54 protein-coding genes, 1 tRNA gene, 1 other RNA gene and 1 riboswitch (1 of these 57 only partly in view) are annotated in these 57,671 nt (G+C 58.2%); of the genes, 26 read left to right on the top strand and 30 right to left on the bottom strand.

Annotated elements, in window-relative coordinates:
* A partial coding sequence (locus B145_RS28365) for a beta strand repeat-containing protein (RefSeq protein WP_425425528.1) occupies window positions 1-1,829 on the bottom strand: 1,829 nt, incomplete at its 3' end.
* A 459-nt stretch (window positions 1,830-2,288) separates the two neighbouring features.
* Here B145_RS28365 and B145_RS0100480 point away from each other — a divergent pair.
* Window positions 2,289-2,969, top strand: a complete 681-nt coding sequence (locus tag B145_RS0100480; RefSeq protein WP_018604417.1) for a phage tail protein — start codon at window positions 2,289-2,291, stop codon at window positions 2,967-2,969.
* A 564-nt stretch (window positions 2,970-3,533) separates the two neighbouring features.
* Here the strand turns inward: B145_RS0100480 and B145_RS0100485 are convergent.
* The 5 genes from B145_RS0100485 to thrH form a co-directional block, all read right to left on the bottom strand.
* Window positions 3,534-4,244, bottom strand: a complete 711-nt coding sequence (locus B145_RS0100485; RefSeq protein ID WP_018604418.1) for a FadR/GntR family transcriptional regulator — start codon at window positions 4,242-4,244, stop codon at window positions 3,534-3,536.
* Window positions 4,245-4,557: 313 nt separating this feature from the next.
* Window positions 4,558-5,553: an alginate lyase family protein gene (locus B145_RS0100490; protein WP_018604419.1), complete on the bottom strand. Its 996-nt coding sequence runs from the start codon at window positions 5,551-5,553 to the stop codon at window positions 4,558-4,560.
* 25 nt (window positions 5,554-5,578) lie between these two features.
* Window positions 5,579-6,439 carry a formyltetrahydrofolate deformylase gene (purU, locus tag B145_RS0100495; protein ID WP_018604420.1) on the bottom strand — a complete coding sequence of 287 codons (861 nt, stop codon included), beginning with the start codon at window positions 6,437-6,439 and terminating at the stop codon, window positions 5,579-5,581.
* Entirely contained in the window at window positions 6,432-6,806 is a 375-nt protein-coding gene (locus tag B145_RS0100500) for a 5-carboxymethyl-2-hydroxymuconate Delta-isomerase (protein ID WP_018604421.1), read from the bottom strand. The genes purU and B145_RS0100500 overlap by 8 nt, the downstream gene beginning before the upstream one ends.
* Window positions 6,807-6,821: 15 nt before the next feature.
* Window positions 6,822-7,442: a bifunctional phosphoserine phosphatase/homoserine phosphotransferase ThrH gene (gene thrH / locus B145_RS0100505; RefSeq protein WP_026258685.1), complete on the bottom strand. Its 621-nt coding sequence runs from the start codon at window positions 7,440-7,442 to the stop codon at window positions 6,822-6,824.
* A gap of 218 nt (window positions 7,443-7,660) precedes the next feature.
* Between thrH and B145_RS23880 the strand changes: the two genes are divergently transcribed.
* The 6 genes from B145_RS23880 (at window position 7,661) to B145_RS0100535 (ending at window position 12,401) form a co-directional block, all read left to right on the top strand.
* Entirely contained in the window at window positions 7,661-8,296 is a 636-nt protein-coding gene (locus B145_RS23880) for a response regulator (protein WP_018604423.1), read from the top strand.
* Entirely contained in the window at window positions 8,265-9,236 is a 972-nt protein-coding gene (gene gluQRS, locus B145_RS0100515) for a tRNA glutamyl-Q(34) synthetase GluQRS (protein WP_083917556.1), read from the top strand. The genes B145_RS23880 and gluQRS overlap by 32 nt, the downstream gene beginning before the upstream one ends.
* Window positions 9,237-9,258: 22 nt before the next feature.
* Entirely contained in the window at window positions 9,259-10,077 is an 819-nt protein-coding gene (locus B145_RS0100520) for an alpha/beta hydrolase (RefSeq protein ID WP_018604425.1), read from the top strand.
* A 35-nt stretch (window positions 10,078-10,112) separates the two neighbouring features.
* A complete protein-coding gene (locus B145_RS0100525) occupies window positions 10,113-11,054 on the top strand; it encodes an aldose 1-epimerase (RefSeq protein ID WP_018604426.1) in 942 nt (313 codons plus the stop codon).
* Between the two features lie 39 nt (window positions 11,055-11,093).
* Window positions 11,094-12,002 carry an aldose 1-epimerase gene (locus tag B145_RS0100530; RefSeq protein WP_018604427.1) on the top strand — a complete coding sequence of 303 codons (909 nt, stop codon included), beginning with the start codon at window positions 11,094-11,096 and terminating at the stop codon, window positions 12,000-12,002.
* Between the two features lie 135 nt (window positions 12,003-12,137).
* On the top strand, window positions 12,138-12,401 hold the full coding sequence (locus B145_RS0100535; protein WP_018604428.1) for an RNA-binding S4 domain-containing protein: 264 nt from the start codon (window positions 12,138-12,140) through the stop codon (window positions 12,399-12,401).
* A gap of 1 nt (window position 12,402) precedes the next feature.
* On the opposite strand, the gene B145_RS0100540 is transcribed toward B145_RS0100535, so the two are convergent.
* The gene (locus B145_RS0100540) at window positions 12,403-13,029 is read right to left on the bottom strand and encodes a cysteine hydrolase family protein (RefSeq protein ID WP_018604429.1); all 627 of its coding nucleotides are present in this window, start codon (window positions 13,027-13,029) and stop codon (window positions 12,403-12,405) included.
* A 125-nt stretch (window positions 13,030-13,154) separates the two neighbouring features.
* Here B145_RS0100540 and B145_RS0100545 point away from each other — a divergent pair, with 125 nt between their 5' ends.
* The gene (locus tag B145_RS0100545) at window positions 13,155-14,105 is read left to right on the top strand and encodes a helix-turn-helix domain-containing protein (protein ID WP_018604430.1); all 951 of its coding nucleotides are present in this window, start codon (window positions 13,155-13,157) and stop codon (window positions 14,103-14,105) included.
* A 131-nt stretch (window positions 14,106-14,236) separates the two neighbouring features.
* Here B145_RS0100545 and B145_RS0100550 read toward each other — a convergent pair whose 3' ends face one another.
* On the bottom strand, window positions 14,237-14,482 hold the full coding sequence (locus B145_RS0100550; RefSeq protein ID WP_157288210.1) for a hypothetical protein: 246 nt from the start codon (window positions 14,480-14,482) through the stop codon (window positions 14,237-14,239).
* Between the two features lie 64 nt (window positions 14,483-14,546).
* Here B145_RS0100550 and cfa point away from each other — a divergent pair, with 64 nt between their 5' ends.
* Window positions 14,547-15,716: a cyclopropane fatty acyl phospholipid synthase gene (gene cfa, locus B145_RS0100555; RefSeq protein ID WP_018604432.1), complete on the top strand. Its 1,170-nt coding sequence runs from the start codon at window positions 14,547-14,549 to the stop codon at window positions 15,714-15,716.
* Window positions 15,717-15,733: 17 nt separating this feature from the next.
* Here the strand turns inward: cfa and ruvC are convergent, their stop codons facing one another.
* The 6 genes from ruvC to B145_RS0100585 form a co-directional block, all read right to left on the bottom strand.
* Entirely contained in the window at window positions 15,734-16,306 is a 573-nt protein-coding gene (gene ruvC, locus B145_RS0100560; protein WP_018604433.1) for a crossover junction endodeoxyribonuclease RuvC, read from the bottom strand.
* 3 nt (window positions 16,307-16,309) lie between these two features.
* On the bottom strand, window positions 16,310-17,047 hold the full coding sequence (trmB, locus tag B145_RS0100565) for a tRNA (guanosine(46)-N7)-methyltransferase TrmB (protein ID WP_018604434.1): 738 nt from the start codon (window positions 17,045-17,047) through the stop codon (window positions 16,310-16,312).
* Between the two features lie 8 nt (window positions 17,048-17,055).
* Window positions 17,056-17,841 (bottom strand): thiazole synthase, encoded by a 786-nt coding sequence (locus B145_RS0100570; protein ID WP_018604435.1) that lies wholly within the window; start codon window positions 17,839-17,841, stop codon window positions 17,056-17,058.
* Between the two features lie 27 nt (window positions 17,842-17,868).
* Window positions 17,869-18,072 (bottom strand): sulfur carrier protein ThiS, encoded by a 204-nt coding sequence (thiS, locus tag B145_RS0100575; protein ID WP_018604436.1) that lies wholly within the window; start codon window positions 18,070-18,072, stop codon window positions 17,869-17,871.
* Between the two features lie 63 nt (window positions 18,073-18,135).
* Entirely contained in the window at window positions 18,136-18,702 is a 567-nt protein-coding gene (locus tag B145_RS27095; protein WP_018604437.1) for a 4'-phosphopantetheinyl transferase family protein, read from the bottom strand.
* Window positions 18,699-22,667 (bottom strand): Pls/PosA family non-ribosomal peptide synthetase, encoded by a 3,969-nt coding sequence (locus B145_RS0100585; protein WP_018604438.1) that lies wholly within the window; start codon window positions 22,665-22,667, stop codon window positions 18,699-18,701. The genes B145_RS27095 and B145_RS0100585 overlap by 4 nt, the downstream gene beginning before the upstream one ends.
* A 151-nt stretch (window positions 22,668-22,818) precedes the next feature.
* Between B145_RS0100585 and B145_RS0100590 the strand changes: the two genes are divergently transcribed.
* Window positions 22,819-22,892: transfer RNA gene (locus tag B145_RS0100590), tRNA-Gly, on the top strand.
* 731 nt (window positions 22,893-23,623) lie between these two features.
* Window positions 23,624-24,178, top strand: a complete 555-nt coding sequence (locus B145_RS0100595; protein WP_018604439.1) for a hypothetical protein — start codon at window positions 23,624-23,626, stop codon at window positions 24,176-24,178.
* 61 nt (window positions 24,179-24,239) lie between these two features.
* Here the strand turns inward: B145_RS0100595 and B145_RS0100600 are convergent, their stop codons facing one another.
* Window positions 24,240-26,654, bottom strand: a complete 2,415-nt coding sequence (locus tag B145_RS0100600) for a glycoside hydrolase family 31 protein (RefSeq protein ID WP_026258689.1) — start codon at window positions 26,652-26,654, stop codon at window positions 24,240-24,242.
* A 94-nt stretch (window positions 26,655-26,748) separates the two neighbouring features.
* Window positions 26,749-28,005: an MFS transporter gene (locus tag B145_RS0100605; protein WP_018604441.1), complete on the bottom strand. Its 1,257-nt coding sequence runs from the start codon at window positions 28,003-28,005 to the stop codon at window positions 26,749-26,751.
* Between the two features lie 253 nt (window positions 28,006-28,258).
* Here B145_RS0100605 and B145_RS0100610 point away from each other — a divergent pair, with 253 nt between their 5' ends.
* Window positions 28,259-29,335 (top strand): LacI family DNA-binding transcriptional regulator, encoded by a 1,077-nt coding sequence (locus B145_RS0100610; RefSeq protein WP_018604442.1) that lies wholly within the window; start codon window positions 28,259-28,261, stop codon window positions 29,333-29,335.
* Between the two features lie 124 nt (window positions 29,336-29,459).
* Window positions 29,460-30,443 carry a metallophosphoesterase family protein gene (locus B145_RS23890; RefSeq protein WP_157288211.1) on the top strand — a complete coding sequence of 328 codons (984 nt, stop codon included), beginning with the start codon at window positions 29,460-29,462 and terminating at the stop codon, window positions 30,441-30,443.
* A gap of 61 nt (window positions 30,444-30,504) precedes the next feature.
* Here B145_RS23890 and B145_RS0100620 read toward each other — a convergent pair whose 3' ends face one another.
* The 6 genes from B145_RS0100620 to zapB form a co-directional block, all read right to left on the bottom strand.
* Window positions 30,505-30,696, bottom strand: a complete 192-nt coding sequence (locus B145_RS0100620; protein ID WP_018604444.1) for a hypothetical protein — start codon at window positions 30,694-30,696, stop codon at window positions 30,505-30,507.
* Window positions 30,697-31,404: 708 nt separating this feature from the next.
* A complete protein-coding gene (locus B145_RS0100625; RefSeq protein ID WP_018604445.1) occupies window positions 31,405-31,923 on the bottom strand; it encodes a DUF4145 domain-containing protein in 519 nt (172 codons plus the stop codon).
* A gap of 4 nt (window positions 31,924-31,927) precedes the next feature.
* Window positions 31,928-32,623, bottom strand: coding sequence for a DUF5343 domain-containing protein (locus tag B145_RS0100630; protein WP_018604446.1), 696 nt, complete (start codon window positions 32,621-32,623; stop codon window positions 31,928-31,930).
* Between the two features lie 950 nt (window positions 32,624-33,573).
* A non-coding RNA gene (ssrS, locus tag B145_RS27965) (6S RNA) lies at window positions 33,574-33,754 on the bottom strand.
* 108 nt (window positions 33,755-33,862) lie between these two features.
* Window positions 33,863-34,150, bottom strand: coding sequence for a cell division protein ZapA (locus B145_RS0100640; protein WP_157288212.1), 288 nt, complete (start codon window positions 34,148-34,150; stop codon window positions 33,863-33,865).
* Window positions 34,151-34,158: 8 nt separating this feature from the next.
* Entirely contained in the window at window positions 34,159-34,356 is a 198-nt protein-coding gene (gene zapB, locus B145_RS0100645; RefSeq protein ID WP_018604449.1) for a cell division protein ZapB, read from the bottom strand.
* A 78-nt stretch (window positions 34,357-34,434) separates the two neighbouring features.
* Window positions 34,435-34,666: riboswitch (cobalamin riboswitch) on the top strand.
* Between the two features lie 118 nt (window positions 34,667-34,784).
* On the opposite strand from zapB, the gene btuB reads away from it, so the two are divergent.
* From btuB to cobT, 13 genes are read left to right on the top strand one after another with little or no spacing between them, the layout of a single operon-like run.
* Window positions 34,785-36,599, top strand: a complete 1,815-nt coding sequence (gene btuB, locus B145_RS0100650) for a TonB-dependent vitamin B12 receptor (protein WP_018604450.1) — start codon at window positions 34,785-34,787, stop codon at window positions 36,597-36,599.
* Between the two features lie 16 nt (window positions 36,600-36,615).
* Complete coding sequence (gene cobO, locus B145_RS0100655) at window positions 36,616-37,221, top strand: cob(I)yrinic acid a,c-diamide adenosyltransferase (protein ID WP_018604451.1); 606 nt, start codon at window positions 36,616-36,618, stop codon at window positions 37,219-37,221.
* 4 nt (window positions 37,222-37,225) lie between these two features.
* Window positions 37,226-38,506, top strand: a complete 1,281-nt coding sequence (locus B145_RS0100660; RefSeq protein ID WP_018604452.1) for a cobyrinic acid a,c-diamide synthase CobB — start codon at window positions 37,226-37,228, stop codon at window positions 38,504-38,506.
* Window positions 38,503-39,405 (top strand): adenosylcobinamide-phosphate synthase CbiB, encoded by a 903-nt coding sequence (gene cbiB / locus B145_RS0100665; protein WP_018604453.1) that lies wholly within the window; start codon window positions 38,503-38,505, stop codon window positions 39,403-39,405. Before B145_RS0100660 ends, cbiB begins: the two co-directional genes overlap by 4 nt.
* Window positions 39,405-40,073, top strand: coding sequence for an HAD family hydrolase (locus B145_RS23895; protein ID WP_018604454.1), 669 nt, complete (start codon window positions 39,405-39,407; stop codon window positions 40,071-40,073). Before cbiB ends, B145_RS23895 begins: the two co-directional genes overlap by 1 nt.
* Window positions 40,060-41,064, top strand: coding sequence for a threonine-phosphate decarboxylase CobD (gene cobD, locus B145_RS0100675; RefSeq protein ID WP_033405933.1), 1,005 nt, complete (start codon window positions 40,060-40,062; stop codon window positions 41,062-41,064). Before B145_RS23895 ends, cobD begins: the two co-directional genes overlap by 14 nt.
* Entirely contained in the window at window positions 41,061-42,530 is a 1,470-nt protein-coding gene (locus B145_RS0100680) for a cobyric acid synthase (RefSeq protein WP_018604456.1), read from the top strand. Before cobD ends, B145_RS0100680 begins: the two co-directional genes overlap by 4 nt.
* On the top strand, window positions 42,527-43,498 hold the full coding sequence (locus B145_RS0100685) for a FecCD family ABC transporter permease (RefSeq protein WP_018604457.1): 972 nt from the start codon (window positions 42,527-42,529) through the stop codon (window positions 43,496-43,498). The genes B145_RS0100680 and B145_RS0100685 overlap by 4 nt, the downstream gene beginning before the upstream one ends.
* Window positions 43,495-44,289, top strand: coding sequence for an ABC transporter ATP-binding protein (locus B145_RS23900; protein ID WP_018604458.1), 795 nt, complete (start codon window positions 43,495-43,497; stop codon window positions 44,287-44,289). The genes B145_RS0100685 and B145_RS23900 overlap by 4 nt, the downstream gene beginning before the upstream one ends.
* A complete protein-coding gene (locus B145_RS0100695; RefSeq protein WP_018604459.1) occupies window positions 44,286-45,185 on the top strand; it encodes a cobalamin-binding protein in 900 nt (299 codons plus the stop codon). Before B145_RS23900 ends, B145_RS0100695 begins: the two co-directional genes overlap by 4 nt.
* Window positions 45,182-45,697: a bifunctional adenosylcobinamide kinase/adenosylcobinamide-phosphate guanylyltransferase gene (gene cobU, locus B145_RS0100700; protein WP_018604460.1), complete on the top strand. Its 516-nt coding sequence runs from the start codon at window positions 45,182-45,184 to the stop codon at window positions 45,695-45,697. Before B145_RS0100695 ends, cobU begins: the two co-directional genes overlap by 4 nt.
* Window positions 45,697-46,308 carry a transglutaminase-like domain-containing protein gene (locus B145_RS0100705; protein ID WP_211209728.1) on the top strand — a complete coding sequence of 204 codons (612 nt, stop codon included), beginning with the start codon at window positions 45,697-45,699 and terminating at the stop codon, window positions 46,306-46,308. Before cobU ends, B145_RS0100705 begins: the two co-directional genes overlap by 1 nt.
* A gap of 28 nt (window positions 46,309-46,336) precedes the next feature.
* On the top strand, window positions 46,337-47,386 hold the full coding sequence (cobT, locus tag B145_RS0100710) for a nicotinate-nucleotide--dimethylbenzimidazole phosphoribosyltransferase (protein ID WP_026258691.1): 1,050 nt from the start codon (window positions 46,337-46,339) through the stop codon (window positions 47,384-47,386).
* 7 nt (window positions 47,387-47,393) lie between these two features.
* On the opposite strand, the gene B145_RS0100715 is transcribed toward cobT, so the two are convergent.
* The 8 genes from B145_RS0100715 to B145_RS23910 all read right to left on the bottom strand — a co-directional run.
* Complete coding sequence (locus tag B145_RS0100715) at window positions 47,394-47,816, bottom strand: hemerythrin domain-containing protein (protein WP_157288213.1); 423 nt, start codon at window positions 47,814-47,816, stop codon at window positions 47,394-47,396.
* A 146-nt stretch (window positions 47,817-47,962) separates the two neighbouring features.
* Window positions 47,963-48,385 carry a hemerythrin domain-containing protein gene (locus B145_RS27100; protein WP_018604464.1) on the bottom strand — a complete coding sequence of 141 codons (423 nt, stop codon included), beginning with the start codon at window positions 48,383-48,385 and terminating at the stop codon, window positions 47,963-47,965.
* Between the two features lie 319 nt (window positions 48,386-48,704).
* A complete protein-coding gene (locus tag B145_RS0100725; protein ID WP_245541808.1) occupies window positions 48,705-49,484 on the bottom strand; it encodes a YfaP family protein in 780 nt (259 codons plus the stop codon).
* Between the two features lie 31 nt (window positions 49,485-49,515).
* Window positions 49,516-50,298: a YfaP family protein gene (locus B145_RS0100730; RefSeq protein WP_018604466.1), complete on the bottom strand. Its 783-nt coding sequence runs from the start codon at window positions 50,296-50,298 to the stop codon at window positions 49,516-49,518.
* On the bottom strand, window positions 50,298-52,016 hold the full coding sequence (locus B145_RS0100735; protein ID WP_018604467.1) for a DUF2300 domain-containing protein: 1,719 nt from the start codon (window positions 52,014-52,016) through the stop codon (window positions 50,298-50,300). The genes B145_RS0100730 and B145_RS0100735 overlap by 1 nt, the downstream gene beginning before the upstream one ends.
* Window positions 51,995-56,623, bottom strand: coding sequence for an alpha-2-macroglobulin family protein (locus tag B145_RS0100740; protein ID WP_026258693.1), 4,629 nt, complete (start codon window positions 56,621-56,623; stop codon window positions 51,995-51,997). The genes B145_RS0100735 and B145_RS0100740 overlap by 22 nt, the downstream gene beginning before the upstream one ends.
* Window positions 56,542-57,198 carry a DUF1175 family protein gene (locus B145_RS0100745; RefSeq protein WP_157288245.1) on the bottom strand — a complete coding sequence of 219 codons (657 nt, stop codon included), beginning with the start codon at window positions 57,196-57,198 and terminating at the stop codon, window positions 56,542-56,544. Before B145_RS0100745 ends, B145_RS0100740 begins: the two co-directional genes overlap by 82 nt.
* An 8-nt stretch (window positions 57,199-57,206) precedes the next feature.
* Window positions 57,207-57,671: the 3' portion of a DUF2138 family protein gene (locus B145_RS23910; protein ID WP_018604472.1), read on the bottom strand. The gene runs 1,293 nt beyond the window's last position; only the last 465 of its 1,758 coding nucleotides appear in the window; the start codon falls outside the window, past its right edge; its stop codon occupies window positions 57,207-57,209.

Here is a 57,671-nt window from a genome sequence, read left to right on the forward strand (position 1 = left end):
GAGCCCGTGCCCGCGCTATTCGTGGCCGTTACCGTAAAGGTATATGCCGTTCCATTGGTCAGCCCCGTCACGGTAATCGGGCTCGTCCCGCCTGTGCCGGTAAAACCACCTGGGCTGGAAGTCACCGTATAACCTGTGATGGTCGCCCCACCGTTCGAAGCTGGGGCACTAAATGTCACCGTAGCCTGAGTCACCCCCGCAGTGGCCGTGCCAATGGTTGGCGCCCCTGGCACCACAGCCACGACCGTAAAGCTCTGCGGAACTGTTGTAGCTGCCAGATAAGTTCCGTTACCGGCCTGATCAGCGTCAATGGTACACGTACCTGTCGTAAGGAAAGTGAGCGTACCACCACTGGTAATCGTACATACCCCCGTCGTGCTGGAGGTAAAGGTAACNGTCAAACCAGAATCGGATGTTGCTGACAATGTCGGCGTCGTACCGAAATTCTGCGACCCAGGATTAGCAAAGGTAATGGTCTGCGGCGACTTTGGCGTCACGCTGTTGGATGCAGCCGATGCAGCCCCTGTCCCCACACTATTGGTAGCCGTCACCGTAAAGGTGTAGGCCGTGCCATTGGTCAGCCCCGTCACGATAATCGGGCTGGTCGTTCCTGTGCCGGTAAAACTACCCGGGCTGGAAGTCACCGTATAACCCGTAATAGCAGCCCCGCCGTCCGACCCTGGGGCAGAAAATGTCACCGAGGCTTGACCATTGCCCGCTGTCGCCGTGCCAATCGTAGGTGCGCCAGGCACGCAGGCAGTCGTCGTAAAGCTGCCATCGCTCCCATAGGTGGTTCCACCGGCGTTGACCGCCTTGACCCGGAAGTGATAAAGCGTATTGCATGACAAGCTCGATAAATTTACCCCTACCGAGGTACTCCCTGTGCCTGCACTGATTGTTCCACCTGTTGTGGCCGCAATGTTGGTGCCATAACCTGTGGTCAGGCCATAATCAAATGTGACGGTTGTAGAAAGTCCATTGTCATTAACTGTCCCGTTCAGCGTCGCCCCGGTAGCCGTTACAGAAGTAGCCGATCCGGTTGTTGCACTAGGCGGGTTGGCGGTCCACTGCGCATACAAGGTGGTATCACTTGATATGGAAAATGTATCCCCGCCAACATAGTGAGCGCCACCACCACCTGAAACGGTATCCCAACGATAGAAGGTATAGCCGGTACGCGTAAGCGAACCCGTGTTGCCCAGCACCGTAACGGTAGCGCCACTAGAGTAGGCAGTGGCATCCGTCGGCGCTGTCCCCCCTGTGTTGCCGTTGCCATTGTAGGTCACTGAGAATGTCAGCGAATGTATATTGCTCAGGGCAAAATCCTGGAAAACAGCGTAATCAACCGAAGTCAATACGATCTGTTTAATGCCAGTCACCGTCGGACTTAGCAGGCTCAGGCTGTTAGTGCTCACACCAGTCAAAGAACCGGATGAGGTCGATCCATTCCCATACGTCAATACGTAGCTCACCACCGTATCCGACGCCAGGGCTTTGAACGAATCCATGTCAAACACGTAACCATTTGGAGCCGCAATGGTTACATTGACACCCGAACTCGCACCACCATCATAAACATAGAGGCCACCTGCACCTTGGCTAGAATCATAGCCAAGAACATTCCCAGGAAGAGCACTGATTGTAAAGGTTTGGCCCCCTATTGTTCTTGTTGTTGATTGCAAGGAGTATTGCACGTCGCCGTCGCCCGCACCGAACGAAAGCGTTCCTGACGTTCCTGCCGCCCAGGCCCCCGTGCAAACGAGCATTGCCATCAAAAAAAATACAATACGTGCTACCAACCAGTTTCTACGCTGATTTGCAGTATGCATAGCCCCCTCGCAAGGTATCCCCTCGACTGCCAGACTCTTCCGAGCCAATGTCAATTGCCTCGAGTTCAACCATAAATCGAAAGTGATATACAAATATCATCGACCACAGTCTCAACCGGCATTGAGTTCATTTTCTTGAGTACAACGACAGTGATAGCCTACGCATCCCCGCTACTGGCGCGTCAAGAAGTGCCCCAATGGGCAGTGCCATTCAATTTGTAGGCATATACAGTTTTACTAAACTAATACGATAAACAGCTGGAGGAAGGGGAGATACCTCTAGTTCTCTTTTCGGTCGATGCACAAAGAGACACAAGCAAAAGACCAATGGGCAAATGAAAAGCTGCTTTTATCAGCATAGGCATAATGGGATACGCAGCACCCATTACAGCCAACGGCTTGGCTTCAACAAGCCAAACAATTGATGATGACTTTTCACTCTAAACAAAGGAGAAAAAAATGGATCCAATCATCGGAATGATCGTTCTGTGGCCCATCGCCTGGGTACCAGATGGTTGGCACTTATGCGATGGCACCGTGCTAAACGTTGCGAACTATCAAGCCCTGTTTTCTCTCATTGGAGCTCAATACGGAGGGAATGGCTCTTCAACTTTTGCCCTGCCCGATCTACGCAACAAGTTCCCACTAGGGTCTCAAACAATGACGGATATTCACAGAATAGGGGGCAATAACACACCCGTCACTTTGACTTCGACAGGGGTACTTGCGCTGGCATCTGCAAACATCCCAGCCCATACGCATAGCGCGACTTTTGCAGGCACGGGCGGCGGAAACACCAACATTTCCGTCGATGTAGCGATTCCATCAGTAGCCAGCACGACAGCCACGCCCGCCCCTGTTGCGGTTCCTGGCAACACCCTCAATCTTTCTGCCACAGCAGGGCCCGCGAACAAAATCTATAGTGCAGCCACTACAGATTCAACCTTGAAGCCCTTTGCTGCAACAGGAACAATTAACATCCCCACCCCGGCAGGGAATGTCACCGTATCCCCAACGGGGCCCACCACTGTCACCCCTGTTAACGTTGCCGTACAAGGGAGCTTCCAGCCTGCGCTACCGCCATTTATGACAATGAACTTCATCATTGCGCTGGAAGGGATTTATCCAACCCGCCCCTGACCTGAGCACGATAGCAGAGCGGTGTGTTTAGGATTTTTCTCGAAGTAGAAATCCACGTGTACAAGCCTGGATGCAGACGAAGCCCTAGAATCCGAGGGCTTCGTCACATTTATAAATGCTATTTTTATTTAAAATATTTTGCTTTACTCAAACCGAGTTCGAAATATTTTTTTGCTTTAACCCGCCTGACAACAAACCATTGACATATTAACAAAGGGCAAATGAATTTTTAAAACACCATTGATCACTCAGTCGGGTTCAACTGTCCTCTGAAAAACCAGAAAGCTCAGATTCAGAAGTAAATGTTTCGCACCGCTGGGAGGTTTTGCTTGAAGACCTACGTTATTCAGGCAGCCAGATCATGGGGTGGAGCCGATGGGAGGATTTGAATTTCTTCTGGGCTATTTCCCCAGCCTTGGGTTACCGGGACATGCCATGACGCTGCAGACACCGATGCAGGCTGGACCGCATCAGACGCGGTCAGCCAACCTGCGCCGACTATAAATCCCGCCCGCACTCCCTTGGAACAAACACCCGATTTTTACGGCCCATTCAGCCGACGATTTATTCGCGGGTGGCGTTCTGCCAGTTGGATGCAAAACGCTTTTCAGCCCGACGGATATGTTTGCGCATGGCTTCACGCGCGGCCTTGGGATCATGGGCGCGGATCGCTTCCAGAATCTCACGGTGTTCCAAGATGGCATTTTGCCAGATGCTCTCGGTGTGGAAATGATCTTCCAGCTTGATGTACAGCGGATCGGTGCGCGGCCCCCACAGCGTGTGCAACATCAGCTCCAGAGCGCTGTTGGCACAGGCTTCGCCGAGCAGGAAATGGAATTGGCGGTCGTATTCCACCCGCGCAGGGTCTGATGCCGAGCAACAGGCCATCTCGCCAAATGCCACTGCAAGCGCCTTGACCTGCTCAGCCGTCGCATGTTTGGCGGCCAGCGAGGCGACTTCCGGCTCAATGAGGTCTCGCGCCATCAGCACTTCAAACGGCCCGGGGATGGTGAGGGACTCCTTTTCAGCCGTCGGCTGCTTGGCCCGATCCACCACAAAGACCCCTGCTCCGCCACGAATCTCGACCACGCCCTCCACCTCTAGCGCAATCAAAGCCTCGCGCACCGAAGGACGGCTGACCTTGAGCTGCTGTGCCAGGGCACGTTCAGCCGGCAAGCGGTCTCCCGCCCGATACTCTCCAGACTCGATGAGTTGGTAGAGCTGGTCTGCTATCTGACGGTACAGGCGGCGGCTGTCGATGGATTCGATGGGCATTTCAGATCTCGGACACAAACAAAAACAATAAAGAATTACGGTCTACCCCAACAGTATTGCACGACGGAAAAGCCAACGGAAATGGGGTTTGCCTTGATAGCGTGCAAAAAACCCTGCTCTGGCAACGGGGAAAGACTGAAAATATCCTGTAAAGACAAGCAATTGCGGCATAACTTCATAGAAGTTACCGGACATCTGGTCAGACCAGATATTTTGTCGCCGGGGAAATAGAAATCGTCTGAATCCTGCTGCCGACTATGCTTTTGGCCTGCCGGTCAGTCCGCCAGCCGCGCGGATGCGGCTCAAGAGACGATTAGCGGGGATCGAAAACGCCATGCGCCATCATCAGTGAGAGTGTGCCGCCCAGATCGCGCTGAAAAAGCCCGCCAGAAACAGAGATGCCTTCGAACGACCCGTCCTGCTCTCTGCGCGCACGGTAGAGCGGTATCCAGCACAGGTCTGCCTGGGCTGGAATCACTTGTGGCCCGACCCCTGCCGCATGTTCGAACCATGCAGGCTCACGCAGGCCAGTCACCACACGGGCCACCAGCCGATCCAGGCGCCCTTCGCGCAAGGCAAACCAGTCCTGACCGGTCTTGCGGGCCATCTCGGCTATCATCACCAGGGGCATGGCGGCGAAGTTGTGGTAGTGCAAAGCCCGGATACCGCGCTGCATCTCCATGGGCAGCTCCCCATCGTCCTGAATCTCCCCCAAACCCGTCTCGTAGATATGGCGGGCTTCCTTGAGCAGATCGGCGTCTGTCGTGGCCACCGCCGTGGCCATCACGCCAACGCCTGTCCAATAATAGTGGTTGTTGCGTTTGGACTTGGGGTGAGCGCTCCAGTAGCCCAGGGTGGCCCAGGACACCTCCTTGAGCCAGGCATCAATCACTTGCCGCTGTTCGGCGCTAGCCTGCTCACGTACCTTGTTCCAGGAAATCGCCGCCGAGGCATTGGTCCAGGTGCGGACGTACTCGGATTGGTCGTTATTGACCCGGACCATCTGCCCCAACATAGCCCGATCCTTGGCCCAGCGCTCCAGCCATGTAATGGTGCAGGCGGCAGCTTCCGGCTCGTCTTTTTCGAGATAGAGATCCGAGAGCTTGCTGACCTGGCTGGCAAAGTCCTCAAAAGGCTTGGTCAGCGCATGAGTTTCCTTGAACTTGGCGTCATCGCGCACAGAATTGGCGGCGTCGGTGTAATAGCCAAAGGCCTTGATGTCTTGCAGACCAGGGCTGGAAGGGGGACAGTTGAATGCCTGTGCCTGCAGGCTCAAGCCCAACAGGATCGCTACGAGAGCGCTGCGCATGAAGCCTCCCTCCACGCCATTGGTTTTAACGGAAAACGACGGTCTTGTTGCCGTGCACCAGCACCCGATCCTCAAGGTGGTAGCGCAAGCCACGGGCCAACACAGCCTTTTCGATGTCCTTGCCGTAGCGGACCATGTCTTCGACCGAATCGGAGTGATCAACACGGATCACGTCCTGATCGATGATCGGCCCCTGGTCGAGTTCAGCCGTCACATAGTGACAGGTGGCCCCGATCAGCTTGACCCCGCGTGCATAGGCCTGATGATAGGGCTTGGCCCCCACGAAGCTGGGCAGGAAGCTGTGGTGGATATTGATGATCTGCCCAGGGAAGGCGGCGCACAGCTCGGGCGGAATGATCTGCATGTAACGCGCCAGCAGCATGGTATCACCGCGAACTTCTTCGAAAATGCGGCGAATTTCGGCGTAGGCGGCAGGCTTGTTGTCTGGCATCACCGGAACATGGTGAAAGGGGATACCGTGCCACTCCACCAGACCACGGAAGGTGTCGTGGTTGGAGATCACGCAGGGGATTTCGATATCCAGTTCCTTGCTCTGCCAGCGCCCGATCAGGTCGTACAGGCAGTGTTCCTGCTTGCTGACCATGAGCACGACGCGCTTTTTCACCGAACTGTCGGTGATCTTCCACTCCATATTGAGCGCTTTGGCAATCGGCGCAAAACGCTCACGCAATTCAGCCAACAGAAAAGGGAGCGAATCAGCACGAATCTCGATACGCAGGAAGTAGCGTTGCGCTTCGTGATCGGTGTGCATGTTGGATTCGAAAATCCAGCCGCCCTGCTCGGCCAAAAAGCCGGTGATGCGCGCAACGATACCGGCACGATCCGGGCAAGACCCCGTCAGGGTGTAAAAACGTTGGTTATGCATGGTTGTCGTTATCCACTATCGCTTTGGAATAGGCGCCACGATCCATGTCCAGCGCCTCGGCGGTGATCTGCACAGGCACGCCATCGGGGCCGGTGACGCAGGAGCGCAAGGCAGCGACCAAGCCTTCGGTAATCGCCATCTTCACCTGGGCTGAGCGCCCAGCCAGCAGATGCAGGCGGACGTGAACATAGCCACCCGGCTCCGCATCCCCCACCAGATAATCGTCCAGGCGGATCGCCCGGCTCTTGATGTGGTCGGGCACGAATTCACCAGAAGCCAACAGCACCGTATTCATACGGTGCAACGCCTGCATGGGAGCAAAATCGGGCAGCAGGTTGGCGGTATATTCAAGGACCAGATGCGGCATGGCTGTTCTCTATAATCAGTTGACTTCGCCGATGCGTGCGGCGGCTTTATCGATCTCGGCACGCAGATCGGTGTAGCTGCGCACCACCGGGTATTGGGGAAACTCACGAATCACGTTCTCAGGCGGATGCATCAGGATGCCTGCATCCGCCGCGCCAAGCATGGCGGTGTCGTTATAGGAGTCGCCCGCAGCAATCACCTTGAAATTCAGGCGCTTGAAGGCTTCCACCGCATGGCGCTTCTGATCCGGCATACGCAAATGGTAGTTGACCAGCATACCCTGTGCGTCCGCCTCCAGGCGATGGCAGAACAGCGTGGGCTGACCCATCTGCGCCATCAGGGGCTTGGCAAACTCGTAAAAGGTATCCGAGAGGATCACGACCTGATAGCTCAGACGCAGGCTATCGAGAAAATCCTTGCAACCTTCCATCGGCCCCATCTGGGCGATCACGGATTGAATGTCCGGCAAGCCCAGTTTGTGCTCGCGCAGGATGTTCAACCGATACTTCATCAGTTTGTCGTAATCCGGTTCGTCGCGCGTGGTGCGACGCAATTCGGGAATGCCGGTGCGTTCGGCGAAGGCGATCCAGATTTCCGGAACGAGCACGCCTTCCATGTCGAGACAGACGATCTGCAAGGTAAGACCCTAAAGATTGAGAACGAAACCGGCTATTGTACAACCTGTGGGGAATTTACCGCTATCCCGGCAGAAATGAATGAAAAACATGCACTTCCCACCGATTGTCGGCCCCGTAACAAGCTCTTACCAGGATGCCTTTCCGCATTCAGTCCACTGGGACTACAATCAACTTAAGTCATACAGTTGGCCGGAGGCATTGATGTGATGCGGGCCGCATGACTGCTTCTTCTTTTTCCGAGAGCCATCTGATGAGCCACATCAGGTTTTGCGCAGCACCCATTGATCTTTCAAGCGCTTATCACTCAGCAAGGCTGCCGCGTGTTGGCTTGGGAAAGTTCAGTCAAGGCTCATCAGACGAAGAGTTGATGAGCTTTCTGGATGACGATGCCCCTGGCACTGCTGACGACCACGAAGCCGCCAAGCAACGCCCCTGGCAGATTCTGGTCGTGGATGATGAGCCACAGGTGCATGAAGCCACGGTCATCGCTCTCAAACGCACCCGTTTTGGCGACCGCCCCTGCGCCTTCCTGCATGCCTATTCGGCCGCAGAAGCCCTGCAAATCATCAACAGCCCGCAGGAAATCCACTTGGTGTTGCTGGATGTGATCATGGAAACCCGGGACGCCGGGCTGCGTCTGGTGCGCAAGGTACGTGATGGCGACATCCGCCCAGGCCTCAAGATCGTGATCCGCTCAGGCCAGCCCGGCTGGGAACACGAAACCCAGGTTTCAAACAACTACCCCATTGATGGCTATATCCAGAAGGCGGAACAGACCTACGAACTGATGGTCGACACAATCGGCCCTCTGCTTCTTGGCAATGCACCTGACCCCTTCCGCCTGCCCTGCTAAGTCGCTTGGCCCTGCTCCCCGTGCACCCTGCATAGGCCGGTTTGCGCCCTCACCTACCGGCCCCTTGCATTTTGGCTCGCTGGTCGCGGCCCTGGGCTCCTGCCTGGAAGCACGCCATCAGGGCGGACAATGGTTGCTGCGCATCGAAGACGTAGACGCCCCGCGCACCATACCGGGTGCCACTGATGCCATTCTTCACCAGCTTGAAGCGCTGGGCTTTTGCTGGGATGGCGAGGTGGTCTATCAAAGCCAGCGGCTGGCGCTCTACCAGCAGGCACTGGATCAACTGATTGCCTCCCGCAAAGCTTTCCCCTGCGCTTGCACACGGCGCGAACTGGCCGACTCCACCCTGGCACCCGATGGCTCGCGGCGCTACCCTGGCACCTGCCGAGATGGCCTGCGCCCAGAGCAACAGGCACGCGCCTGGCGCCTGCGCACCGAGCCAGGGCTGATCACCTGGGAAGATGCCATCCAGGGGGTGCAGCAAGAGGACGTTTTCCGCGATGTGGGCGATTTCGTCCTTCTGCGCGCCGATGGTCAGTACGCCTACCAGTTGGCGGTCGTGGTCGACGATGCCCTACAAGGCGTCACCCACGTTGTGCGGGGCGCAGACCTGCTGGGTTCCACCGCCCGCCAGATCTTTCTGCACAAGGCTCTGGGGCTGGCCGTCCCGGCTTACACCCACCTGCCGGTTGCCACCAATGCAGCGGGCGAAAAACTCTCCAAGCAGACGCTGGCCCAGGCGGTTGATACCCAGGCGCCGGTTTCCTCGCTCTATATGGCACTGTGCTTCCTGGGCCAACACCCCCCAGCCGATTTGGCCCAGGCCAGCCTGCCAGACATATGGGCATGGAGCCACACAAATTGGTCGCAAATCAAGGTTCCACGCGCCAAGGCACTGATCGCCCCGGCCCAGATGCTGCACAATAGCGCCATCTAGACCCGATCAGACAGGTTGTGCCATGAATACCGTTGTCAGCAAGACCGAGTTTCATGAAGGCATCGAACTGATCGTCACCCCACCCCAAGGCAAGGCCCACGCCACCCCTCTGCTGTTTGTGCACGGCGCATTTGCCGACGCCTGGGTGTGGCAGGAACACTACCTGCCCTATTTTGCCGAACACGGCTGGGCCAGCTATGCCCTATCACTCGCCGGGCACGGGCAAAGCGCCGGACGAGAGCACCTAGACCTGATTTCGCTGCAGGAATACGTACAGAATGCGCGCAGCATCATCGCGCAACTGCCCGCCGCCCCGGTCGTCATCGGCCACTCCATGGGTGGCATGGTGGCGCAGAAACTCCTGGAGCAAATAGACCTGCCCGGCGTCGTCCTGATGTCCTCGGTGCCGCCCACGGGGCTGCTGGCGGCGAGCGCCTATCTGTGGGCAACCGAACCGATGTTGTTTGTTGAACTCAACCACGCCCTGATCGGCGGCTTCCCGCAATTTGACACCCTTCGCAAGGCCCTGTTTGCCCAACCCATCGCGGAAGACGACCTGCTGCGCTATTTCACCTACATGCAGCCCGAATCCAGCCGTGCCGTGTGGGATATGAGCTGGTTCGACCTACCCCACCCTGCGCGCATGCACCGCTCCCCCATGCTGGTATTGGGCGCAGAGCAGGATCGGCTCGTCCCCGCCTCGCAAGTGCAGCAGACGGCCAGCAGCTATGGCACCACCGCCACGATCTTCCCCGCCACCGGGCACGGGCTGATGCTGGAATCCAACTGGAAAGACAGCGCAGCCTTCATTGCCAACTGGCTGGAACTGCAAGGATTTTGATGCAGTACTGACAAATTCTGAATTTTGGTGGGAAAATGCCTGACAACTTTACGGGCATTGTGGCCGCATTCATGACTTCACCCACCATTCTGAGCATTGAAAACGCATCGCAGCGCCTGGGGGTGCTACCGGAGCTTGGTGCCAGCGCCGCCTTCTGGGAAGTGCGGCGTGGCGAACAATGGCAGCCGATCTGGCGCCCTTACGCCCATACCGATGGCCCCAAGCGGATCGTCGCCAATTTTCCGCTGATTCCCTGGTCAAACCGTCTCATGGAAGGCGGCTTCACCCTGAACGGCCAGTTCTACCCTGTGGCCGCCAACCGCCCCGACACCAGCTACGCCATGCACGGCACAGGCTGGATGGAGACCTGGCAAATCGACACCCACGGCACCACCAAAATCGTGCTGAGTACCGAGTCGCGCCACACCTGTGGCCACCCCTGGCACTACGCTGCGAGCCAGACCTATGCGCTCGAAGGTGATGCCATGCGCATGAAGCTGGAAGTCACCCATCTGGGCGACACGCCGCTGCCCTACGGCATGGGCTATCACCCCTATATTCTGCGCGCCCCCAAGGACGGCCCGGATACCCGTGTGCGCTATGGCGCAAAAGGTTACTGGGAAGCCGACAAGGGCTTGCCCACCACCCACCACGACACGCTGCCCGCCGACTGGGATTTCAACCAGTTGCGCGAGCTGGGCCACGGCAAGATCGATCACAACTTCAGCGGATGCGATGGGCATATGCGCATGGAGCGCCCGGACATCGACCTGCGCCTGGATTGGCAGACTATTGCCCCGGCAGGGCTGGATCTGGCGATCGTCTTCCGCCCCGAACATGACGAATGGTTTTGCTACGAGCCTGTCACCCACATCACCAACGCATTCCATCGCCCCGGCATGCCCGGCCTGCGCCTCCTGGAAAAGGGCCAAAGCATGACGCTGGAAGTCGTCCAAACCCTGTCGCATATCGATTGATAGCGACCACACACTGCATTCATTGACCGGAGAAGCCATATGAGCACGGATCACACCATCCTGAGCATCGAGAACGGCGAGCAGCGCCTGGGATTGCTGCCTGCGCTAGGCGGCAGCGTCGCCCATTGGGAAGTCAAGCGCGACAACGGCTGGCAAGCCATCTGGCGGCCCTTTGAGCCAACCACCGATGGCCGCCGCGTGGTGGGCAACTTCCCGCTCGTGCCGTTCTCCAACCGCATCACCGGCGGCGGTATCACCGTGGATGGCGTGTTCTACCCGATGGAACGCAACCGCACCGACAATGCATTCCCCCTGCATGGCAATGGTTGGATGCAGGCCTGGAACGTCGTCGAGCACAACACCAATGTCATTGAACTCGCAGTTGAGTCGCATCAACACCACGGCTACCCCTGGGACTACACCGCTCGCCAGCGCTACAGCCTGGATGGCAATGTGATGACCATGCGCCTGGAAGTCACCCACCAGGGCGAACGCCGCATGCCCTACGGGCTGGCCTTCCACCCCTTCCAGTTGCGCGGTGCAAACCCCGAAGGCCCCAAGCTGCAATTCAAGGCCGATGGCTACTGGATCGCCAACGAGCAATGCATTCCGCAATCGCACAGCACCGCGCTACCGGCTGACCGAAATTTCAATGTCATGCGTCGCCTGGGCAATGGCCACGTCGACAACAACTTCACGGGCTGGGACGGCCGCATGGCGATGGAGCGTGATGACATTGATCTGCGCATCGACTGGCAGACCACCGAGCCGGGTGACATCCATCTTTCCGTCCTGTTCCGCCCGGAAAATAGCCCGTTCTTCTGTTTCGAGCCCATCAGCCACATCACCGATGCAGTCAACCGCCCCGGCATGCCCGATCTGCGTCTGTTGGAAAAGGGCCAGAGCATGGCACTGGAAGTGCGCCAAACCCTCTCGCGCCTGAAATAATCCAGGAGCGTCGCCACACGCCAGAGCAGCCCATTTCATTGTCATTCACATGAAGCAGGCTGCTCTGCTTTGCCACGCGGCTCAAAGTCCTAATTATCACAGGTCACATCTGTTGCGTCCTTCGTGGTGGCGGGNATGATGGAGTGCCTGACCAATCTCCCAAGGCCCATTGCCATGCTCCAGCGCCAGCAGTTTGAACTCACCCGCGAATACATCGAACTGGACAGCCTGCTCAAGCTGCTCTCCATTGCCTCATCGGGCGGTATTGCCAAAATGATGGTGGCCGAGGGCATGGTGCAGGTCAACGGTGAAGTTGAACTGCGCAAGACCCGCAAACTGCGCGAAGGCGATGTGGTGGTTGTGGAAGACTACGAAATCCACATCACACACTCGGCATAAATCAGGCCAAACCCAGCGCCCGCTGATTGGACAGATAGATGTTGTCTGCCTGCAGGCATTCCCCCTTCGCCACGGCATCAATCCACGCCTGCGTGCTCACGACAGCGGCGAAACCTGTGTGCATCACCACGGTAAATACGCGATGGATTTCTTCTGCGCTGGCACTCCCCATTGCATTGGCATAGGGGAGTGAGCCTGCTGCATCGTGCAGCAACTCAACATTCCAGCCCTCGTGTTTGGCTTGGCGCACGGTTGAATCGTCGCAATTGTGCGTCATGTAGCCGATGATCGTCAGCGTATCAACATCATGGGCGTGCAACCACTGGCTGAGATCCGTACCGGAGAGCGCGCTGGCCTTGGTTTTGCTCACATAATGACCATGGGGACGACCAGCCACCACCGGGTGGAATTCCGCTCCAATACTGCCACGCGCAAACAGCGGCGCGCTCTCAGGATTTACATGCTGCACGACCACAACAGGAATACCTGCTGCATGGGCCGCATCCATGGCCCACCCGATGTTGGCAAGTGACTCCTGCACATCCGGGTATTCAATCCGCAGATTGCCGGTCACATATTCATTTTGCACATCAATCACAATCAAGGCACGTTTTGGTGTAGCAGACATACAACCCTCCTGTCGAAATCAAACGCTTGGCGATGAGGAGATTCTCCATTTCTCATCCCTAAGCGGATAGTGACCCGATTGCCAATAAGCGCTAAGATCGGGCCAATCCTTTTCGTACGCCAAACATGCCCGCCCATCGCCTTGCCGTTGTCGCCTTCGACCGCATCAGTGCTTTTCACCTCACTGTTCCTGGGCTGGTATTCGCTCAGGGGGAGCGCTTTGGTGCGGAATTTGACATCCAGGTCTGCGCCTGCGAGCCCGGCCCGCTTCACACCGATGCGGGCTTTGCCATCGTGGTGGAGCATGGCTTGGAAGCCATTGCCACCGCCCAGACAGTGGTGGTGCCAAGCTGGTGCTCACCACGCGAGGCGCCCCCTGCTGCACTGCTGGAGGCGTTGTGCGATGCCCACACGCGGGGTGCGCGAATCGTGGGTCTGTGCCTGGGCGCCTATGTATTGGCAGCCGCAGGCCTGCTTGATGGGCGCCGTGCCACCACGCATTGGGCCTACGCCCAGGATTTCGCCCAGCGCTTCCCAAAGGTGGAAGTCGATGCCAACGTGTTGTATGTGGATGAAGGTGATCTGCTGACCTCGGCAGGCACGGTGGCAGGTATCGATTGCTGCCTGCATCTGCTGCGTCAGACGCATGGTATGGAAATCACCAACAGCGTGGCACGCAGGCTGGTTACCGCTCCCCACCGCCAAGGCGGGCAAGCCCAGTTCATCGAGCAGCCGCTCCCCGCTACCGCTGGCGACGCACGCCTGGGCGAACTCCTGGCGTGGGTCCGCCGCCACCTTGATCAGCCCCACAGCCTGGATAGCTTGGCTGCGCGTGCCTTGATGAGCCGCCGAAGCTTCACCCGCCACTTCCGCCAACTCACCGGCACAACGGTGGGGGACTGGCTTTTGAGCGAACGCCTCGCCCTCAGTCAAAGGCTGTTGGAATGCGGCAAGCACTCCATTGAAACAATCGCGCAGATGTCAGGCTTTGGTGCCGCCGTATCACTCCGACATCATTTTGGCAGAGCCTTTGGCGTATCGCCCAACGCATGGAGACAAACATTTCGAGGGGAGTAAGCCACGCACTCACTGATCGTGATGCGAACTGGCAACAAAAGACACTCCATCGACATAATCAAACAACAAGATAGAGACATAGCCCTAGTAGGGGAATGGGGGGTCAAAGCCAGCCCCACCCTTTTGGACATTCACAAATGGGCTGCTTTTACCCCTGTACTTATACGGTGTTCGCTATCATGAGCGCATGCTGAAACAACCCATATGCCATAAAACAAGGTTCGTGTTTTTTGTTCGCAATCGCTTGCCAAGAAAGCCTGTCGAGCAAAGCCTTCGGCGTCACCTTGGAGAAATTGATTACGTTCCTTGCCACTAAGGTCAACGTCCCCGATAGCAAAAGACTTAATTCCGACTATGGCAACCATAGTATTTTTCATTTGGAACCCTGCGAAATACTTTTTAAAATAGCCAAGGCATTGACATCAGGAATAGGAGACTGTCATGCATCTCGAAGAGCGAACGCTTTCACGCAATGAGGCTGGCTGTGAGGCAGCAGATGCCCCGCGAATTCTGGAGCAGTTGCTCGAATACGCCGATATACGTTTTAACGGCACGCGCCCGTGGGATATCCAGGTTCATCGGCCCGATGTCTACCGCCGGATACTGACACATTGGTCGCTGGGCTTTGGCGAGTCATATATTGATGGCGGCTGGGATTGCGCACAGCTGGACGAAATGTTCACCCGCTTGTTGGCGGCCGATCTTGATGAGCGGGTCGTGGGCTCGGCACGCTGGCGCCTAGCCTTTGCGGTACTCCGCCACAGCTTCTTGAACCTGCAATCGCGGCAACGCGCCTTCCAGGTGGGCGAGCGGCACTACGACGCGGGCAACGATGTATTCGAGTCCATGCTGGATTCGCGCATGATCTACTCGTGTGGCTACTGGACACAGGCCGACGATCTGGAATCCGCGCAGGCGGCCAAACTCGACCTGATTTGCCGCAAACTCCAGTTGCAACCGGGCGAAACCTTGCTAGACATCGGCTGCGGTTGGGGCGGGCTGGCCGCATTTGCCGCTGAGCATTACGGTGTCCAGGTCACCGGCATCACCGTCTCTAAGGAACAACTGGCACTGGCCAGCGAGCGCTGCAAAGGGCTACCCGTGCAGTTCCTGTTACAGGATTACCGCGCCTTGCAGGGTCGCTTCGACAAAATCGTCTCGGTCGGCATGTTTGAGCATGTCGGCCCCAAAAATTATGGGGTGTATTTCGATACCGTCCGGCGCCTGCTCAAGCCAGAAGGCCTCTTCCTGTTGCATACGATCGGCTCACATATCACCACGTCCACAACAGACGCGTGGATCGATCGCTACGTGTTCCCCAATGGAAAAATACCCTCCGCGGCCGAAATCGGGCATATGATCGAAGGGCGCTTTCTCATTGAGGACTGGCACAATTTCGGCGCGGATTATGATCGCACACTAATGGCCTGGATCGCCAAATTCGAGCACAACTGGCCCACGCTCGCACCACGCTATGGCGAGCGTTTCCGTCGCATGTGGTTGTATTATCTCAAGTGCAGTGCGGGTTTCTTCCGATCTCGCCAAGGACAACTTTGGCAGCTTGTGCTCGGTGGGCGAGAAAGAAAAGACATCTACCGCTCCGTGCGCTGATATCGGCGCACTACCGATTAGCTTTTGCGCTCAGGCAAAGTCATCAGGCGGCCGCCACGTTTGCGGGACGTCTTGGTCAGCGCAAGCAGGCCACCCGATGGCCCGCCGCCATGGGCATGGCTGATGGCGCAGGCCAGGGCATCCGCCGCGTCGGCCTGCGGGTCGCCGGGCAGTTGCAGCAGGCGCTTGACCATGTGCTGCACCTGTTCCTTGTTGGCTTTGCCATAGCCCACCACAGCCTGTTTGACCTGCAGCGCGGTGTATTCCGACACGGGCAGATCGCGGCTGACCAGCCCGCAGATCGCCGCGCCACGCGCCTGCCCGAGCAGAAGCGTGGATTGTGGATTGACGTTGACGAAGACGATTTCTACCGCAGCTTCGGCAGGGTGGTAGGTATCCACCACTTCCTGCACCCCGGCAAGGATGACCTTGAGCCGCTCTGGCAGCGTGCCATTGGGTGAGCGGATGCAGCCGCTGGCCACATACTGGAGCTTGGTGCCAACCCGGTCGATCACCCCGAAACCGGTGATGCGCAGACCGGGGTCAATCCCCAGAATGCGCGTGGGCGGCAGCTCCAGCGGTTTGCTCATCGGCTAGATACGGCGAAAAACCAGATCCCACACACCATGCCCCAGGCGCAGGCCGCGCGCCTCGAACTTGGTGAGCGGGCGATAATCCGGCTTGGGCGCATAATCCGCTGCGGTGTTTTGCAGCAGGGGTTCGGCGCTGAGCGTTTCCAGCATGAACTGGGCATATTCCTCCCAATCCGTGGCGCAGTGCAGATAGCCACCGGGGGCGAGCCGCTTGGCGAGTTCGGCCACAAACGCGGGTTGCAGGATGCGCCGCTTGTGGTGGCGCTTTTTCGGCCAGGGGTCGGGGAAATACACGTGCACCCCGGCCAGCGAATCCGGCGCGATCATGTCGCGCACCACTTCGGTGGCGTCATGCTGCATGACACGCAGATTGGTGAGTTTCTGCTCGTCAATCAGCTTGCACAGGTTGCCCACGCCGGGGCCGTGCACTTCGATGCCGATAAAATCGGTATCAGGCCGGGTCGCCGCAATCTTCGCGGTGGTGTCGCCCATGCCGCAGCCGATTTCCAGCACCACGGGGGCCTTGCGTCCGAATACATCTGCATAATCGATGGGCACCGTGCGATACGGGATGGCGTAGCGCGGCAACAGTTCATCGATGTAGCGCTTTTGCGCGTCCGACATCCGCCCCTGGCGCAGCACGAAGCTGCGGATAGGCTGCCGTGAGAAACGGCCGGTGGGCTCGCCACCGGCATCGTCGTCATGCTCTTGCTCAGTCTTGTGATCGTGCTCGTTCATGCAAGCGCTCAACTTCCAATCAAACCTGTCGTCGGCGAGCTGGGAGCTGCCTCGTAATACTTACGTGGCATACGTCCTGCCAGATAGGCGTCCCGCCCGGCTTCAACCGCCTTTTTCATGGCGCCCGCCATGCGCACGGGGTCTTGTGCCTTGGCAATCGCGGTGTTCATCAACACGCCATCACAGCCCAATTCCATGGCAATGGCGGCATCGGAAGCCGTGCCTACGCCTGCATCCACAATCACCGGCACCTTGGCCTGATCAATGATGAGCTTGAGGTTCCAAGGATTCAGAATCCCCATGCCGGAGCCGATCAACGATGCCAGCGGCATCACTGCGGCACAGCCGATCTCTTCAAGCATCTTGGCCTGGATGGGGTCATCCGAACAGTACACCATCACCTTGAAGCCATCCTTGACCAGCACTTCGGCCGCCTTGAGCGTTTCAGGCATGTTCGGGAAGAGCGTGGTCGCGTCGCCCAGCACTTCGAGCTTGACCAGATCATGCCCGTCGAGCAGTTCCCGCGCCAAGCGCAGGGTGCGAACAGCATCGTCAGCCGTAAAACAGCCTGCGGTATTGGGTAGATAGGTGAAATCCTTCATCGGCAGTGCATCGAGCAGACTGGGCTCATTGGCATTCTGGCCGATATTCACACGGCGTACGGCCACCGTGACGATCTGTGCGCCAGAGGCATCAATGGCGCGGCGCGTTTCATCAAAATCCTTGTACTTGCCCGTGCCCACCAAAAGGCGGGAAGCATATTCACGGCCAGCAATCACCAGAGGGTCATTCATGAGCAGAGTCCTGAAAATGAAAGGGGTTCAGCCGCCGCCTACCGCGACGACGATTTCCAGCGCGTCACCTTCGGCGAGCTGGGTAGAGGCATGCAGTCCCTTGGGCACGATTTCGCCATTGCGCTCGATGGCCACACGCTTGCCGGTCAGCCCCAATTCGTCGAGCAGCGCCGCCAAGGTCATGGCAGCGGAGAATTCACGCGATTCACCATTGATGGATATGTGCAACATGGTCGGATTCCTGAGCGTTTGATCGGCGCCCCTTGAGTTTGGGTGGCAGTGTACCACGCTGCTCTAGAACACCGCCGCTACCGCGACATAACCGGGAGGCGCAATCAGGGTTTTGAGTTGCGGCCGGGCCAAGACTTGTGCCCGGCTACGGCTCCACTCCTCCAGCCCCAGCCCCAGGCATTTGCTGCGTGCTTCCATCTCGGCCCACGCCCGGGCAAACGCGATAGAACGGGCTTCGGCATCCTGGTAGGCGAAGCTCGCCGCCAGTTGCGGGTCAAGATAATCGCGTGCCACCTGGACCTGATCTGGCTGGGGTTCAATATAGACGATGTCCACCCCTACACGTGCGTCCGGGCAGAGCGCCACCAATGCGCAATCACCTGCGTAACTGAGGCTGGCGTAAAGCGGATAGCCCTGCCAGCGGGCCACGATCTGCGGGGCGATGTTTCGGCCATGTACGGCAATTGGACTGGAGGCGGGGCCGAGGTAGTCGGCCAGCACCTCTTCCAACTGACGGTGAGCCGCACGACGCAGCCCCTCCCGCCCTGCTCCGCGCAGCAACCAGACTTCCGCCCGTCCACTGCAGAGTGTGGGGCGAGCCGTTGGTGCGCGCAGAGGCAGGCAGCTCATCGCTGCCAGGGCTGTGCAGGCGACCCTGTCCAGGCGGTTTCTGCCGGAATCCGCTCGCCCTTCATCACCAGCGTCAGCGGCCCAAGCACGGCGCCGTCACCCACCTCCGCATCGTAGAGCACGGTGGCACGTGCGTTGATGGTGACCCGTTTGCCAATCACCACGCGACCGATTTTCATGATGCGGTCTTCAAACAAGTGGGTCTGCGGGCCTGACCACGCGTTCAGCTCAGCATGGTCACCAATGCTGACGCAATCGAACTCGGTCACATCGGTGGTATCCATATAGACCGCCTTGCCCGTCTTCACGCCCAGCAGGCGCAGCACCAGGGGCAGCATGGGCGTGCCGCGCAGGAATTCAAGGAAGTTGGGCACGGCAATCGATTCATACAGATTGGTCAGCGCCTCGCTGATCCACACGAAAGGCGTCCACATGGGTGCTGCCCGTGGCTTGTAGCGCCCGATCAGGAGCCACTTGAGCACCACCACGAAGAGGAAGCAGCCCACACCGTAATACAAACCACTCAGCGCCAGATGGATCAACAGCGTCCACCACCGCTCATTGGCCGCAATCGGCATCACGTTCAAGACGATGACATAACCAGCACCAATGATCAGCGACAAGGGGAAGAGGATGCGCATCGCTTCCACCAGCCCCCGGCCAATACGCCGCCAAACCGAGGGGCGGAAAGTAACCGACTCGGGAAAGCCTGCCAGCGTCTCACGCGATGGCAGCAAGAGCGGAGGCGAACCGACCCAGGTTTCCCCCTTGTGCAGAGATTCGCTTGGCGGCGCCTTGGATTGCACACCGATCAGCACGTCTTCGGGCAGCGTCGTCCCATCCGGCACATAGGCACCATTGCCGACAAAGCTGCGGTTACCCACCACGGTATAGTCCAGCGACATCCAGCCGCCATCAACCTGCTCATCGCCGAGCATGACGGCATCGGCAATGAAAGTGTCGTCCCCCAGCGTCAGCATGTCCGGCACCACCCCCATGGCGGTGGAGATTTCCGCGCCCTTGCCGATCTTGGCGCCTAGCAAGCGATACCAGAACGGGGCGTACACGGTGGCATATACCCCGTGCAGCACATGGAGACTGGCCACCTGGATCTGGTTGGCAATCCATTTGCGACAGTAGATGCCACTGTGCACCGGCCAGCTTCCGGCACTCAGACGCGGCAGCACGATCCAGCGGATCGCCGCTGCAATCAACGCGGTACTGACGATCAACACCGCGCTCGCGGGCAAGGCGAGTACCGCATATTCCAGCGCCGAGACAACGTAACCATTGCCTTCCAGCGAGGGCGCCAACACGCTGCCCTCCAAGGCATCAATCAGCATGAAGGCCGGGAACAGCGGCAGGAAGAACAGCACCGAGGTCAGCGCAGAGCCAAACATGAAGTACCAGTACTCCGCATACAGGCGCAGTCTGGATACGGCGGGGCGGGCGGGGAGTTCCCCTTCCCGCACCATGCGCAACTTGCGTGCAGGGGCGCCATCCCACACTTCGGCCTGGCCGATGCGTTGCCCATCGCTCAGGGAGGACAGACTATCCAGATGCCCATAATCGGCGATCTCGGTATTGCCCTGCATCACTGCGTAAGAGCCCACGTAGCCTTCGGCACCGATCTTGATCGCCCCCACCACCATCATGCCGCGCTCAACGCGAACGTTCTCCAGGTGCGTAGTAGAGCCAATGCTGGCTCCATCACCGATTTCCAGCAGATGGGGCTGGCGGATGGTGATGGAGCCGATCACCACGTCATGCCCGATCTTTGCCCCCATCGCCCGCAGGTAGTTGTTATACAGCGAGGAACCCGACAGCAGATAGGCGGGCGCCACGTGGTGGAGCCGGTCTGCCAGCCACCAACGGAAATAGGTCAGCCCCCAGAGCGGGTAACGCCCTGCGGCAATCCCACGCATCAGCACACGGCTGGCCAGCACAGATACCCCTAGGCTGAACAGATGCGCCCCCAGGAACACCACCACCGAGGCAAACGTGGCGAACACGATGCTGTCGCCGGGGTCGCCGGTAAAGAAGTGGTAGGTGAAGAATGGGGACAGCCAGTTCATGATATGCAGACAGATCATGAATGGAAGCGCCATCAATTGTGCCAGACCACAACTGAGGCGCCGCCATGCTGGGGCATCGACGAAGGCCTGCTGAGGTACGCTTTTCTGCGCCTGCCGACCACGCATGGCGACGGCAATCAAGCCGATCTTGCGCTGGTGGTAGATGTCATGCACGGTCATCTGCACAAAGCGCGGATCAGCCCGCAGAGCGGATACCAGACGTGCCGCCAGAAGGGAATGCCCACCCAGGTCGTCAAAGAAGTCCTGCGACCGATAGATGGCCTGCCCTGGGAAGTAGCGGGCAAGCATGGCGAACAGGGCTTCTTCGATGGCGTCATCCGGCGTATCGCCACCTGCACCCTGCTCGCGTTCGCCAAGCGGGCGCGCAGCCAGCGTCTTGCGGTCGATCTTGCCAGAAGTCAGGCGGGGGATGACCTCCACCAGCTCAAAATGCACCGGCACCATATAAGGGGGCAACTGCTCGCGCAGGCCGCCCCGCAGCTTGGCCACCGTGGGCGCCTCGCCATCACCGGACACATAATAGGCCACCAGTTGCTCAATGCCATCAATCGGCTTGAGCACCACCGCCGCCGTGCCATTGCCCAAAAGCTTGCCCAACACGGCTTCGATCTCGCCCAGCTCGACCCGAAAGCCACGCACCTTAACCTGATCGTCCGCCCGGCCCAGGCAGTGGATCTGCCCATGTTCATCGATACGAGCCAGGTCCCCGGTGCGGTACAGACGCGGCTCGCGGGGGTGGCTCATCCAGGGGTTGGGCAGGAACTTCTCGGCCGTCAGTTCGGGGCGACCCAGATAGCCCTCTGCCACACCGGGGCCGATGATGCACAGCTCACCGGTTTCGCCCGCAGGCAGCAGATTCATCTGTGCATCCACCACCAGCAATCCATAGTTGGGCAAAGGCTCACCGATGGTCACAGGCTCACCTGCATGCAACTCGGCCAGACTTGCCGATACGGTGCCTTCAGTCGGCCCGTAGGTATTGAATACCTGCCGCCCGGGGCACGCCCAACGCTCCACCAGTTCCTGCGGGCAACGCTCGCCCCCCAGGTTGATGATCCGCAGATCGGGTACGTCCTGGCCAAATAATGCCAACAGGGTAGGCACGGCATGGAGCACGTTGATACGCTGTGCCACCAGCGCACGCGGCAGTGCATCGGGGTCGGCGGTGATTTCACGCGGCGCGATCCACAGGCTTGCACCCACGAGGTAGGAGATCCAGATCTCCTCAAACGACATATCAAATGCAACCGAGAAGCCTTGGTACACGCGGTCGCCCTCGCGCACGCCCAGCACCGCATTCTCGCTACGCAGAAAATGGCAGATGGCCCCCTGGTTGATCGCCACCCCTTTGGGTTTGCCCGTCGAACCTGATGTATAGATCACATAGGCGGGGTGTTCGGTATGCACACCCTGGCGTCGCTGCAAAGCGCCGTCCACCGGGCGTTGCGCCAAATCCTCAGCCAGCCACACCGGGCATCCCGGTGTTTGCAGACCATCGGCCAAGGCAGCAGAGGTCACGATCCCGATGGCCCCGGCATCCTGCAGGCACACCTCGACCCGCTCGGCGGGAATATCCGCGTCACAAGGCAACCAAGCCGCCCCCGTTTTGGCAATGGCCAACTGGGCCACCAGCAATTCCATACCACGCGGCATCCACAAACCGACAATCGCACCGCCACGCGCACCACGCTGCAACAGATGATGCGCCAGCACGTTGGCACGCGCATCAAGCTCCCCATAACTCAAACACACATCACCCGCTTCCAGGGCAATAAGCTCAGGCACACGGCTTGCCGTAGCCTCAAAAACGTCTGCCAATACTTCTTCACGCAGCAAATCCGGGCGCACAGGCCCACGCAGAATGGTCACAATCTTCCTTCATGCACAATACAATGCCCACTGTGTGAGCCGATGGCCGATTCTAACGAATCCCGCCACCTGTGTTGCACCAAATGTCGCAAAAGGGCAGGATCGCCGGTACTTGCATCGGACAGCAAGATAAGCTTACAATGAACGACTCGCGGGCGTCGTATAATGGTAATACCCTAGCTTCCCAAGCTAGAGCCGAGGGTTCGATTCCCTTCGCCCGCTCCAAGAATTCCGCTGCACAAAAAAGCCAAGCTCACATGCTTGGCTTTTTTGCTGTCTGGCCGCTACAAGTTACAGCAGAATCAAGACGCCCACCTCGCTATTGACATACACAGTCATATTCAAAATAACGACCCTTCGTCGTCAACGGCCCTTTTCCCTTCAGCCGAGATCCTTTGCCTACCTCGGCGCATCGTCGCTCACAGGCCTCACTCCGAGAAATGGGTGCGGGCAAAAAATGAGCAAGCACCAGCGTGACAACCGGGATAATCAAAAACACACTTGTGATTATGAGCTTTAGCCTAATGGGGACCTTAACGGTCGCTGTATTTGCTTTATGCATATTTTGTTTGCGCATGTTAGCTACCGCCCACTTCTGGCTGAACCCAATCTATTGATATTGCTCTCGCATCGCGCCCCCGTCAAACCTCACTTCGGTGGCAGATTCAACCGTTGGAACCACCGCCTGCGGCCCAATTCCCTGGACACACAAGAACTTCGAACAACCACACTTGGCTTCGCATTATCGAAGCCCCACTCCACCAGTCCGTACAAACTCTTGACCAGCACTTTGAACAGAAATCGACAACATGGGTGACGCGATGTCTGGTGAAAAGACGGAATAGCCAACAGACAGTCAACTTGAAGACATCCGGCGAAGTGGCAAGTCGATTTCAAATGAAAACCATGGGGCAATTCTGCATGGGAATCGGTATTCAATTTGAAGGAGTCATGCAATGGGCACGCGTTATCGGATTTTATTCAGGGGCACAATTCAAGAAGGCTACGATGTTGCGTTGGTACGCAAACTTGCGGCCTTTCGCCTCAACGCATCACTTGCAAAGATTGAGCGCCTGTTCACCGGGCAAAAGGTCTTCATCAAAGGCGGCCTTCCCAACGAGGAAATCGCCAATCAGTATGTTGCCGAGTTTGCCAAACTCGGCATGATCGTGTGGGCAGAACCTGAACCTCAGACCGAAAAACCCCATGCCATGACCACACCGACTTCCGTCAAAGCTGAAAGTCAAGGTGTGTTTGCGCTGGGTTCAGGTTATCTGGCTCATCCTGCCGCAGACCACAAGAAATGCGAGAAATGTCCTGTTCATACCACGCAAGTAGCAGGAGAGGCGCTTTATCCACAAAAGACAACGCCTAACGTTGCGTTGGCAGAGCAGATATTGAGCCTTAGGACATCGCTTGACAAACTGCAACGCGCCCGTGAATCAGGTATGCATATGAGTGCATTGCGACGGGGCGGCATTTGGCCTGAAAGCAAGAATGCACCGTGCTAAGCACGGCAGACTGGATACTTGTCGTCTCCGCCGGGGATGACGGAGACGACAAGCCTGGTGATCAAGCAGAACCAAGCGACACGGTGAGAACGCGCCATTCACTCGTGATGACGTCTGCAAGCAGCGTTGCAGCCTTGACTTGAACCGCACGGATTTCATGCTTGGGCAGAAGTAGGTTGATTGCCGCGCCGGGGGTGGCATAATCGCCCGTGTAGTTCAGTTCCAGGGTAATGGTCGTGGCATCAGCCATGACATGGATTTTCCAGAGCCCGAAGTGTTGTGAACGATAGTTCTGGCTTTCGCCATCATCTTCAAAGAACTCGTCGCTGAAGGCCCCAGTCCCCAGGGGTGGGAAAACCGCGAAACCGCGCTGCTCTTCATGCGACGGAGCAAAGTGCCTTTCCGCAAGGTCAAGCGGGATGGCGCTGGCTTCCCGCACGAGTAGCGGTGGGCGGTCCCATGGCGCAGGCAGCGTAATGGTCTGCCCGCCCAGGAAATGGTCGCCACTCCAATAGTCATACCAGTAGCCACTCTCCGGCAGATATACCTTTCTCTCGCGCTGTCCGGGTTCGACAACCGATGCCACCAGCAACTTGGCGCCGAGCATCATGTCGTCATTTTCTTCAAAGCACTTGTCATCGTGCGGAAACTCATAGAAGGTCGGACAGATCATCGGCTCGAAACGGGTGTGCGAGCGCCACAGCAAATCGTACAGATAAGGGGTGAGGCGGTAGCGGAGCTTGATCAGGCTGCGGATATGCGCGGTGATTTCCGGATACATCCAGGGTTCGTTGACGGTCTTGTCATCGTTCCAGGAATGGATGCTGAAGCGCGGCAGAAAAATCCCGTGTTGTACCCATCGCAAGAAGAGTTCAGGCTCTGGCGCCGGGCCAGCAAAGCCACCGATATCGTGGCCGGTGTTCGACACCCCGGAGATTGCCAGACTCAACCCCATGCGGATGTTGTAGCGCAGCGTCTCCCAGGACGTGAAGTTGTCGCCAGACCAGGTTTGCACATAACGCTGCATCCCGGCAGCCCCGGAACGCGAGATCAGGAAAGGACGCTTGCCGGGCGCATGTGCGCTTTGTGCCTGATGTGATGCCATCAACATCAGCATGGTTTGCAGTGGCTTGGCTTCGCGGGCCCGCCGAGGCGTGCCGAATCCATGAGCGAGAGGCTGGTCACTCCAGATCTCGAACTCGTTGTTGTCGTTCCAGGTGGATGAGATGCCGTACTTGAGCAGCGCCTCAGTCACGCTGGCTTTCCACCAGTCGAAGGTATGCGGATTGGTAAAATCGAGATAGGAACCTGTTTCGTCCCAGAATTGAACTTGGGCAGGGGTACCATCTGGATTACGCACAAAGAGTCCGGCTGCAGTGGCCTCGTCATAGCGGGGGTGATCTCGCAGCAGGCAGGGCTTGATGTTGGCACAGAGTCTTACACCATGCTCCAGATAGTGGCGGGCAAAGCCCTCTGGATCGGGGAACTTATCCTGATTCCAATTAAATACATAGCGCTTGGCACCGATAGAGGTATAGCCCGATGACAGGTGGAAGGAATCACATGGAATATCGTGCTTCGTGCAACCCTCCAGAAACTCGTTCATCCGCTCCTGCGCGTTGGGTGCGTCGGTATAGGTCATGGTAGAGCCTGAATAACCCAGCCCCCATTTGGGTGAGAACGTGGGGCGGCCGGTCATCCATGTATAGCGCTGTGATACCTCGGCAGGGGTCGGCCCTGCGACGAAGTAGTAATCGAGGTCGCCATAGTCAGCGCAGAAATAACGATAGTGCCCGTGGTAGTTGTCCAGCTCGCGCCCCATGTCGAAAGTACAGTCCGACAGGGTGTCATAGAACAAGCCGAAGGCAACTTTCTGCTGGCGTTTCCAAGTCAGGTAAAACGGAATATGCTTGTACAGTGGATCGGTTGTACGGGCACTATAGCCCATGGGGTCAAGGTTGCACATGCGATAGCTCTTGCCCAGGCGATTGGCTTCGCCGGCCCGCTCCCCCAGGCCGAAATACATTTCGTCAGCTTCGCGCTTGAGGTAGTGGTAGACCTTCTCATCCCACCAGCCAAAGTTGTAGCCCTGCGTTGCGCGATCACTGGCAACAAGCTGCCATGCGCCGTGGGCATACACCCGCCATTGGCAGAACAGACCATCCAGACGAATTGTCAGGCGGACTTTCTTCGTCATGACACCGAGGCTCTCTGCCGTATGCTCAAAATGAAAGGCAGGTAGGCTGAATCCGCTGAGGTCGAAGCGGTCTCGCCCACTCACGGCCACATCTTCCTGGCCGGGTGCAATCGCCCATGTTTTGGGGAAGCGAAGGGTTCCGCCGGGTAACACCATCACCCGGATGATGTCTTCCTCCAGCACAAAAACGTGCGCAAGATGACCTTCCGGGCTTGCCAGTACGAGGTGATTGCCTTCACCGGACTGCAGAGAAAACAGGGGAGGGTTTGACATTGACATGTTAATATTTTCTTCCGGCACTCGGAGGTGCCTGATAGGCAGGCTGAGAGGGAGTCCCTGCCATCCCAAGGAATGACAGGGGTATTTTTCAGGTTCAGGCGTTCACCGACTCGCGGTTACGCAACAGGGAAACGACGATGATGGCGCCCAGGATGTCGAAAACCGTCAGGCATACGAACAGTGGGTTGTAGCCAATCTTGGAGGCCAGCGCACCCACCACCAGGGAGAACGAAAGGCCACCAATCCAGGACACCATCCCGGTCATGCCGTTCGCAGTCGCCAATTCATTGGGCTTGAAGACATCGGTGGACAATGTGTTGAGCAATGCCGATATCATTTGGTGTGCAAAACCGCCCAGGCAGAATAATGCGATTGCGCTGTAGGGGCTGCTGACCAGGCCGATGCAGCCTGGGCCGATCATGCATACGGCCCCCAGCACCACCCCGGCAATGCGTGAATTGATCAGCTTGAACTGGAAGTGTTTCATGAAGAAGGGAGAGAGATAACCGCCAAGAATCCCGCCAAGATCCGCCGTCAGGAAAGGGAGCCAGGCAAACAATGCGATCTGCTTGATATCCATGCCGCGCTCGGTCGATAGGTAAAGCGGAATCCAGAAACTGAAGGTCTGCCATGCGGGTTCGGCAAGGAAACGGGGCAGCGCGATGGCCCAGAATGTCCTGGTGAACACGATATCCTTGAGCGCAGGTTTTTTCTGGGTCACCGGCTGGGCAACTTGGCCGCTCAGGATGTAATCAAGCTCGGATTCGCTGATCAGCGCGTGTTCCTTTGGCGAGCGATAACAGAAATACCACAGGGCGGCCCAGGCCAAGCCCATGATGCCGGGCACCACAAACGCCCAGCGCCAGGAGCTTTGCAGCGCCACGAAAATGATCAGTGGCGGGGCCAGCATGGCGCCCAGCGAGGTGCCCGCGTTAAACCAACCGACGGCGACCGAACGCTCCTTGGCTGGAAACCATTCTCCAACGGCCTTGATACCCGATGGAATGGCGGCCGCCTCGTTCAACCCGAGCAAACCCCGGAAGAACGCAAGCCCCTGCCAGCTATTGGCCGCAGAATGCAAAATGGATGCGAGCGACCAAAACACAGCAAACAATGCAAAACCGACTTTAAGGCCCAGGAAGTCGATAATGTAACCGCACACAGGTTGCATCACGGTGTAGGCCAGTTGGAATGCGCCAACCACGTAGGAATATTCCTGCGTCGTAAAGTGTAGCGTCTCCTTCAACTGCGGGGCCATGACCCCTAACGAGTTGCGCGCCAGATAGTTGATGATGGTGCCCAGGCAAATCAGCCCGATGATCCACCAGCGTAGTCCCTTGAGTTGTTTCATTATTGCCGCCGTTTGATCGAGAAGTAAAAAAGTGCCGCCAGGCATTTGAAAAAGGCTTCGGGATGACCGGCGTTCCAATTGAAACTATGGCAAGTCCAAAAGTAGTGCCCTCCTGCCATGCCCGCAATCAGAATCTATGCAATTTTTTGCATATAATGAACAAATGACCACATATGAATTACTATCTATCTGAAGTGGTGCAAGTTATTTTCATGCAATTCTTTGCATAAGTAGTTTCCCTTAGAGGTGGAACATGAACAGCAGATTGAAGGTTCGGGAGATTGCAGAACAGACGGGGCTATCGACCAGCACTGTGTCTCGGGTACTGAGCGGCAAATCCAACACAAGCGCCCAAGCCAAGCAGAGGGTGCTGGCGTGCGCCAAGCAGCAAGGCATCCTGAGCAACATCACGGATGGGCGCCTGCTTTTTAACACCCTGACCATCTTTGCCCCCGCCCGTGCATTTGATTTGCGCACGGACATTTTCTATTATAAAGTCATAGAAAGCATACAAGCAGCAGTGTCGGGGAATGACGTAAGAATTTCCTGTTGTGGCATTGAGGAGACTGATAGCGATGCTCCGCTATTCCTGAAAAAGATCAACGCCCCTGGTTGTGAAGCCGCCATCCTCATCGGCATTGACGACCCGCGTATCCATGAAATTGCCGCAGATATCGGCAAACCATGCGTGCTGATCAACGGGAGAGACAACAGCATGCGGCTGGATGTCGTCTCCCCGGATCATCAACTGATCGGAGAATTCGCGGCCAACTACCTTGTCGAGCAGGGGCACCGCGACATCCTGGTCCTTATGTGCCTGCGCCGCAGCACCATGGAACGCCGCCTGCGTGGCATCAAGGATGCGCTTGCCCAGCACGGTATTCCATTCGACGACAACCTCAATCTGGTGGCCACCACCGGCTTTGGTGCCGCCGAGGCCCGCGAAGCCATTTCAGAATACCTCTCGCAGTCTCCTGGCCCACACAGGCCGGACGCGATGCTTGTCGGCGGGGATTTTCTGGCAATGGGCGCAATGGAAGCGCTACGAGAAAGAGGCCTCGCCGTTCCCGCAGACATATCGATCATGAGCATGGACAGCATCAATCTATCCGACATTCATGATGTTCCGCTGACGGTCGTAAAAGTCCCCCGTGACGACCTTGGCCGCGAAGCCATCCGGCTTTTGCAGCGGCGGATTACGCATCCCGATTTGCCCCCATGCAGCGTGTTGCTCAATGGCCACCTGGTGGTGCGAAGCTCCGTCAAACGCCTGCCGCAACGCAAGCAAGCGGCTGTTGTGAGCAGCCGTGATCACGGCCTGTATGAGTGATCACTGCCGGGCCATCACAAATCTATAACCTCTCCCGACTATGCTGACCCCGATCTTTCAACATGATACGTGCAAGGCATCGGCTTGCCGCTGTATCGCTTTTTGCCTGATAAGGGGGACATTGATGAAACGCCAATCGCTCATGGCACTCGGGATTGCTGTAGCACTGAACTTTGCGGGGCTCGCCCAGGCCGCAGAAACCAAGCTCCTCAGCTTCGGCCTGATTACGGATATTCACGTCAGCGACAAGGCCGATCAGGCCCCTACCATCACCGCCAACGCCACGGCCCGCTACTTCACAGGTGGGTTGGCCAAGATTGATGCTTTCACTACCGCCATGAACAAGGCGCAGGTGGCCTTCGTTGCCGAATTGGGAGACTTCACCGACAACCCTGCAGACGCCACCCTCACCTACGACAAGCGTCGTACCGTGGCGCTGGGCTTTGTGGACGCGGCGGAAGCCAAGTTGGCACAATTCAAGGGGCCGCGTTACCACGTCTTTGGCAACCATGACACCGACCAACTGAGCAAAGCCGATTACCTGGCCCACGTCAGCAACACCGGCATCCCGGCAGGCGCCACCTACTACAGCTTCAACCACGGTGGCGTACACATCATCGTGCTGGATGCAGGCTTCAAGGCCGATGGCAACGCCTACTCCGGCATCCCTGCCACGGCAGGCTCGGGCTATAGCTGGGCAGATGCCAACATCCCCGCCGAAGAGATTAACTGGCTCAAGGCCGACCTGAAGGCCAACACCCTGCCGGTGATCGTACTCAGCCACCAATACCTGAACCCTGCCGAGCAGATCGACCCCATGTTCGACCCGGCCCATGCCGTCAAAAATGCCGCCGAAGTACGCAGCATTCTGGAGCAAAGCGGGCGCGTGCTGGCCGTCTTTGCAGGCCACTATCACGATGGTGATTTCCAGCAGGTCAACGGTATCAGCTACGTCGGGCTACAGGCCAATACAGCCTATGGCAGCGATATCAATTATCACAACCAATATGCCACGGTGGATGTACGCGCAGACGGCAAGAAATATCAGGTTGTTGTCGCAGGTAACGGCCTGCAGCGCAACTACGTGATCAATACCGTGTTGCAATAAGCATCACACTTCAAAAAAAGAAAGCCCGCTTTAGCGGGCTTTCTTTATTCTGGAACTGCTGCTAGACGCCAAAAGCGCCCATGTGCATGGTTTCTTCAACCTCATGCATCGCACTGGCGCGCGGAGCCAATTCCCGCATCTCAACCGTTTTGCCCAACTCGGCAACCTCGGCCAGATACCCTTCGCGCTCCCGATCACTTTCATCATGAAATTCGTGGTGTTCCACGAGCTTGAGAGTCCGTTCGCTTGTCATGGCAGACCTCCGTTTCTGGTAGGATGGGGGTGAATCCAGTCTTCAATTTCATGGTAGGCCTATCCAACAAGAATTTTTATCAGGGTTTTAGCCAAAGCAAAAACCCTTACACGCCCGAGCAGCAATAGAAACCAACCTGCAATCAGACACCTGCAAAAACCATCTGTGTTATACGGACAATCCGCAACCGGGAACGCCCTGACCCAGCGCTCTGGCGGGCCGCAGCCTCGCACCAAAGGGATGTGGCCGCCACCCCTGTACGCGGGTGTTTCACTTCACATTTATGACGTTCGTCTTACCTGCATGGCCCAGACGATTCCGTAAAAATTACGGAGCCTGGATGAGCTGCATCGCGGCGTAATCCGGGTCGCCATCGGCGATGCCCGTCGTTCGATGGACGCAGTCGACTCGTTCAAACCAACCGCATAGAGATCAGCAGACGGCAGAAACCTTATGGCGGCATAATGAGTGCAAGTATTTAACAAACGAACCGTAGGGTTTGCATGCGCAGCATGCGAACGCATGACGGTCAAGCCCCCATCAGCGCAAAAGGAAAGCACATCACACAACCAACATACCATATGTATGTCAATCATCCAGACGCGTGCGCAAATGAACCCATTTGCGCATCCTACCCGCTGCAAGCCGCAGCTACTAGCCGATGGCAGTACGGCGGATCATTTATAAGGCGATGGAATGGACTCCCACCTACTTCAACCGAGCGAGCGCGACTAACTCTTGAATTGTATCTCGAATATCTTTGGTTAGTTTGTCGATGTCTTCGCGGTGGGCGTTATAGCGCCTGTTGTGTGCAGATTTATCGCCAATGTCTTTAAGCTTCGGCAGGATCGACCGTACGCTACGCCCCAATGTCCAGCTTGTTTCTTTTAGCATCGCATCAACCAAGTCTCGGAGAAACCAATAATTGCCATTGGAGTCCTTAATGCGATCATTGATCATGTGTGCTTCGAAGCACTCGATGATGAGCGTTTCGAGAAGTCGGCGGAGCATAACCGCACAAGCATCATACCACCCCTTGCTGTAAGTGCCATTTACTTGATTAGCGACCTTTTCGATATACCCACGAGTGCCTCGAACCAAGGCCATGTAAATCACTGGTTCATCACGCGACGGCGCGATCTCTGATGGAGGCTTTAGGACGTCACTCGCGGATTGCTGCAACTCTGCGGCAAGAGCTACAGCATCGCACAACGAGGTTGAACTCATAGCGCTACTTGATATAGCCGCCAAGATGCTTTGCCATGCTCTCAAAAATGCGGTCAATTTGATCCGGAGAGGTATCTGGCGAGATATGCACCTGAACGTCGATGTGAATTGCTGGCATCCGTCTACTGCCGTGAGGCGCTGGTTCTATCGCTTGTGACGATTGCATTGGGGCTGTCTGTGCCTCATAACGAGGCTCAACTGGTGCGGCTTTTGCAGGCTTGGCGGCGCGAGGTTTAGCTTTAGGAGAAGAATCCGATGATGCCTTTTCATTAGCCTTGGTTGGATCAGCCTCGCTCAAAAGAATATACGTGTCAGCAAACTTCTTCGCAGCTCCTTCACCAACTTGGCCAAACTTCATAAACCAATTCTTAATGGTTCCACGTTGATTGTCATTAACCTCTGGGAAGGCTTCAACCAAGTCCTGCGGATAAGTTTTCTGTCTAACCTCAAGACACACCTTGGCGTATTCGTCATCGTGTCTCCAGCGTTCAGCGAGGTCAGTTAATTTGCTGTTTTCATCTATCAACCCAAGCTGGCGCAAAGGAGCAATCACATTCGCTTTTGCGGAGGCCTCCGTCATTTCTGAAAGCGAAGAAATTATCGTTGGAGTAATCGCCGACGGCACCGTCTTCTTGAGCCGATCACGAAGCAGCCACCAGATTTTTCGACTAATTTTTGGAAAAGTTTCACCAGCAGCCATCACATCCCCCTTGATTTAACATGACTGATGACTACGAATTGTAACCGAAAGCTTCATGCGGCGAGCCTCAATGAGCATGACGCGATCCGGCGAAACAACGTCATTGTCACGGTCGGAAATCGCCCGATCGGGCAATCCGGTTCTGTTGCAACGTGTAGGCTAGAAAAACAGAAGGCGTCTCCCTACAATTTCCGAGGTTATCATGCACCTCAATCGCATAAACAACAAGGGTGATGCTTTACTTGGATGGCGAGGCGTCTCATGAAGGCAGACCTTCATTTCTCCAGTGTTGTTGGGAGGCACCTTCGGCTGTCCCAACCTACAACAAAGCTTTTGGCGCAGCAGCCTCAAGGCAACTTCATAGCAAGAGCGCCGTGATCAAGTTCGAGGAATGACACAGCATTCTATCTTCATGCTTTGCTGGAATTTTGTGTGTTGGGGCAAAACCACGTGTAGGGGATAGACGAGGGCAATGAAGAAGAAAATAAAAAAACGGGAAGCCACGCTGTGACTTCCCGTCCCAAATTGAGGAAATCCGCATCAACGGACTTCCCTCCCCCTTCTTGCAAGCTGCAATCGTTCGCCTGTAACTGGCGCCCGATGAAATCCTGTTTCGTTGGGCCGGACCCCCGCTGGGGATCCGGCCCCCTGTGCCACTAAATCGTCGCAGCCTTGAAGGCGCGATCATTTTATTGGCGGTCTCTCCTGGGACCGCCGATCTCCCCCCAACCTTGGTGTGCCCTGGCGCCTTGCTCGACGTGGAGCTCACTCAGTGAGTGGGACGGATTCTGACACATCATTAGCATTTATGAACCTATCAAGTATCTTTTTACTCTTAGACGTTTTCTATAGTCTAAGTAGTAACACTTAAAGATAAGTGGTTTTATTTGTCTGACAAACGGTTTGGGCAAAAAGAAAAAGGCGCGGACCTTTGTCCGCGCCTTTTGAGAGGTTCCCCCACATGTGCCGTCAGGCCGTCATCCTGAACCGGAGTTCAGGGGGTCGTAACTCTAACCGCATCAGGTGCGCCCGATAGAAGGGCGCTCACAACAGCGGCCGTTTGAGCCACAACCATGTCACGTAGACATTGGTTCAAGGAGTATTTGGCCTTAACCAACACCGCAGGGGAAAACTGGTTGGACACCGCGATCAATTGCGCTGTCCTTAAATTCATTATCGCCCAGATTTGCAAAAACTAAAGGACTGAAAACCCGCATTGAAAATGCCAGAAGGCACACTTCAAAACAGCTTTTCCTGCTGCCCCAGCACTTGCTCCAGCCGGTCGTTCACGGCCCCTATTCTACGCTTACACGCAGGCAGATCCAAGTGATTCTGGTGCTGGGCGACGATAGCATCGTGGGCAATATAAAGCGCAGCCATCACCGCCAGGGATTCGTTCCCCGAGGTAACTTTGCCAGAGAGCTGTTGCAATTTTTCACCGACCATTGCCACGGCTTGCTGCAGCGTCTCAACCTCTTCAGCTTTGACCGAGACCTGATACTCGCGCCCCATGATTTGAATGATCATGCTCTCCATCACTCATCCTCCGGCAGGCGGGCGACGATGTCCTCAATGCGGGCAATCGCCTCGGCCAATTTACATGCACTACGCTCATTGTCGGCCTGCAATACGGCGACGCGCGTATGCAGCTCGCGGTTTTCCATCCGCAAACTCTGGTACGCGTCGATCAGTGCGGCCATGCGCGTCTCAAGAATAGAGAGTTCTTCATCCATAGCGCAGATGTTAGAGCCTTGCTCAAGGCTAGGTCAACGCTCATTCGGCATCTGGCCCTGGAAGGCAGGAATGCGCTAATATGTACGCCTGCTTCTGGTGTCCAAATCCCTGTTTGGGGTAAGGATGAAACGGGAAGCCGGTGCGCCAGGCCATACAAGCCCAGGCAATGCCGGCGCTGCCCCCGCAACGGTAAGCGAGATAGGGCCTGACATCCCCGCCACTGTGCTTTGGCACGGGAAGGCGTCAGGTTCCGGGAGTCTTTCGACTCCACTCGCAAGCCCGGAGACCGGCCCGAAGCAACTACGAGGTGCATTGCGGAGGGCAATGCGCAGGCCATATCTCGTGATGGTGGCCCGCCTGTCCCCCTTCTCTGCGCCCCGCCCTTTCCCCATTACCCGTGCGGGCGGCACGGACGGAGTTTCTCCCTGTGTTTCAATACAACTATAAGCCTTTGTCGGCAGCTATTCTGCTGTCCCTGTCTTCTTCCGCCTTCGCGCTGGAGTCTGAGCTGGAGCCAGTGGTCATCACCGCCAACCGTATCGCCCGTACCGCGAGCGAAACACTGGCATCAGTCGATGTGATGACCCGTGCTGACATCGAGCAGAGCCAAGCCCAATCTGTGCAAGACCTGCTGCGTGGCATGCCCGGCGTGCAGTTTTCCAACAACGGGGGTACGGGCAAGGCCACCTCCCTCTTCTTGCGCGGTAGCAATAGCGGGCACACCTTGATTCTGGTCGACGGGGTCAAGATCGGCTCGGCCACACTTGGCACAGCTCCACTGGAAGATATTCCGCTGGATACCGTCGAGCGGATCGAAATCGTGCGCGGCCCACGTGCCAGCCTGTATGGCTCGGAGGCCATCGGCGGGGTGATCCAGATCTTTACCAAGCGCGGCGTGCAAGCGCCCAGCGCCAGCTTTGGCGCAGGCAGCCATGAAACCTATGATGCAACGGCCTCTGGCGGCTTCGGCACTGCCAATGGCTGGGTCAATGCCAACGCTTCGCGCTTCTCCACGCGTGGTTTCAACGTCAAGGACGGCAGCACGGAATCCGACCGCGATGGCTACAGCCGCAACACAGGCGGCGTGCGTGCTGGGGCACGCTTGGGTGAAACGCTGAGCCTGGATGCCCAGGCGCAACACACCGAGGGGCGTAACCTGTATGACGGCAACCCCAACATGACAGTGTTCAAGCAGGAGCTTTATGCAGGCAACCTGCGCTATGCCCCAACGGACAACTACGCCACCAGTCTCAAGCTGGCGCAGAATCTGGATGCCACCAATAATTACAAGGATGAAGTGTTTAGCTCGCGCATTGACACTCGCCGTACCCAAGCCAATTGGCAACACGAAATCACGCTTACCAAGGGGCATCAACTCGTAGGCGGATTGGACTGGCAATACGACAAAGTCATCAGCGACACAGCCTACGAACACGATTCGCGCACCAACAAAGCCGCTTTTGCCCAGTATCTGGCCGACATTGGCGCCTTCAACCTGCAATTGGCAGGTCGCCATGATCGCAACGAGCAGTTTGGCCACCACAACACCGGCAGCGCCGCGTTAGGCTATACCGTCTCGCCTGCCCTGCATCTGCGCGCCAGCTACGGTACGGCTTTCAAAGCGCCTACGTTCAATGATCTGTATTGGCCCGATGCAGGTAACCCAAATCTGCAACCGGAAAAATCCCGCAGCAGCGAAATCGGCGCATCTGGCAAACAAGGTAATTTTGAATGGCAGGCCAGCGCATACAGAACGAACGTATCCAACCTAATTGACTGGGCTCCCATCAGCCCTGGATCATGGACCTGGATTCCGAGCAATATTTCCAAAGCACAAATCACGGGCTTGGAATTAAGCACAGCCTACCAGCTCAAAGCCACGCGCATTGCACTCAGCGCCAATCTGACGCGAGCCGTTGACCGCTCTGGCGGCAGTACCGATGGAAACCAATTGGCATTGCGTGCCCGCCAGACAGGCCGGATCGACATCGACCACAAGCTGGGCAGCTGGACGCTTGGGGGCAGCCTCAACGGGGTGGGCTCACGCTACAAGGAAGTGGCCCACACCACCAAGCTCGGCGGCTATGCCACCACCGACTTGCGTGCGGAATACATCATCAACACAAGCTGGAAACTGCAAACCCGCATCGAAAACCTCTTCGACAAGCGTTACCAGACCGCCTACGGTTATAACCAGGCAGGGCTCGGTGCGTTTGTGACCGTGCGTTACCAAGCCCAATAAAAAAGGAACGATTCCCATGACAGAGAGCGAACGCGACACACGCCATCAAGCACGAATGGCGCGCAAAAAGGCGGTGATTGATGCACACATTGCCGCCGCCGATCAGGCCCAAGGCCTGTTCCTGATCAACACAGGCACAGGCAAGGGTAAGAGCAGCGCAGCCTTCGGGGTGCTGGCCCGGGCATTGGGCCACGGCATGCAGTGCGCCGTGATCCAGTTCATCAAGAGCCGCTCCGATACGGGGGAAGAAGCCTTCTTCCGCGATCACCCGAACGTGCGCTGGCATGTCATGGGCGATGGATTCACCTGGGATACCCAGAACGATACGCAGGATCGCGCCACGGCCCGCAAGGCCTGGGAACAGGCGCAGGCGTATCTGCGTGACCCTGCGATCAATCTGGTGATCCTGGATGAATTCACCTACGTGCTCAAGTACGGATGGCTCAGCGCTGAAGAGGTTGTGCCGGAAATCAATGGCCGCCCCGAGATGCAGCATGTCATCGTCACCGGACGTGCTGCGCCGGAGAGCCTGATCGAGATTGCCGATACGGTCACGGAGATGAATCTGCTCAAGCATGCTTACCATTCCGGCATCATGGCGATGCCCGGTATCGAGTGGTGATGGCATGAAACACTGCCGCGCCGCCCTGATTGCCGCGCCCGCCTCCGGCCAGGGCAAAACCACTGTCACTGCCGCCCTGGCCCGGCAGGCCCGCGCACGGGGTGAGCGCGTGCGGGTGTTCAAGACCGGGCCGGATTTCCTCGACCCCATGATCCACGCCCAGGCCAGTGGTGCGCCCTGCTATCAGCTCGACCTGTTCATGGGCGGCGAGGCGCATTGCCGCGATCTGCTCGCCCAAGCTGCGCAGGAGGCGGACCTGATCCTGGTCGAAGGGGTGATGGGGCTGTTCGATGGCAAGCCATCAAGCGCCGATCTCGCCCGCGCTTTTGGCCTCCCTGTGCTGGCGGTGATTGATGGCTCGTCCATGGCGCAGACCTTCGGGGCCATCGCCCACGGCTTGGCCACATTCCAGCCGGATCTGCAATTTGCCGGTGTCATTGCCAACCGCGTTGGCAGCGAGCGCCATGCAGGTATGCTGTTTGAATCCATGCCTGCAAGCATCCCAGGGTTAGGCTGGTTGCCACGCGATGGCGAGATCACCTTGCCGGAACGCCATCTGGGGCTGCTCCCTGCAGGCGAGCTTGATGACCTGGATCAGCGCCTGGACTTGGCTGCAACCCGTTTGCATATGAATATGGCGGCGTGGGCCCCGCTCACGCTATCCGCACCAACAAACGCATCGCCTCCACAATCGCTGGCGGGGCAGCGCATTGCGATTGCCCGCGATGAGGCGTTTTGCTTCATCTACCCCGCCAATCTGGATTGTCTGCGCCACCTGGGGGCAGAACTGCATTTCTTCTCCCCACTGCACGACGACAAGCTGCCCGATTGCGATGCCATCTGGCTACCCGGCGGCTACCCGGAGCTACATGCCGAACACATATCTACCAACCATACAATGCACCAGGCGCTCGCCGCACACTACCGTGCAGGCACGCCCATGCTGGCAGAATGTGGCGGCATGATGAGCCTGTTTGAAAGCATCACCACGGTGGATCAACATCAACACGCGGGTTTTGGCCTACTCCCCGGCAACAGCCAGATGCAGTCCCGCCTGGCTGCCTTGGGGCTGCAAGGCATCCCCCTGCCTGAAGGCACCCTGCGCGGGCACAGCTTCCACTACTCCCGCAGCCAAACCCCACTGACGCCGATTGCATATGGCAGCAATCCAAACGGTGGGGCCACCGCAGAACCGGTTTATCGCAGCAAGCGCCTGACGGCAAGCTACATCCATTTCTATTTCCCCTCCAACCCTGCCGCCACGGCAGCCCTGTTCGGCTCATGACGATCACCCTCTCCCTGCTCCTTGGCATCATCGCTGATCGCCTGTTTGGCGAGTTACCCCGCTGGCATCCGCTTGTAGGTTTCGGCCACTGTGCGCAATGGCTGGAACAGCGCCTGAACCTGGGCAACAAACGCCATCTGCGTGGCATACTGGGCTGGTGCCTGCTGGTATTGCCGCCTACTCTGATTGCAGCGGGCTTGAGCAAAATATTCCCTGGCTGGGTGGTTGCAGGCATGGCGCTCTACCTCGCGCTGGGTGCTCGCGCCTTGCAAGAGCATGGCATGGCAGTGGCCGTGCCACTGGCACAAGGGGATCTCGCCACCGCGCGGCATCGCGTATCCTACCTAGTCAGCCGGGAAACGGAAGACATGGATGAGGAAGCCATCGCCCGCGCCACAGTGGAATCCGTACTGGAAAACGGTAACGATGCCATTTTTGGCGCCATCTTCTGGTGCGTGGTGGCAGGCGCACCGGGTGTCATATTGTTTCGGCTCGCCAATACACTGGACGCGATGTGGGGTTATCGAAACGAGCGCTTCAATCATTTCGGCTGGGCTGCTGCGCGAATCGACGATGTGCTCAACTTCATCCCTGCCCGCCTGACTGCGTTGAGCTATGCAATCCTTGGTCAGACACGCGTGGCGCTGCGCAGCTGGCATCATCAGGCACCGCTGTGGTCCAGCCCGAACGCAGGCCCGGTCATGGCCGCCGGAGCAGGCAGCCTGGGGGTAAGGCTGGGGGGTGCCGCTACCTACGAAGGCGAAGTGGAACAACGCCCCACGCTGGGCGCTGGCGCTGCCGCAAGTGCGGAAGATATTCCCCGTGCATCCATCCTGATTCTGCGCAGCATGCTGCTTTGGGTGGTGGTCATCAGCGTGGTCGAATCCTTGAGTCTATAATGTCGATAACATCACCCCAGCCCGCCATCCTGTTTGATCTGGACGAGACCCTGGTTGATCGCTGCGGTGGTCTGCGGCGCTTTGCCCACCGCCTCTGGCAGGCACGAAAACCCGATATGGACAAGCAGGCCTTTGTGTCTCTTTTCATCGAAATCGATGAGAAAGGCCACACCCCGCGCCCGGAATTCTTTGCGCGTTTCTGTGCCCAAGCGCTTCCTGATGAAGTGCCGGAAGCCTTGTCAGCCTATTTCTATTCCACCGCATGGCACGAATCCTCGCTGTTTCCCGATGCAGAAATGTGTTTGCGCACGCTACGTGAACGGGGCTACCGCATCGGAATTGTCAGCAATGGCACCACGGGAACGCAGAACACCAAAATCAAGTGTTCAGTATTGCCAGAGCTGGTGGACAGCATCGTGATCTCGGAAACAGTTGGGTATGAAAAGCCTGATCCGCGCATTTATCAACATGCGCTCTCCGAGCTGGGCGCTGAGACCCAAAGCACTTGGTTTATAGGCGACAACCCCGAGGCTGACGTACTCGGAGCCCATGCATCAGGCATCACGCCCATCTGGATCGAACGGCATTTGGCTTGGCCGGATCATGCTCCGCGATCCTATTCTGCCCGCATCAGCAGCTTGAGTGAGGTGCTTGATGTATTGCCGTAACCCCCCTCCACCTCAACACGGTGGCAGACTCCGTGCGACGGCGCATGACTTCCGCATCCCACTCCAACATTGGCTGGATCTTTCCACCGGCATCAACCCGCTTGGATGGCCCGTGCCCACCGTTCCAGATGAGGTCTGGCAGCGCCTGCCCGAAGAAGACGATGGGCTGCGCATGGCCACGCTGGCTTACTTTGGCGGGGCAACAATTCTGCCCGTAGCTGGCTCACAGGCGGCCATCCAGGGCCTGCCCCAACTCATGCCACCGAGGCGTGTTGCCATCCTCTCGCCCTGTTATGCCGAACACGAGTACGGCTGGCGCAGTGCAGGTCATCAGGTTGACGCCATCGATTACGTCGAGGCCGCGCAAGCCGCCAAGCATTACGATGTGCTGGTACTGACCAATCCGAACAACCCTAGCGGACGCGTGACGGAGCGCAGCACGCTACTCGAATGGCATCATCACTTGAATGCACGAGGGGGGCTGTTGCTTGTGGATGAGGCGTTTATCGATGCGGATTCAACCCACAGCCTGATTGCCGATGCTCATCAGCCGGGGCTCGTCGTGCTGCGTTCGTTGGGCAAATTCTTTGGTTTGGCGGGGGTGCGCTGTGGTTTTGTGGCAGCGGAACCGGCACTCTTGGAAGCGTTGGCAGCCCAGCTCGGGCCGTGGGCGGTGAGTCACCCGGCACGCTGGGTTGCCCAGCGCGCGCTGGCTGATCGCGCATGGCAGGCCCATGCCACCACGCAATTGCATGAGGCCAGCGAACGTCTTGCCACCTTGCTCGCCCGCTATGGTCTGCCCAGCCAGAGTGGTTGCGCCTTTTTCCGTTGGGTGCGCCATGCTGCACCGGATGCCTTATTCCAGGCCTTTGCCAGACAAGCCATTCTGGTGCGCCATTTCCCTGAACATGGTGGCCTGCGCTTCGGTCTGCCGAAAACCGAAGCGGACTGGCAAAAACTGGAAGGTGTGCTGCAAGAGGTGATGGGATGAGCAGCGCACACACGCTCATGGTGCAAGGCTGTACCTCGGATGCGGGCAAAAGCACGCTGGTTGCAGCCATTTGCCGCTGGCTCACACGCAATCCCATTCGCGTAGCGCCATTCAAGCCCCAAAATATGGCCCTGAATGCAGCGGTAACGGCTGATGGCGGCGAGATTGGCCGCGCCCAAGCCGCGCAGGCCGCAGCCTGCCGGATTGAGCCTACCACCGACATGAACCCGGTGCTGCTCAAACCAAACACCGACGTTGGCGCACAAGTCATTATCCAGGGCCATGCCATCGGCAATATGAACGCTTTGGATTACCATGCCTACAAGACCACCGCCCGTCATGCAGTGTTGGAATCATTCGGACGCTTGTGCGCAGGCTATGATGCCGTAATTATCGAGGGGGCTGGCTCACCTGCCGAAATCAACCTGCGCGCCAACGATATCGCCAATATGGGCTTTGCCGAAGCGGTTGATTGCCCGGTGATTCTGGTGGCCGATATCGACCGTGGCGGCGTTTTCGCCCATCTGGTCGGCACCCTGGAGTTACTCAGTGAGAGTGAGCGGCAGCGCATAAAAGGTTTTGTGATCAACCGTTTCCGTGGCGATATCGCCTTATTGGAGAGCGGTTTGCACTGGTTGGAGGCACGTACCGGCAAACCGGTATTGGGGGTGCTGCCCTATCTGCATGGCCTGCATCTGGAAGCTGAAGACGCCATTGCGCGGGACATGCAATCAGCATCTAAAGAAGGGCAGCGCCTACGGGTGATCGTCCCGGTCACTCCGCGCATTTCAAACCACACCGATTTTGATGCCCTCCGGCTGCATCCGCAGGTGGATTTCCACTTTGTCGGCCCGGACGAGACGATTCCCACGGCTGACCTCATCATTCTGCCCGGTTCAAAATCGGTACGCGACGATCTGGCATTTCTGCACAGGCAGGGCTGGGCGGACGCGATATCCCGCCATCTGCGCTATGGGGGAAAGCTGATCGGCATATGCGGTGGCTTCCAGATGCTGGGGCAGCAGATCAACGACCCATACGGACTTGAAGGCACGCCCGGCAACATGCCTGGGCTCGGCTATCTGGCTATGCAGACTGAGCTTGCCCAGGAAAAACAGCTCCGCAACGCACACGGCACATTGACCTTGGGCAGTGCCGCTGTCCGGGGTTACGAGATTCATGCGGGCGTGAGCCGTGGCCCGGCGCTGGAACGCCCCGTCGTGCAACTGGATTATGGCCCAGATGGCGCGATCTCGCCCGATGGACAAGTGCTTGGATGCTACCTGCATGGCATTTTCGACACGCCTGCTGCCTGCGATGCACTGCTCGCCTGGGCAGGTCTGCGCGAAGTCAAATCCCCTGACATTGCAGCCCTGCGCGAAGCCAGCATCGAGCGACTTGCGGATACTATTGCACAGTATATGGATACTGACAAACTCATGGCCATTCTGGAGCGGCGGGTATGACACTGAAGCCGCCGCCACTGACACTGGCTATCCTGGTCACTGCCCTGGGCGTGCCCCTGGCCTTTGCGCTGGGCCTGCTCTCGGGCTCCTCAGGTTGGGGCTGGCCTGCTCACGATATATTCTGGTTGATCCGCCTGCCACGTGTGCTGGCGGCCTTTGGCACCGGCGCAGCCTTGGCACTGGCCGGGGCGTTGATTCAACTGGTCACCCGCAATCCACTAGGCGATCCGCATATCCTTGGCGTCACCAGTGGCGCGTCGGTCGGCGCCCTGCTGCTGATGCTACTGGCCTCCGGCATGGTTCTGGCACCCGAGTTGGGGGCCGTGGCGGGTGCCCTGGCTGCCATGACATTGGTGTTCGCCCTGTCCTGGCGCAGCATGGGGCGCGGGCTTTCGCCCAGCGCCCAACCGGGCACGGTGGTCGTTCTGTTGGTCGGGGTGATGATCGGCGCCGCCTGTAGCGCGGCAGTGTCCTTCATGCTCACCGTAGCCAATGACACGCAATTGCGCAATATCGTCTTCTGGCTGCTTGGCGATCTGAATGGCGCCTCGCTGTGGTGGCCGGTATGGCTCGCCTGTATCGTCGCCTTCATGCTGAGTTGGCCGCGCTCGCAGGAGCTGGACTGGATTGCCCGTGGGGACGCCTGGGCCTGGACGCTGGGCGTGCCGGTGGCACGGCGGCGGCGCATGGCGATCTTTGCGGCCTGCCTTGCCACCGGCACGGCGGTTGCCACCGCTGGCAGCATTGGATTTGTCGGGCTGGTTGCCCCGCACATCGTGCGCCTCACCGGGCTGCGCCATGCGCGCATGCTGTTGCCATTTTCCGCGCTATTTGGCGGCGTTTTTCTCGTTCTGGCCGACACGGCAGCACGCACACTGGTGGCGCCGACCCAGTTGCCAGTGGGGGTGATTTCCGCCTGCGTGGGCGTGCCCCTGTTCCTGATGCTCTTGTTGCGGAGAAAAGGATGAATCCCGCCTACCCCCTGCAACTCGATCAACTCCGCCTGCATGCAGGCGGCAAACCCGATGGCCGCATATTGATTGCTGAGCTAAGCCTGACGATGCAGGCGGGTGAGCGTTGGGTGTTGCTCGGCCCGAACGGAGCAGGCAAATCCACCCTGTTGCTGGCAGTTGCCGGTCTGCTCCAGCCCAATGCAGGCAACATACGATTGGACGGGCGCAAACTCGCCGACTGGCGAGCCGAAGAACTCGCCCGCCAACGCGCATGGTGTCCGCAATTCTGGCTTGATCCTTTCCCGGTCACCGCGTGGGAAACCGTAGCCTGTGCGCTACTTGCAACCCACCCCGAGCAAGCCGCCTCCGCAGTGGAAGCCCAGGCCCGCCAGTGGTTGAAAGAGTTTGACGTTGGCATGCTGGCCGATCGTGACGTGCGAACCACCTCCGGTGGGGAACGCCAGCGCGTGGCCCTGGCTACCGCCTGTGCCCAAGGCGCGCCACTGCTGTTGCTGGACGAACCGGTATCGCACCTCGATTGGTCACACCAATCCTTATTACAGGCTCGGTTGAAGCGCTGGAGCCAGCAAGGCGGCTTGGTGCTGACGGCGATTCACGACCTGAATCTGGCCTGGACACTTGCGACCCATGCGCTACTGCTCGATGGCAAAGGTGACACGTTGCATGGACCCAAGGAGCAAGTCTTGCAGGCTGAAGCGCTCAGCGCGGCCTACGGTGTGCCAGTGCATATCCGTGAAGAAGACCATACCCGCTGGTTCCGTATCGAACTGGAGCAGACAACATGAAAACAGCATTTTTACTGGCGGCACTATTTTTCAGTGCCATCTGTCAGGCAGCGCCCATTGTGGTCAATGATGACGCAGGCCACCGTATCAGCCTGCCTGCTCCCGCGAAGCGGGTAATCTCCCTGGCGCCCAGCCTCACAGAAATGCTCTACGAGGCAGGCGGTGGTGACACACTGGTCGGAGCCGTGGAATACAGCGATTACCCGCCTGCCGCGCTCAAACTGCCACGCATTGGCAGCAATCAAAAGTTGGATCTGGAGCAGATTGCTGCGCTCAAGCCCGACCTGATTCTGGTCTGGTTCCATGGCAACGCTACCAATGAGGTCGAGCGACTCAATGCTCTTGGGATTCCCTTGTTTTATGTGGAGCCGCATGGCATAGCAGACATTCCATCTGCGCTGCAGCGCCTGGGGCAACTGGTTGGTAGCGACAAGATTGCGCAAGAGGCTGCTACACGATTCCAGGCACGCCATGCCCGGCTAAAGGCGAGCTATGCTCATCGCACACCAGTACGGGTGTTTTACCAGATCGCAGAAAAGCCTTTGCTGACCATCAACAATCAGCAGATCATCTCAGACGCCATTCGCCTGTGCGGTGGCATCAATGTATTCGGCAAGGAAAGCGCACTGGTACCACAGATCTCCACTGAGAGCGTGGTCGCAGACAACCCGGATGTCATCTTGACCGCCCGCTGGGGCGGGCATGGCGAAACGGCCGTACCCGCCATGCAGGAACCCAGCCTACAAGGCTGGCTGAAATTCACCGCTATGAATGCAGTCAAGCACCGGCAACTGTGGTTGATCCCTGGTGACCAGATCAGCCGCCACGGCCCGCGTATCCTTGATGGTGCCCAGGCGGTATGCACGGCACTGGATCAGGCAAGGGGGCAGAAGTGAGTCGCCATCTGGTCATCGGCGGTGCGCGCTCGGGCAAGAGCCGGTTTGCACAGGCCATGGCAGAGGCGCATGCCGGAGACATTGAGCTCATCGTGACCGCTGAAATCTGGGATGCCGAGATGGCGGAGCGCATCGCCAAACACCGAGCCGAACGCCCCGCCCACTGGCATGTTACCGAAGCACCACTGGCACTACCAGAGGCTATTTCCAATTTATGTCAATCAGGTAGTTTTGTACTGGTTGATTGCCTGACCCTGTGGCTTTCCAATATCCTCTGTACCCAGCCAGATCGTTTGCCGGACCAGCTTGAGCGCCTGTATACCGCCATTGAAGCGGCGCAGGGTACGCTGGTCATGGTTTCCAATGAAGTGGGTTGGAGCATTGTGCCGGAAAACAAACTGGCCCGTTTGTTCCGCGATGAGCAAGGACGCTTGAATCAAGGTATTGCGACACGCTGCGAGCAGGTTACCTTGGTGGCGGCGGGCTTACCGCTTCAGCTCAAGGGGGCGTGATGAAACTCGTCATGCAGCATGAACTTCAGGCTTATTTGCTGCCAGACCCGGTGATTGATTTCACCCATCCAACTATTCAGGCCAAGGCGCAGGAATTGCGCCAATACGGCTCAAGCCCGGAAAAGCTTGCCAAAGCCTGCTTCGAATTTGTACGTGACCAAATCGCCCATAGTTGGGACGCACGCCAAGGTCCGCTCACCCTTAGGGCTTCAGAAGTATTGACTACTGGATTTGGCTATTGTTATGCCAAAAGCCATTTGCTGGCCGCCTTGCTACGTGCCAATGGCATTCACGCTGGCTTGTGTTACCAACGCTTTGCCGTTGGCGAACATGGCGCGCCTTATTGCCTGCATGGTCTCAATGCCATATTGCTGCCTAATTTCGGCTGGTATCGTGTAGATGCCCGTGGCAACAAGGCAGGCATTGATGCACGTTTTGCTCCACCCACGGAATACTTGGCCTTTGCGCTACAAGACGCAGCCGAGCGCGATTTTCCGGCCATTTACGCCCATCCGCTACCGATTATTGTTGAAGCCTTGTCGCACCATGCAGATATATTCTCCTTGCATGACAATCTGCCGGACATGGCTGAAATGCCCATTGATCCTTAATCTGATTTTCCATCGTACCGAAACCATCATGACTATTCCTGCTCTGTCCCGCGAACTTGCCACCGCCCTTCAGCAACGCATCGACTCCCGTACCAAGCCTTTGGGTAGCCTGGGGCGGCTGGAATCCATCGCCTTGCAAGTCGGCCTGATCCAACAGACGATTACCCCACAGATCAATGCTCCTCGCATTGCAGTATTCGCGGGGGATCATGGCGCTGCCAAGGCGGGGGTTGGGGCCTATCCGCAGGAAGTCACCACGCAGATGGTGCAGAATTTTCTGGCTGGTGGTGCTTCCATCAATGTATTGGCGCGTCAGGCATCACTTGATCTGGTAGTCGTCGATACCGGCGTGGCTAGCGATATACCGTGCGCAGCAAATTCCGACGTGGATTACGTGGTGGCCAAGCAAGCTTACGGCACCGCCAATTACATTGAAGAAGCCGCCATGAGCATTGCCCAGCGTGATGCGGCAATTACCCAGGGCAAGGCACTTGTAGCTCAATGGCATAAATCCGGGTGTAATGCCATTGGCTTTGGCGAGATGGGGATCGGCAACACTTCAACAGCCAGCCTGTTGACTCACTTCATCACCGGCACACCGCTTGATGAGGTAATCGGCCGTGGTGCGGGACTCGACGATCAGGGGCTGGCCCGCAAGCGTAGCTTGCTGGCACAGGCCGCTCGCCGCGTGGCAGGGCGCAAGCTTTCGGCCCTGGATGCATTGGCTGAATTTGGTGGCTTTGAGGTCGCCACGATGGTTGGCGCCTTTCTAGGGGCCGCCGAAGCACGCATGCTGATCGTGGTGGATGGCTTCATCGTGACCAGCGCGCTCTTGGTGGCGCATGCAATGGAGCCTGCGGTACTCGATTACTGCATCTTTGCCCATGGTAGTGCGGAACCTGGGCATCGGGCCCAGCTCAAGCATCTGCGGGCAGAGCCTCTGCTTGAGTTGGGCATGCGCCTGGGTGAAGGCACGGGGGCGGCTACTGCCTTCCCCCTGATTCGCGCTGCACTGGCCTGTATGAATGAAATGGCTGGCTTTGCCGACGCGGGGGTCAGCGAAGCCAGCCAGGCTTGACGCTGCGTTAGCCCACAGCAGGAATCCCTGGCCCGGCGGCATGCCGTTTTTGCAGCATGCACAGCGCCAGGGCTGCGTCGTAGGTTGCAAAATGGCGGTCAAACAAGGCAAACAGTTCTGTGCCGAGCTTGCGCCCGGCCCCTGCCTTACCAGCTCTGAGTTCATCGCGGGCATTGATCAGCATGGCGTGGATCGCCGCGTGATCGCGCAGGTGGCGCTCCGAGAGCGGCATGGCCGAATCATCCATCCAGGCCTTTTCCTGCATGAAATGTTCTTCGCAGTGCAGCAAAAGTTGTTCGAGACACAGTGGCTCGTCGGCATCTGCCGCCAAGGCCAGACGCCGGATCAAACGTATAGACACTTGGTGAGCATCGTCCATTGCACCCGCCAGTAGAGCGTGGCGTGTGAAATCCCATTCCATTTGCATCATCAGCCTCCATCTTATAGCGTGGCACGAAACCACTTTTGAAATATGGTTTTATACCAACAGCTTAAGTTGTGAAGCCAACTCGCCCATTCGGGTGCAGTTATTTTGGGTTAACGCCTAGCGGAATTCCGTGCTGCATTGCAGCAATATTAGCCTACTGCAGCAATGCCGACACACTTGGGCTGCGAGGTTTGCTGCATCTGGAACGCGAGTGCGGCATCCAGCGTGGTGGAATGGCGTTCAAACCAACGCGCCAGGGTTTCCGTCAGCTCACGCCCGCTGCCAGCCTTCCCTCCCCGGAGGTCTTCATGAGCCTGGCGCAGCAGCGCCATGACTTCGTCATGGTCACGCAGATGCTTTTCCGGGTTAGGCAGGGAAAATAGCTGCATCCATCGGGCCTCTTGTGCGAAATGATCTTCGCAGTGGGCTTGTAATCGGTTCAGGTGATGGAGTTCTTCCTGATCACTGGCCTCTGCCAGTTGATTGATCAGCACTACAAATTCACGATGTGCGCCATCCATTGCGCCAGCCTGCAATGCGTGGCGGCTGTTTTGCCAAACTAGTTTACTCATGATTATCTCCATCTGGGTTTATGGGTGCCAGAGCAAGGCTGGCATAAGGCTTTTTGCCCCTTATTTCCCTACAGCGTAGCAGGCCTTTGCGGGCCAGACTACGCCTTTAGATAGAGTTTTTTGTAGAAAATACGCAGGCACAATGAGGTTTTGTGACAAACCATCCTCAGCGCACATGCGGCACCGCAACATCACGCCTCTATGAATTAGGCATAAACCATGAAGATACGGATATTGCCAATATCATGCAGTGCAGCAACACCCCTCTGTTGTGCACCAAAAATCGGCGCATGGGAATACCCTGATGCCCTCCCGTACTCTAGGGATATTGGAAGGCTTTTACCAAGGTGAGGTCACCAGGTTTGCGCATGGGGACGCGGAAAACCTGTTGTTTTTCACGGGGAGTCCCTTCGTCGGTAATGATGGCGACCTGGGCCACGGTAATGTCTTCGTGGCGCGCGCCCTCTTCTTCCCCATAGAAACCCGCACCGAAATAATTCACGTAGACCAGATAGGTGCCGTGCTGTTGGGATGGGCTGGCAATGATCTCCGGCCCGTAGCCCCCTGTCACGTCAACGTCCAGCGCAGTGCCGTCCCTGGCCTCACGTGCACCATAGAATACGTGTTCGCCTGAGGGGGTTACCAGGTGCAGGTCCAGGTCGGTGCCATCGCTATCCCATGAGAGCACGACCCGCACATGTGGGCGGTTACGGCCCGCATAGCTCTCGTAGCTTTGCACCCGGCGACGCTCGCCATTGGGGCCGCGCACTTCAACGCTGTTGCTGCCCGAAGGGAAGGCGTAAGGACGGGCGAAGTGGCCGTCGTCCTCAATGCGCTGCGGCATGGCCACCCCATTGACCACCAAGGTGGCTGGCGGCGATTTTTTGGGCGCATTGGCGATGTGCCCGCTGATGATACTGGCGTAGGCACGGGCGTTGCGCACATTGACCTTGACTGCCGGGTAGGTCACGGTTTGCATGAAGGCGGCGTCTTCATTGGCGCTGTTGTGCCAGCCGCCAATCGGGGCATCGAGACTGACATTGCCAGCCTGCGCACCAGCCGTAGCCAGCAACAGAAGTAGAGGGAGGAGCTTGTGCATGGGCATTCTCGCTTGAATCCTGCTGTTTCAATTACATGCGCATGGTACGCGCAAGCACCAGATCGCCAATCTTGCGCAAAGGCACCACAAAGGTTTCACGTTTCTCATTCGGGGTGTTCTCGTAACTCACGAATGTAACCACGCAGGTGATGAGCTGTTGTTCATGGGCATCGGGCTCAAAGTTGTAACCCCCTGCGTTAAAGTTGCCCCAATAGTTGATATAGAACAGCCAGGTGCCCGGCATGGGTGCCACGGTCGAGAAAATCTCCGGCCCGGCACCATCGACGCTATCCACATCCAGCCCGCCAGTCTTCATGAGCGGTTGTGCCCAGAAGGCGTGTTCGCCTGCGGGGCTGATCACATGCATGTCGACCTCGGCGCTGGGGTCATCCCAAGACAGAATGACGCGCAGCTTGGCGTGGGGCTTGGAATAATCCGTCTCATAGAACTGGAGGCGACGGCGTTCGCGGCCATCCGGGCTACGGATCTCCACGCTGTTGGACCCTGGCCCGAATGCCCAGGGGCGCGAGAAACGCCCTTGTTCGTCGGTATAAAGCGGCATGGCCGAACCATTGACGATCAATGTGTGAGGCTGTCGGCTTTTGCCCGCAGCCTTGATCTTGCCTTCGATCATGGTGCGAAAGCGCTGGGCGCCCCGGTCCACCGGTGGTTTGGGGTACGCAGCCGAATAGCGTCCTGCATCGTCTGCGAGCTTGCCACTGCGCCAGCCGCCCTGGGGGCCATCCAGCACGATCTCGGCGTGGGCCAGCAGGTGCCAGCCACACAGGCAGAGCAGGAGGAAATAGCGAATCATCAATGCACCTCCATAATCAGTTGCCGCGCCAGCCGTTCGACCAAGACTTCGTCGTAGGCACGCGGGTGCCCCTCGAACGCCAGATGCAGGTATTCATGTGCCAGGGCGATGCGGTCTTCCTGGCTGGCCCAGCCGCGTACATGCAGGCGGTGCCTGTCGGTATCGGCAAAGGGACGTTCAGCGCCGGTCAGGCAAATCGTAGGCAGCGTTTCCGGCTCGACATAACCTTCTTCACGCTCCAGACGATTGCGCCAACGCGGCACGTTGTCTTTCAACCAGCGCTGGGCCTGGGTTGCCACCACGCAGTCATTTTCCTGGCGGGAAGCAATCCCCCCGAGGCTGGCCGCCGGAAAAGCCTGCGCCAGAATGCGCTCAAAGCCCAGGCCCTGCTCGGCCTGCTCACGCGCACGCCGCCATGAGAGAATCCCTGGCGCATCCCGATCTGTGTGGTAGCGGACAGGTGCCCCACGCAAAACAAGGTCGGTGCTCCAATCCGCAATCTGTCTGGCCGCACGCCCTGGTGGACGTGGCCCGACACGCTGAGTCGCGCTGCTGTCGCGGATCACATAACACCCGGCACGACGTTCGGCCTGCTGGACCAGATAACTGCGGGCTGCGACAGCCAGCGCCTGCGCTGCGGCCTGGGGTTGCGAGCTGCCCTCACGCTCCACCACGCGTGCAACATAGTCGTTCAAACCCAGACGCCCGCGTACAACCCACGCCCCCTGCTCGCGTACCAGACGCAATTCGCCGTGAGCGCTGAAAGGCAGGCTGGTGCCTTTGGTGAAGACGGCGAGAAAGTCGCCTTCCAGACGACCTGGCTTCGCTGGCTCGCGCCCAGGCATGCTCAGCACAGCGCTCAGCGGGTAGCGATCAAAAAAACGCACTTCAACGCAACTGGCATCATCGGGCACATGCATCTGGGTCAGATAGTCCTGCAATGCGGGGGCAGCCTTGCGCAAGACCTCAATCCCGGCACCCGTGCCGCCCAACCAGAAAGGGCGGCCATCGGCCAGCCAACCGGCAGCGCCCCCCAGATGCATGCCGGGGTGCTGCGGATCAGGCATGGTCCAAGTTTTACCGCGCAGCAAGCCACCGTAAGCTTCAATGGCGCCGCCTGCATTCGGGCGGGTCAGCACCCCCAGCAGTGTTTGTGCGGATTGTTGGCGGGCTTCTTCAGGGAAGGCATCCAGCGCGGCCAGCAGGCTATCAACCGACACGCGGGTGTCCTCACGCAGTCGGGATAATTGCTGGAGCCACTCCGGCGCACCACGCTCACGCCAGAAATTCTGCCAGGACTGGGTCTTCAAGCTCAAGCGCTGCGGCTCGAAATACAAGCCGCAGGAGCGTTGCAAGGCTTCTTCCCGCCCGATGTGCCCACCGGGCTCACAGCAATACACTTCCTCGCGGTCTTTGCCATGACATTGGTAATCGCCGCTTTCCTTGCGCTGCGCAACCAGATAGCCGTATACAAACAGCTTCCACACGCTCCCCAAGGGCGCGCTTGGCATGACTACGCCATTTGCATTTTGCATACCTTGCAGATCCAGCAGGCTGAGCGTCGTCTGGCCCTGGTCACGTGTAGCAAACAGCGTATTGCCTGCTTGCGGCGCAGCCCAGGCGGATGCCCCCAGCACCAACCCGAGCAGGCCAAACACGCCAATGGCGCCACGGATAGCCGGGCGCCAAGGCAGGCTTATTCGACGACGATATTCCATCCAGCTTTGCCTTCGTTCTGGAACGCCTTGTCTGAGGGCTGATACATGCGATAGAAACGCACGGGCGGCAGGCTGAACTTGCCACGCGTACCGAAGCGCACAAGTTGACGCACCCTCACCGGTTGGTCCAAAGATTCCACCGGCACGCCATATGACAGACTACCCATCTGATATGCCAGACGCCGCAGCGGCTGATAACCGGCCTCTTCGCCTTGCAGGCCCTTGATCTGCAAACCCCAGGCAGTGGCTTCCACATCGGCCCCCGGCGGCAGCGGCACTTCCACAATGCCAAAGCGCTGGAGTCCGGATTTGGAACTCAGCTCCACCTCGTCGATATACAGCTCATCAGTTTTCAGGGCTTGCCCCTGGCGCACCGGCTCAACCTTGAATTGCAGGGTTTCACCATCCGCCACCAGACGATACAGGCGGCGCTCCACCTGCACCGGCAAACGGTGAGGCTCAGCCGCATCGACTTCGTAACGCAGGATGGCCACGGGCGAATCCTTGGCCCCTACACTGGCGGGCACTTCCTTGAGGGTCAGCGCCTCGGGCAGCTTGGCCGCTTCCCAACGCCACAGGCTGCGTCCGCTCAGCGTGGCGCGGGATTGCCAACCCTCCGGCACCATGCCGGTGGGGCGTGCAGCAGGCCCACCCATCACACTCTTCTGCAACCATACCAACGTCATGGCGCGTTCCAGGGTCGGCATGCTGGCGGACACACTTGCCAGAATGTCCCCCGCATCTACACCCTCTGGCGCCTGCCCTTGCAAAAGCAGCAGGGCGCGCACGAAAGGCGAGGTGCTGTTACGTAGCGCCGCGACGGCAGCCGCCGCTTGCGGACGGGCAGGCTGAGCGAGTTCCCGATGCAGTTGGGCCACAATCAACTCTGCCACCTGCAGACCCTGGGTGCTTTCGGGAGCAGCCATCACTAGGCTGTCGGTATCGCGCAAGCGCATGTCATGCAGCTTGGCGGCATCGATATCGGTCTCGACTCCTTGCAACAAGGTCTGCACCGGCTGGCCCATCTGGTGCATCCACCACAGCAGCAGCGCACGGCGCAGCACGGGTTCTTCCGCACCATGCTTGCTGTAGACCTGGATCAGATTTTCCCAATGCTCTGGTGGCAGTTTGATGCCCAGTGCGCGGCTGGCGTACCAGTCTGCAAAATAAGCGTAGCCAGTCAGGAAGGCCGAATCCTTGGTGCCATAGCCCCACCAGCCGAACACGGCATCCGGCCCGGCCAGCGCGATCAGACGCTGACGCTGGGTCTGCAACATCTGGCTGATTGGCTGCGAGTAGATCGTATCCGCCCCGGTGCCTTCGGGCAGGCTCTGGTATGCCAGCGTCAAGGGAATCAGACGCGAAGCGGTCTGCTCCACACACCCCCAAGGATATTCGATCAGGTCATCGGCCACCTGCATGAAGTGCTGGGCGGCCCCGCTGGCAAAGGACACCTGAAGGTTGCGCGCCCCCGCAGGCACTTGCAAAGGCGTGCTCTTGCCCTGCAAAGGAACAACCTGCTGTTGCTGTGAAGTCCAGTTGCCGGACGCCACATCCAGTTTGACCTGGAGGCGGTCAAGCACCTTGCCACCGACGGCCAGTTGCACATCCACCGCACCCGCCACCACCTGCTTGATGGGCAGATTGACGAAGTTCGGCCCCGGCGCCAGTTTGATGCTCTTGCGCTGGTCAAGCCCGCCGCCCGCCAGAATCAGCTCTGCATCCTGCGCCTGCTTGCCACGGTTGAACAGGACGAGGTCCACCACCGGCTGGTCGCTGCCACGGAAGCTGCGTGGCCCAGTCCATTTCACATAGGCAGCCTTGTCGGAGAGGACATATTGGGTCTTCTGCCCAACTACGCCATCAGCATTATTTGCACGCACCGTGATGCGCCAGCGGGTAAGCGAATCCGGCATGACAAAAGAGAATCGAACACGGCCATTGGCATCCGTGGTGAGTTTCGGTTGCCATGCTGCAGTATCCACATCATCACGACGCGGGCGCTCCAGCACCTTCACGCCACGTTCGGCATAGCGGTTGGCTGCAGGTGCGTTGCGCGAATAGTTACGTGCCATGTCGTAGGTAATGAACGACAGGCTGGCCGCAGTGCGGACATTATTGCGACGCACGTGGTAGAAGAACTCAGTGATCGGCGGCGCAATTTCCGGTTGCAGTACATAGATCATTTCATCAACTACGCTCACCACCAGTTGCGAGGGCGCACCCTTGCCATTGAGGCTGCTGGTGATGTCCACATTCACCGTTTCACCCGGCGCATACACGGCACGTTCAGGCTTGATATCCAGCGCCAGAGAAGGCTGCTCGACCACCAGACCGGCATTCGAGAAAACATAATCCGCGCCCTGCGTGTAGAGAACAGAGAAGGTGATGTTGGGCGAGAAGGTATCGCGGATCGGGATACGCACCTTCCATTGCGTGGGCGAAATCTTGCTGACCTGCGCCCAATCGGCCCCTCGGGACAGCAGCGCGTGCTGCTCGACGCTGTCGCGTTCCAGGGTCAGCAAGGCTTCCTGCACCGGCACAGGGAAGGTCACCAGGGCTTCGGCCGTATCACCCGCCTTGAAACGATCCTTGTCCAACACAATTTCCACACTACCAGGCGTGGCCTGCATGCCATTGCCCGCTACCCAGTGGCTGGTGGCCCCCAACAGGTTGCCCTTGGCATCGCGGATGCCAACGGTATAACTACCGGGTTGTGTGAGCTTGACTGGCAGATGCTTGGCACCTGCAGCAATGTCACCACCAATCTTCTCGCGGGACTCCAGCTTGATTGCTTCCCACTTGGCGGGAGGATTGCCCCCCTCGCCCAAGGACTGAAGCGCAAAATCAACCGTGTCACCCACCTGGGTGAAATGCTTGGTGCTGACAAGCTTCCAGGGGTTGGCTCCACGCTCGACCAGGAACTCGCGGGTGATCTTGACGCGATACGCAGCACCGTCGCTGGCCAGTACCGTCACGGCATAGCGACTGGGGTCGGTAGCGGGGGGCAGCTTGAGTGCGGCAACCCCGCTGCCATCGGCAACCAGTTCCTGCTGCTCAAGCTTCACCGGGAATTGTCCGGCATATTGCATCTCGCCATCGACCATGGTGATCTGCTGCGCACGCACGGACAAGGTCAGGTGGGCATTGGCCACCGGTTTGCCATCGGGATAAGTCAGGCGGATCTTGCCGGTGATCGGCTCATTGGTATGCAGATCCTCCTTGTCCATCAGGAGATTGATGTCAAAGTGCGGCTTGATGTATTCGGCCACCCGGAATGCAGCGCCGTACACATCACCGTTGTAGTTGATCTTGATGTCATACCCACCGGCAGGCGCATTGGCAGGCAGGCGGAAACGCGTATCCGTACCGCCATCACCCTTGAAGGCGAGCTTGCGGGAGAATAGCGCCGTGCCATTGGCATCGAACACATCCACATCAATCTGCGCGTCCTGCGCGGCCTTGGAGTGGCGTGCATCGGTAAACTCGCGCCCCAACACCTTGAGCATCACCTCATCGCCAGGGCGATACAGTGGACGATCGGTAAAGGCATACAGCTTGGTGTTGTAGATTTCAGAGTCGTAATAGAAGTTCTCGGAAACGAAGACCCCGCCTTTGTCATCCTGACCGATCAGGTAGGAGCGCTCGGGGCTGGAATGGCTCATCCGGGCAATCCCGTCTCGGTCGGTTTCTGCCGACGCCAGCATTCCCACCCCGTCGGTCCAGCGCAAGGTGGCGGCAGAAACCGGCTTGCCGCTGCGGCGATCCGCCGTCCACACCAGCATCTCACCGCTGGAGGTCTTGGTGATCGCCTGGGTGTTGCTCACAAAAACAAGGGTCTGGGCGCGGTGGGCGCCCACGATGCCTTCAACCAGATACAGGCCGGGCTGGAGTTTGCCCAGCGGCACCATCACGTTGCCCGCAGAAATCGGCATGAATTCGCTGCTGCTGCCGGGCAACTTGGCATCCTTGGGCGGCTGGATCGGCTGGGCCCGCATCACCGGGTAGCGGAAACTCGTTACCAGATCGAAGCCTTCCAGGGGCTTGAACGGATTGGGTTTGCCGAATTCGGGCGACACGTGCATCTGCTCGCCAAACGCAAGTTGAGGCTGGGCCTCGGTTGCAGCCTTGCGCAAGGTGAAGGAGACAATACGCTGCCAGGCCCGGCGGGATTCCTTGTACCAGCGATCCCAGATCTGGGTCAGGGTATTGGCCAGCCCCTCGCCCGCATAGCGCCCCTTGACGCTGGGGCGGTGCAGATTCTTTTGCTGTTGCAGGAATTCCAACGGCTTGGGGACACGGTAGATCACAATGTCCACGCCACCGTAGCGAGCCATCTCACCTTCCTGCGCGGCACCGGGCACCTCGACGCGCACACGGGCTGTGTCCTCGCTCCCCCAGGTTGCATCCGAGAGCAGAAAGAAAGGCTCGCCCTGAATCGGTGCATAGCCACTGGCTTCCACCGTCTGCAAACCGCCAGGGCTGGCGGTCACAGGGTTCTGTTTGGCTTGTACGCCCGTGGCGATCAGGCCGCCAAGAACGAGAACCGATAGATACCTGCAAAATTGGGATTGCCATCCAGAGGTCGCCACCGCGTATCCTTCCATTGCAAGAGATCCTTGATCGATACGGCACGCATGCCGTTATCATTTTCCGTGACAGTGCCGGTGTGGTATGCCACCCAGCCCCCCATCCACACCATCAAATGCTGGTCATCGCCCTGGTCAAAGAACAGCAGGTCGCCCGCCTGGGCCTGCGCGTAGTCTTTGCCCATGAAGCGGCTGTTATGTTGCACGAGTGCTACCGCGCTGGCATAGGCCGACATTTCACCCTTCTCGGTGAGCCAGCGGTTACGCAGCGATTGGCGCTGTGCTTCATTCAACTCGATTGGCGGAGGCAGACTCACGCCGACAAAGCCATTTTTCTGCCGCCACGCATCGTCATGCACCGAAAAGGCTTCTGTCGACGCAAAACGCACCAAACCGGCGCAATCCCGCTGTGTCCAGCGCGGGTTGGGGTGCCGCACCTGCTCCTCAACCAAGCGGACCAGCCAGGCGCGAAACCGCCTCGACTGCTCGCGCCCAAGCTGCGAACCCACCGGCGGGTCCCCGGCCTGCAAGGCGCGGGCCAGCCCCGGGCACGCCAGTGCAGCACACCCGGCCAGGAACATGCGGCGGTGCATGCTCACGCTCACTTGCCCTCGTAACGCCACACCAGCGGTTGCCACCGTAGCTCACCCGCAGGTGCCGCTGGCAATGCGGCGATCACCCCGGGGAAACGCCCCAATGCTTCGAGCTTGGGCAGCAGTTGAGCCTGGGCCACGCCGCTGAAAATGGGCTCTTCGTCCTTGGGCAATACGGCCAGGGCTTCGGTCTTGAGCAATTGGGACAGGCGGGCAGGCGTGACCCGCAGCAGGGTGCGCCCTGCATCCGGCAGACCATCGGCGGCAGCCGGATAACGCTTGGCCGCCACGGCGATCACGTCATCAATGAGCTTGGCATCCGGCGAGAAGGCCACCACGTTCCCCGTGACCGCCAGACTGACCGGGAAATAACGGGCAGCGGAAAGCTGGTCGGCAAGCTTGCCTGCGGCGGGCTTTTCCGTACCGAACGGCGAGGACACCACACGCCGTAGCGTGGTGCCATTGGCGACCTT

It is taken from the genome of Uliginosibacterium gangwonense DSM 18521, assembly GCF_000373965.1.
GTDB classification, from domain to species: Bacteria; Pseudomonadota; Gammaproteobacteria; order Burkholderiales; family Rhodocyclaceae; genus Uliginosibacterium; species Uliginosibacterium gangwonense.

Excerpts from the sequence above, each read along its gene's own strand:
- B145_RS0100725 (WP_245541808.1), bottom strand. The coding sequence starts at position 49,484 with ATGCACAAGCTCCTCCCTCTACTTCTGTTGCTGGCTACGGCTGGTGCG.
- B145_RS0100705 (WP_211209728.1), top strand. The coding sequence starts at position 45,697 with ATGAAACTCGTCATGCAGCATGAACTTCAGGCTTATTTGCTGCCAGAC.
- cobO (WP_018604451.1), top strand. The coding sequence starts at position 36,616 with ATGACAGAGAGCGAACGCGACACACGCCATCAAGCACGAATGGCGCGC.
- B145_RS0100715 (WP_157288213.1), bottom strand. The coding sequence starts at position 47,816 with ATGATGCAAATGGAATGGGATTTCACACGCCACGCTCTACTGGCGGGT.
- B145_RS0100595 (WP_018604439.1), top strand. The coding sequence starts at position 23,624 with ATGGGCACGCGTTATCGGATTTTATTCAGGGGCACAATTCAAGAAGGC.
- B145_RS0100540 (WP_018604429.1), bottom strand. The coding sequence starts at position 13,029 with ATGTCTGCTACACCAAAACGTGCCTTGATTGTGATTGATGTGCAAAAT.
- B145_RS0100660 (WP_018604452.1), top strand. The coding sequence starts at position 37,226 with ATGAAACACTGCCGCGCCGCCCTGATTGCCGCGCCCGCCTCCGGCCAG.
- cbiB (WP_018604453.1), top strand. The coding sequence starts at position 38,503 with ATGACGATCACCCTCTCCCTGCTCCTTGGCATCATCGCTGATCGCCTG.
- B145_RS0100500 (WP_018604421.1), bottom strand. The coding sequence starts at position 6,806 with ATGCCGCATCTGGTCCTTGAATATACCGCCAACCTGCTGCCCGATTTT.
- B145_RS0100550 (WP_157288210.1), bottom strand. The coding sequence starts at position 14,482 with ATGAAAAATACTATGGTTGCCATAGTCGGAATTAAGTCTTTTGCTATC.
- B145_RS27095 (WP_018604437.1), bottom strand. The coding sequence starts at position 18,702 with ATGAGCTGCCTGCCTCTGCGCGCACCAACGGCTCGCCCCACACTCTGC.
- B145_RS27100 (WP_018604464.1), bottom strand. The coding sequence starts at position 48,385 with ATGAGTAAACTAGTTTGGCAAAACAGCCGCCACGCATTGCAGGCTGGC.
- B145_RS0100485 (WP_018604418.1), bottom strand. The coding sequence starts at position 4,244 with ATGCCCATCGAATCCATCGACAGCCGCCGCCTGTACCGTCAGATAGCA.
- B145_RS0100625 (WP_018604445.1), bottom strand. The coding sequence starts at position 31,923 with ATGAGTTCAACCTCGTTGTGCGATGCTGTAGCTCTTGCCGCAGAGTTG.
- thiS (WP_018604436.1), bottom strand. The coding sequence starts at position 18,072 with ATGTTGCACATATCCATCAATGGTGAATCGCGTGAATTCTCCGCTGCC.
- B145_RS0100620 (WP_018604444.1), bottom strand. The coding sequence starts at position 30,696 with ATGACAAGCGAACGGACTCTCAAGCTCGTGGAACACCACGAATTTCAT.
- B145_RS0100745 (WP_157288245.1), bottom strand. The coding sequence starts at position 57,198 with ATGCACCGCCGCATGTTCCTGGCCGGGTGTGCTGCACTGGCGTGCCCG.
- B145_RS0100610 (WP_018604442.1), top strand. The coding sequence starts at position 28,259 with ATGAACAGCAGATTGAAGGTTCGGGAGATTGCAGAACAGACGGGGCTA.
- B145_RS0100520 (WP_018604425.1), top strand. The coding sequence starts at position 9,259 with ATGAATACCGTTGTCAGCAAGACCGAGTTTCATGAAGGCATCGAACTG.
- trmB (WP_018604434.1), bottom strand. The coding sequence starts at position 17,047 with ATGAACGAGCACGATCACAAGACTGAGCAAGAGCATGACGACGATGCC.
- B145_RS0100640 (WP_157288212.1), bottom strand. The coding sequence starts at position 34,150 with ATGATCATTCAAATCATGGGGCGCGAGTATCAGGTCTCGGTCAAAGCT.
- B145_RS0100535 (WP_018604428.1), top strand. The coding sequence starts at position 12,138 with ATGATGGAGTGCCTGACCAATCTCCCAAGGCCCATTGCCATGCTCCAG.
- zapB (WP_018604449.1), bottom strand. The coding sequence starts at position 34,356 with ATGGATGAAGAACTCTCTATTCTTGAGACGCGCATGGCCGCACTGATC.
- B145_RS0100525 (WP_018604426.1), top strand. The coding sequence starts at position 10,113 with ATGCCTGACAACTTTACGGGCATTGTGGCCGCATTCATGACTTCACCC.
- B145_RS0100545 (WP_018604430.1), top strand. The coding sequence starts at position 13,155 with ATGCCCGCCCATCGCCTTGCCGTTGTCGCCTTCGACCGCATCAGTGCT.
- ruvC (WP_018604433.1), bottom strand. The coding sequence starts at position 16,306 with ATGAGCAAACCGCTGGAGCTGCCGCCCACGCGCATTCTGGGGATTGAC.
- B145_RS23890 (WP_157288211.1), top strand. The coding sequence starts at position 29,460 with ATGAAACGCCAATCGCTCATGGCACTCGGGATTGCTGTAGCACTGAAC.
- cfa (WP_018604432.1), top strand. The coding sequence starts at position 14,547 with ATGCATCTCGAAGAGCGAACGCTTTCACGCAATGAGGCTGGCTGTGAG.
- B145_RS0100490 (WP_018604419.1), bottom strand. The coding sequence starts at position 5,553 with ATGCGCAGCGCTCTCGTAGCGATCCTGTTGGGCTTGAGCCTGCAGGCA.
- B145_RS0100530 (WP_018604427.1), top strand. The coding sequence starts at position 11,094 with ATGAGCACGGATCACACCATCCTGAGCATCGAGAACGGCGAGCAGCGC.
- gluQRS (WP_083917556.1), top strand. The coding sequence starts at position 8,265 with ATGCACCTGACCCCTTCCGCCTGCCCTGCTAAGTCGCTTGGCCCTGCT.
- B145_RS0100605 (WP_018604441.1), bottom strand. The coding sequence starts at position 28,005 with ATGAAACAACTCAAGGGACTACGCTGGTGGATCATCGGGCTGATTTGC.
- B145_RS23895 (WP_018604454.1), top strand. The coding sequence starts at position 39,405 with ATGTCGATAACATCACCCCAGCCCGCCATCCTGTTTGATCTGGACGAG.
- cobT (WP_026258691.1), top strand. The coding sequence starts at position 46,337 with ATGACTATTCCTGCTCTGTCCCGCGAACTTGCCACCGCCCTTCAGCAA.
- B145_RS0100570 (WP_018604435.1), bottom strand. The coding sequence starts at position 17,841 with ATGAATGACCCTCTGGTGATTGCTGGCCGTGAATATGCTTCCCGCCTT.
- B145_RS0100630 (WP_018604446.1), bottom strand. The coding sequence starts at position 32,623 with ATGGCTGCTGGTGAAACTTTTCCAAAAATTAGTCGAAAAATCTGGTGG.
- B145_RS0100735 (WP_018604467.1), bottom strand. The coding sequence starts at position 52,016 with ATGGAATATCGTCGTCGAATAAGCCTGCCTTGGCGCCCGGCTATCCGT.
- B145_RS0100695 (WP_018604459.1), top strand. The coding sequence starts at position 44,286 with ATGAAAACAGCATTTTTACTGGCGGCACTATTTTTCAGTGCCATCTGT.
- B145_RS0100730 (WP_018604466.1), bottom strand. The coding sequence starts at position 50,298 with ATGATTCGCTATTTCCTCCTGCTCTGCCTGTGTGGCTGGCACCTGCTG.
- B145_RS23880 (WP_018604423.1), top strand. The coding sequence starts at position 7,661 with ATGACTGCTTCTTCTTTTTCCGAGAGCCATCTGATGAGCCACATCAGG.
- B145_RS0100600 (WP_026258689.1), bottom strand. The coding sequence starts at position 26,654 with ATGTCAATGTCAAACCCTCCCCTGTTTTCTCTGCAGTCCGGTGAAGGC.
- B145_RS0100685 (WP_018604457.1), top strand. The coding sequence starts at position 42,527 with ATGACACTGAAGCCGCCGCCACTGACACTGGCTATCCTGGTCACTGCC.
- cobD (WP_033405933.1), top strand. The coding sequence starts at position 40,060 with ATGTATTGCCGTAACCCCCCTCCACCTCAACACGGTGGCAGACTCCGT.
- purU (WP_018604420.1), bottom strand. The coding sequence starts at position 6,439 with ATGCATAACCAACGTTTTTACACCCTGACGGGGTCTTGCCCGGATCGT.
- B145_RS0100480 (WP_018604417.1), top strand. The coding sequence starts at position 2,289 with ATGGATCCAATCATCGGAATGATCGTTCTGTGGCCCATCGCCTGGGTA.
- B145_RS0100680 (WP_018604456.1), top strand. The coding sequence starts at position 41,061 with ATGAGCAGCGCACACACGCTCATGGTGCAAGGCTGTACCTCGGATGCG.
- B145_RS0100740 (WP_026258693.1), bottom strand. The coding sequence starts at position 56,623 with ATGGAAGGATACGCGGTGGCGACCTCTGGATGGCAATCCCAATTTTGC.
- B145_RS23900 (WP_018604458.1), top strand. The coding sequence starts at position 43,495 with ATGAATCCCGCCTACCCCCTGCAACTCGATCAACTCCGCCTGCATGCA.